The organism is Kordiimonas aquimaris, assembly GCF_025574485.1.
GTDB lineage: Bacteria > Pseudomonadota > Alphaproteobacteria > Sphingomonadales > Kordiimonadaceae > Kordiimonas > Kordiimonas aquimaris.
The window spans coordinates 117,844-175,514 of the sequence record NZ_JAOBPO010000002.1 but is presented as its reverse complement, the minus strand read 5'-3'; the positions used below and the strand labels follow the sequence as shown (position 1 = coordinate 175,514).

General features: G+C 49.3%; 50 protein-coding genes (2 of these 50 only partly in view). 30 read left to right on the top strand and 20 right to left on the bottom strand.

Annotated elements, in window-relative coordinates; translation table 11 throughout:
- A protein-coding gene (locus OEU88_RS06545; RefSeq protein WP_262694334.1) for a TonB-dependent hemoglobin/transferrin/lactoferrin family receptor crosses the window boundary here: on the bottom strand, window positions 1-281 show its 5' end (the start). Its footprint begins 1,846 nt before the window's first position; 281 of the gene's 2,127 nt are visible here — the first part of the coding sequence; its start codon is at window positions 279-281; its stop codon lies off the left edge, out of view.
- Window positions 282-393: 112 nt separating this feature from the next.
- Here OEU88_RS06545 and OEU88_RS06540 point away from each other — a divergent pair, with 112 nt between their 5' ends.
- Complete coding sequence (locus OEU88_RS06540) at window positions 394-1,593, top strand: DUF6607 family protein (protein ID WP_262694333.1); 1,200 nt, start codon at window positions 394-396, stop codon at window positions 1,591-1,593.
- Window positions 1,594-2,117: 524 nt separating this feature from the next.
- Here the strand turns inward: OEU88_RS06540 and OEU88_RS06535 are convergent.
- Both OEU88_RS06535 and OEU88_RS06530 read right to left on the bottom strand, forming a co-directional pair.
- Window positions 2,118-2,810: a hypothetical protein gene (locus OEU88_RS06535; protein ID WP_262694332.1), complete on the bottom strand. Its 693-nt coding sequence runs from the start codon at window positions 2,808-2,810 to the stop codon at window positions 2,118-2,120.
- Between the two features lie 194 nt (window positions 2,811-3,004).
- A complete protein-coding gene (locus OEU88_RS06530) occupies window positions 3,005-4,135 on the bottom strand; it encodes an NAD(P)/FAD-dependent oxidoreductase (RefSeq protein ID WP_262694331.1) in 1,131 nt (376 codons plus the stop codon).
- 175 nt (window positions 4,136-4,310) lie between these two features.
- On the opposite strand from OEU88_RS06530, the gene hisN reads away from it, so the two are divergent.
- Complete coding sequence (gene hisN / locus OEU88_RS06525; RefSeq protein ID WP_394805241.1) at window positions 4,311-5,084, top strand: histidinol-phosphatase; 774 nt, start codon at window positions 4,311-4,313, stop codon at window positions 5,082-5,084.
- 98 nt (window positions 5,085-5,182) lie between these two features.
- On the opposite strand, the gene OEU88_RS06520 is transcribed toward hisN, so the two are convergent.
- Window positions 5,183-6,271, bottom strand: a complete 1,089-nt coding sequence (locus tag OEU88_RS06520; RefSeq protein WP_262694329.1) for an alpha/beta fold hydrolase — start codon at window positions 6,269-6,271, stop codon at window positions 5,183-5,185.
- A gap of 371 nt (window positions 6,272-6,642) precedes the next feature.
- On the opposite strand from OEU88_RS06520, the gene OEU88_RS06515 reads away from it, so the two are divergent.
- The 18 genes from OEU88_RS06515 (at window position 6,643) to OEU88_RS06430 (ending at window position 24,541) form a co-directional block, all read left to right on the top strand.
- The gene (locus OEU88_RS06515) at window positions 6,643-8,175 is read left to right on the top strand and encodes a TadE/TadG family type IV pilus assembly protein (protein ID WP_262694328.1); all 1,533 of its coding nucleotides are present in this window, start codon (window positions 6,643-6,645) and stop codon (window positions 8,173-8,175) included.
- Entirely contained in the window at window positions 8,175-8,750 is a 576-nt protein-coding gene (locus tag OEU88_RS06510; RefSeq protein WP_262694327.1) for a TadE/TadG family type IV pilus assembly protein, read from the top strand. Before OEU88_RS06515 ends, OEU88_RS06510 begins: the two co-directional genes overlap by 1 nt.
- Window positions 8,737-9,330: a TadE/TadG family type IV pilus assembly protein gene (locus OEU88_RS06505; protein WP_262694326.1), complete on the top strand. Its 594-nt coding sequence runs from the start codon at window positions 8,737-8,739 to the stop codon at window positions 9,328-9,330. The genes OEU88_RS06510 and OEU88_RS06505 overlap by 14 nt, the downstream gene beginning before the upstream one ends.
- Window positions 9,331-9,403: 73 nt before the next feature.
- Entirely contained in the window at window positions 9,404-10,042 is a 639-nt protein-coding gene (locus OEU88_RS06500; protein WP_262694325.1) for a protocatechuate 3,4-dioxygenase, read from the top strand.
- A 168-nt stretch (window positions 10,043-10,210) separates the two neighbouring features.
- The gene (locus OEU88_RS06495) at window positions 10,211-11,284 is read left to right on the top strand and encodes a calcium-binding protein (RefSeq protein WP_262694324.1); all 1,074 of its coding nucleotides are present in this window, start codon (window positions 10,211-10,213) and stop codon (window positions 11,282-11,284) included.
- 512 nt (window positions 11,285-11,796) lie between these two features.
- Window positions 11,797-12,018: a Flp family type IVb pilin gene (locus OEU88_RS06490; RefSeq protein ID WP_262694323.1), complete on the top strand. Its 222-nt coding sequence runs from the start codon at window positions 11,797-11,799 to the stop codon at window positions 12,016-12,018.
- Window positions 12,019-12,186: 168 nt separating this feature from the next.
- The gene (locus OEU88_RS06485; protein WP_262694322.1) at window positions 12,187-12,666 is read left to right on the top strand and encodes an A24 family peptidase; all 480 of its coding nucleotides are present in this window, start codon (window positions 12,187-12,189) and stop codon (window positions 12,664-12,666) included.
- A 69-nt stretch (window positions 12,667-12,735) separates the two neighbouring features.
- On the top strand, window positions 12,736-13,647 hold the full coding sequence (gene cpaB / locus OEU88_RS06480; RefSeq protein ID WP_262694321.1) for a Flp pilus assembly protein CpaB: 912 nt from the start codon (window positions 12,736-12,738) through the stop codon (window positions 13,645-13,647).
- The gene (locus OEU88_RS06475) at window positions 13,644-15,125 is read left to right on the top strand and encodes a type II and III secretion system protein family protein (RefSeq protein ID WP_262694320.1); all 1,482 of its coding nucleotides are present in this window, start codon (window positions 13,644-13,646) and stop codon (window positions 15,123-15,125) included. Before cpaB ends, OEU88_RS06475 begins: the two co-directional genes overlap by 4 nt.
- Before the next feature lie 14 nt (window positions 15,126-15,139).
- Complete coding sequence (locus OEU88_RS06470) at window positions 15,140-15,862, top strand: CpaD family pilus assembly protein (protein ID WP_262694319.1); 723 nt, start codon at window positions 15,140-15,142, stop codon at window positions 15,860-15,862.
- 11 nt (window positions 15,863-15,873) lie between these two features.
- Window positions 15,874-17,103 carry an AAA family ATPase gene (locus OEU88_RS06465; protein ID WP_262694318.1) on the top strand — a complete coding sequence of 410 codons (1,230 nt, stop codon included), beginning with the start codon at window positions 15,874-15,876 and terminating at the stop codon, window positions 17,101-17,103.
- A gap of 21 nt (window positions 17,104-17,124) precedes the next feature.
- Complete coding sequence (locus OEU88_RS06460) at window positions 17,125-18,870, top strand: CpaF family protein (protein ID WP_262694317.1); 1,746 nt, start codon at window positions 17,125-17,127, stop codon at window positions 18,868-18,870.
- A gap of 4 nt (window positions 18,871-18,874) precedes the next feature.
- Window positions 18,875-19,864 (top strand): type II secretion system F family protein, encoded by a 990-nt coding sequence (locus OEU88_RS06455; protein ID WP_262694316.1) that lies wholly within the window; start codon window positions 18,875-18,877, stop codon window positions 19,862-19,864.
- 2 nt (window positions 19,865-19,866) lie between these two features.
- The gene (locus OEU88_RS06450) at window positions 19,867-20,850 is read left to right on the top strand and encodes a type II secretion system F family protein (RefSeq protein WP_262694315.1); all 984 of its coding nucleotides are present in this window, start codon (window positions 19,867-19,869) and stop codon (window positions 20,848-20,850) included.
- 256 nt (window positions 20,851-21,106) lie between these two features.
- Window positions 21,107-21,901 (top strand): LytR/AlgR family response regulator transcription factor, encoded by a 795-nt coding sequence (locus tag OEU88_RS06445; protein WP_262694314.1) that lies wholly within the window; start codon window positions 21,107-21,109, stop codon window positions 21,899-21,901.
- Window positions 21,902-22,504: 603 nt separating this feature from the next.
- A complete protein-coding gene (locus tag OEU88_RS06440) occupies window positions 22,505-23,410 on the top strand; it encodes a hydrogen peroxide-inducible genes activator (protein WP_262694313.1) in 906 nt (301 codons plus the stop codon).
- 116 nt (window positions 23,411-23,526) lie between these two features.
- Window positions 23,527-24,087: a PAS domain-containing protein gene (locus tag OEU88_RS06435; RefSeq protein ID WP_262694312.1), complete on the top strand. Its 561-nt coding sequence runs from the start codon at window positions 23,527-23,529 to the stop codon at window positions 24,085-24,087.
- A gap of 94 nt (window positions 24,088-24,181) precedes the next feature.
- The gene (locus OEU88_RS06430; RefSeq protein WP_262694311.1) at window positions 24,182-24,541 is read left to right on the top strand and encodes a YbaN family protein; all 360 of its coding nucleotides are present in this window, start codon (window positions 24,182-24,184) and stop codon (window positions 24,539-24,541) included.
- Window positions 24,542-24,571: 30 nt separating this feature from the next.
- On the opposite strand, the gene OEU88_RS06425 is transcribed toward OEU88_RS06430, so the two are convergent.
- Window positions 24,572-25,669, bottom strand: a complete 1,098-nt coding sequence (locus OEU88_RS06425; protein WP_262694310.1) for a serine hydrolase domain-containing protein — start codon at window positions 25,667-25,669, stop codon at window positions 24,572-24,574.
- 20 nt (window positions 25,670-25,689) lie between these two features.
- On the bottom strand, window positions 25,690-26,196 hold the full coding sequence (locus OEU88_RS06420) for a GNAT family N-acetyltransferase (protein WP_262694309.1): 507 nt from the start codon (window positions 26,194-26,196) through the stop codon (window positions 25,690-25,692).
- Between the two features lie 160 nt (window positions 26,197-26,356).
- On the opposite strand from OEU88_RS06420, the gene OEU88_RS06415 reads away from it, so the two are divergent.
- The 3 genes from OEU88_RS06415 to OEU88_RS06405 all read left to right on the top strand — a co-directional run bounded on the left by OEU88_RS06415 (window position 26,357) and on the right by OEU88_RS06405 (window position 30,937).
- On the top strand, window positions 26,357-26,971 hold the full coding sequence (locus OEU88_RS06415; RefSeq protein WP_262694308.1) for a ferric reductase-like transmembrane domain-containing protein: 615 nt from the start codon (window positions 26,357-26,359) through the stop codon (window positions 26,969-26,971).
- 57 nt (window positions 26,972-27,028) lie between these two features.
- The gene (locus OEU88_RS06410; RefSeq protein WP_262694307.1) at window positions 27,029-27,460 is read left to right on the top strand and encodes an MAPEG family protein; all 432 of its coding nucleotides are present in this window, start codon (window positions 27,029-27,031) and stop codon (window positions 27,458-27,460) included.
- A gap of 264 nt (window positions 27,461-27,724) precedes the next feature.
- Window positions 27,725-30,937 carry a beta strand repeat-containing protein gene (locus OEU88_RS06405; protein WP_262694306.1) on the top strand — a complete coding sequence of 1,071 codons (3,213 nt, stop codon included), beginning with the start codon at window positions 27,725-27,727 and terminating at the stop codon, window positions 30,935-30,937.
- 98 nt (window positions 30,938-31,035) lie between these two features.
- On the opposite strand, the gene OEU88_RS06400 is transcribed toward OEU88_RS06405, so the two are convergent.
- The 5 genes from OEU88_RS06400 to OEU88_RS06380 all read right to left on the bottom strand — a co-directional run bounded on the left by OEU88_RS06400 (window position 31,036) and on the right by OEU88_RS06380 (window position 38,333).
- Window positions 31,036-32,304, bottom strand: a complete 1,269-nt coding sequence (locus tag OEU88_RS06400) for an amidohydrolase family protein (protein WP_262694305.1) — start codon at window positions 32,302-32,304, stop codon at window positions 31,036-31,038.
- Window positions 32,301-33,740, bottom strand: coding sequence for an amidohydrolase (locus OEU88_RS06395; protein ID WP_262694304.1), 1,440 nt, complete (start codon window positions 33,738-33,740; stop codon window positions 32,301-32,303). The genes OEU88_RS06400 and OEU88_RS06395 overlap by 4 nt, the downstream gene beginning before the upstream one ends.
- A 114-nt stretch (window positions 33,741-33,854) precedes the next feature.
- Window positions 33,855-34,604: a hypothetical protein gene (locus tag OEU88_RS06390; protein ID WP_262694303.1), complete on the bottom strand. Its 750-nt coding sequence runs from the start codon at window positions 34,602-34,604 to the stop codon at window positions 33,855-33,857.
- Between the two features lie 77 nt (window positions 34,605-34,681).
- A complete protein-coding gene (locus OEU88_RS06385) occupies window positions 34,682-36,223 on the bottom strand; it encodes a peptide MFS transporter (RefSeq protein ID WP_262694302.1) in 1,542 nt (513 codons plus the stop codon).
- Between the two features lie 181 nt (window positions 36,224-36,404).
- Window positions 36,405-38,333, bottom strand: a complete 1,929-nt coding sequence (locus tag OEU88_RS06380; protein WP_262694301.1) for an alpha/beta hydrolase family protein — start codon at window positions 38,331-38,333, stop codon at window positions 36,405-36,407.
- Window positions 38,334-38,503: 170 nt separating this feature from the next.
- On the opposite strand from OEU88_RS06380, the gene OEU88_RS06375 reads away from it, so the two are divergent.
- Complete coding sequence (locus OEU88_RS06375) at window positions 38,504-39,427, top strand: fatty acid desaturase family protein (protein ID WP_262694300.1); 924 nt, start codon at window positions 38,504-38,506, stop codon at window positions 39,425-39,427.
- A gap of 36 nt (window positions 39,428-39,463) precedes the next feature.
- Here the strand turns inward: OEU88_RS06375 and OEU88_RS06370 are convergent, their stop codons facing one another.
- Window positions 39,464-41,920 (bottom strand): ABC transporter permease, encoded by a 2,457-nt coding sequence (locus OEU88_RS06370; RefSeq protein ID WP_262694299.1) that lies wholly within the window; start codon window positions 41,918-41,920, stop codon window positions 39,464-39,466.
- A 208-nt stretch (window positions 41,921-42,128) separates the two neighbouring features.
- Between OEU88_RS06370 and OEU88_RS06365 the strand changes: the two genes are divergently transcribed.
- The gene (locus tag OEU88_RS06365; RefSeq protein WP_262694298.1) at window positions 42,129-43,472 is read left to right on the top strand and encodes a CoA transferase; all 1,344 of its coding nucleotides are present in this window, start codon (window positions 42,129-42,131) and stop codon (window positions 43,470-43,472) included.
- Between the two features lie 61 nt (window positions 43,473-43,533).
- Window positions 43,534-44,778, top strand: coding sequence for a serine hydrolase domain-containing protein (locus OEU88_RS06360; RefSeq protein WP_262694297.1), 1,245 nt, complete (start codon window positions 43,534-43,536; stop codon window positions 44,776-44,778).
- An 80-nt stretch (window positions 44,779-44,858) separates the two neighbouring features.
- Here OEU88_RS06360 and OEU88_RS06355 read toward each other — a convergent pair whose 3' ends face one another.
- The 4 genes from OEU88_RS06355 to OEU88_RS06340 all read right to left on the bottom strand — a co-directional run bounded on the left by OEU88_RS06355 (window position 44,859) and on the right by OEU88_RS06340 (window position 48,922).
- Window positions 44,859-45,134 (bottom strand): hypothetical protein, encoded by a 276-nt coding sequence (locus tag OEU88_RS06355; protein ID WP_262694296.1) that lies wholly within the window; start codon window positions 45,132-45,134, stop codon window positions 44,859-44,861.
- Between the two features lie 132 nt (window positions 45,135-45,266).
- The gene (locus tag OEU88_RS06350; RefSeq protein ID WP_262694295.1) at window positions 45,267-47,309 is read right to left on the bottom strand and encodes a TonB-dependent receptor; all 2,043 of its coding nucleotides are present in this window, start codon (window positions 47,307-47,309) and stop codon (window positions 45,267-45,269) included.
- Entirely contained in the window at window positions 47,239-47,634 is a 396-nt protein-coding gene (locus OEU88_RS06345; protein WP_262694294.1) for a c-type cytochrome, read from the bottom strand. Before OEU88_RS06345 ends, OEU88_RS06350 begins: the two co-directional genes overlap by 71 nt.
- The gene (locus tag OEU88_RS06340; RefSeq protein ID WP_262694293.1) at window positions 47,621-48,922 is read right to left on the bottom strand and encodes a PQQ-dependent sugar dehydrogenase; all 1,302 of its coding nucleotides are present in this window, start codon (window positions 48,920-48,922) and stop codon (window positions 47,621-47,623) included. Before OEU88_RS06340 ends, OEU88_RS06345 begins: the two co-directional genes overlap by 14 nt.
- Before the next feature lie 174 nt (window positions 48,923-49,096).
- Between OEU88_RS06340 and OEU88_RS06335 the strand changes: the two genes are divergently transcribed.
- The 4 genes from OEU88_RS06335 (at window position 49,097) to OEU88_RS06320 (ending at window position 53,034) form a co-directional block, all read left to right on the top strand.
- The gene (locus OEU88_RS06335; protein ID WP_262694292.1) at window positions 49,097-49,726 is read left to right on the top strand and encodes a nitroreductase family protein; all 630 of its coding nucleotides are present in this window, start codon (window positions 49,097-49,099) and stop codon (window positions 49,724-49,726) included.
- Window positions 49,713-51,137: a protein adenylyltransferase SelO family protein gene (locus OEU88_RS06330; RefSeq protein WP_262694291.1), complete on the top strand. Its 1,425-nt coding sequence runs from the start codon at window positions 49,713-49,715 to the stop codon at window positions 51,135-51,137. The genes OEU88_RS06335 and OEU88_RS06330 overlap by 14 nt, the downstream gene beginning before the upstream one ends.
- Before the next feature lie 27 nt (window positions 51,138-51,164).
- Window positions 51,165-51,692, top strand: coding sequence for an NADPH-dependent FMN reductase (locus OEU88_RS06325; protein WP_262694290.1), 528 nt, complete (start codon window positions 51,165-51,167; stop codon window positions 51,690-51,692).
- A 73-nt stretch (window positions 51,693-51,765) separates the two neighbouring features.
- Entirely contained in the window at window positions 51,766-53,034 is a 1,269-nt protein-coding gene (locus OEU88_RS06320; RefSeq protein WP_262694289.1) for an alkaline phosphatase family protein, read from the top strand.
- A 19-nt stretch (window positions 53,035-53,053) separates the two neighbouring features.
- Here the strand turns inward: OEU88_RS06320 and OEU88_RS06315 are convergent, their stop codons facing one another.
- The 4 genes from OEU88_RS06315 to OEU88_RS06300 form a co-directional block, all read right to left on the bottom strand.
- Window positions 53,054-54,175 (bottom strand): ankyrin repeat domain-containing protein, encoded by a 1,122-nt coding sequence (locus OEU88_RS06315; protein WP_262694288.1) that lies wholly within the window; start codon window positions 54,173-54,175, stop codon window positions 53,054-53,056.
- Between the two features lie 167 nt (window positions 54,176-54,342).
- Complete coding sequence (locus OEU88_RS06310; RefSeq protein ID WP_262694287.1) at window positions 54,343-54,801, bottom strand: ABA4-like family protein; 459 nt, start codon at window positions 54,799-54,801, stop codon at window positions 54,343-54,345.
- Between the two features lie 82 nt (window positions 54,802-54,883).
- Window positions 54,884-56,269 (bottom strand): aldehyde dehydrogenase family protein, encoded by a 1,386-nt coding sequence (locus OEU88_RS06305; RefSeq protein ID WP_262694286.1) that lies wholly within the window; start codon window positions 56,267-56,269, stop codon window positions 54,884-54,886.
- Window positions 56,266-57,671, bottom strand: partial view of an acetolactate synthase large subunit gene (locus OEU88_RS06300; RefSeq protein WP_262694285.1) — the 3' portion only. It continues 268 nt past the right edge of the window; the window shows 1,406 of its 1,674 coding nt (coding positions 269-1,674); its start codon lies off the right edge, out of view; the stop codon is at window positions 56,266-56,268. Before OEU88_RS06300 ends, OEU88_RS06305 begins: the two co-directional genes overlap by 4 nt.

Here is a 57,671-nt window from a genome sequence, read left to right as displayed (position 1 = left end):
ACGCCCGGTGTGGATGCGAAAATCTCGGAGATGCTGGCAGCAATGCGTGCGTCAATCTCGTCCTTGGAAATAACACTAACCGCACCCGGGAAAGTGAAAACATCAGATTCACCGCGCGTTGCTGTTACGCTGATCTCTTCAATCTCTGTGCCGTCATAATCGGCTGCCTCTTCTGCAAGCGCATGTGTAGCTGCTAAAGCCGATGCAGACAAAGACATGCCAACCAAGCACGAGACTTTTGCTGCTGTACTGCGTGTTTTAATCGCATTGTGAAAATTCATGTTCCTGAGCCTTATTTATTGTTGCGAATGATTCGCATTTACATTAAAAGACCTCTAACAACATGTTTTTGATAATGCAAGTTAGAATCATTATTATTTTAAGGATGAGGAAATGACACTAGGGAACACAGTAAATCGGGCGTGGGCACAGACGGCTGATCAGGCGACAGACCAAACGACAGGACGAGCAAGGCAAGCAGCAGGTGAAGCAACAACACGCGCAAAACCACATACGTTGATGCAAACAGTCAAACGGGCAATCGGCATAACTGCCATTGCATTTGGTATGACAGCGTGCGGCGCAACATCCCAGAACAGCGGCGGCTTGGTAGCCACGTCTGCACCGCAGGCAAAAACAGCCAGCACTATAGAGCAAGCCAGTATAGAACAAGCCGCTATAAAAAGAGACCGGCAGGCTATTCTTGCGATGGTGGGTGACTTTGACGTGACGTTTGATTTCCGCGAAACAGTGTCTTTCCAGCAAGGCTATACGCCAAAAGACCCCTACGTAACCGGCGCAACCGAAATTGTACGTGTTATCGAAGACCGCGGTGATTTTATCAGCCTTCAACACATTCTGCTGGTAGGCAAAGAGAGAAACACCCCGATCAAGCATTGGCGGCAAGACTGGTCGTACGAACCAACATCAATCACGCGCTTTATCGGTGCAAACGGTTGGGATGTTGTGGCACTTAACCCTGCCGACACCAAAGGCCAATGGGCACAGTTTGTTTATCAGGTAGATGACGGCCCGCGCTATGCAGCCCTTGGCATTTGGGAGTACACGAGCGGTGCACCAGAATGGGCAGGCCACAAAGCATGGCGCCCTCTTCCCCGCCGCGACGCAACAAAGCGCAGCGACTATCACGCCATTGAAGCCGTTAACCGCCATGCGATTACACCAAACGGCTGGGTGCACGAACAGGACAACACCAAACTGATACTGGACGGTGCAAACCCGCAAATATTGGTGCGCGAAGTGGGCGTTAACACATACGTGCGCACCAACAGCGTTGATGCCACCGCCGCCCTTGAATACTGGGACAAAACCAAAGGCTTTTGGCAGGCCATCCGCGCTGAATGGACACGGCTGGAAACAGGCACAGATGCATTTGGCCTGACGGTGCAAGGCGAGCCTGAAAAGGTTTATATGCAAATTCTGGGCGTAGCATCCGCAGTGGCAGATGGCAGCATGAGCGAACGCGACGGTATCAAAGATGCACTTGATATCATCAAGACCTATACGGAGACAGACCTTGCCCCCGTGCATGTGCGCTTGAGTGTTGCAGACAGCCAAGACACCGGCGAGTAACTGCGCACACACATTTTTGCACGCAGCTGCAAACAAACACAAACGGCGCGGGCTTATTGCTTCGCGTCGATATTTTATGGGTACCATTTTCCGGTGAGCTAATGCCCTGTTACGCCAGCTATAGCGGTTAATTATGATTGCAGGTTACGCCGCGCCGACAAGAACTGTTTAACAACAACCTTTGACCTTGTGACTTATAGCACGCGGTTATCAACACATGATTTAACCGCGCACACTTGTGGTAAAGGCTCAAGGAACCAAACCAATCATTACGGTAAGCTGCTGAAGCGCCTGCAAATACAAAATGACTGGGACAAACGCAATTGCGCATAAAAAATTAATCGCCCCAAGCTCTGATGTATTGCCTTGATCAGACGGTTGGCACACCCCTCGCCCTACGACACGGGCATTACCTTATGGCACAGTGTTGAAATTATCAGCACCACAAAAGAAAACGGCGCGAACCGAAGTTCACACCGTTTTAAATTCTTAAAAGCCTAGCCTGTTAAACTAGCTTGCTCGTCCTAGGTTGGGCTGCCCGGGCTCACGATAACCTCAATCGGTACAATCTGCGCTGGGTTTGGCTCCGGAATAGTCGGGACAACAGGCACATTTGGCGGAGGAGGAGGAGGCGTATCACCAGTCACAACAACAGGTGCTACTGGAGCACCAGGAACATTAACAGGTATTGGTGGTGCAGCTGGCGGTGTTGGTGTTGACTGTGCTACCACAACCGCTGTTGACGTTTGAACGTTCGAACCTTGTGAACCGCCAGCATCAGAGTAAGACTGTGCCGCAGCACCACCAGACGATGCAACCGCAGTTTCCACAGCCGCCGCAGAAGCAGTATCACCGCCTTCAGCAGCAGTTGTTGCAACCGCACTGGCAACACCACCAACAGTTGCTTGAGTTGCAGCGCTTGCACCGCTTGCAACCGTTACAGCCTGAGTAACCAGCGCTGCAGCACCAGCTGTATCACTTGCCGAAACAGTAGCCGCAGCTTTTGAAAGCGCAATCGCTAAGCCGTCCGTATTGCCTGAAGCCATCTCGTTATCAATAATAGTTTGCAAGGCGGCCGGATCGTTTGCAGCTGCTATCAACTGCGCCTCAAGGCTTTCTAGGAACTGCGCTGTTGCCGCGCTCATTAAGGATGTAGGCATCAACAACGGGGCACCCAGTGCCATACCAAAAGCTGCTGCAATAATTGCTATACGCATCGTTAAACTCCTTATCATTCTCTCGCTTGGCGTACCATCACGCCGACCACCCGAAAGAATCGAAAATTCAATTGCCTAATTTATCTCAAAAATATGAGCCATTGTCAAAGAAACAATAAAGTCAATTTCTTTACAAAACATTGCCTTACACAACCTGCGACAAAAATATCACGCACTATGACAGCGCTCATCGCTTACTGACTGAAGCGAGACGGGCTGTACCACTGCGTTTGGGCGTCCATGCGCGCGACATCATCCGGCACACCGTGGCCCAAAATCAGGCTGGCAGCAAAGCGTGACCACGCCGGTGATGTTTGAATGCCGTAACCGCCTTGGCCTGCATTCCAGAAAAAGCCGTCCTGATTCGCATCAAAGCCGATAACAGGCAACCGGTCGGCTGCGAAGGTGCGCAGACCTGCCCATTTGGCATCAACACCCCGTACACTGGCGCCTGTCGTGCGCTCAAAATGATCAACCGCAATGGCCACATCTTCGTTCTCTGGCTGTGTGTCACACGCAGGGCTTGGTGTTTCGTCTGCCGGAGAAACCAGATAGCCATCACCCTCGGGTTTGAAGTAAAATGCCTCATCAAGGTCAAGTACAACAGGCAGGTTTTTATCAAAAACAAGTCCTGTGGGGTTTGATATAGTAACAAGCGTGCGGCGCATCGGCTTGAAACCGAGTGGCTTAACGCCTGCACATTTTGCCACCGCATCAGCCCACGCACCTGCACAGTTCACAATAACCTTTGCCCGCACGGTGCACCCTCGCAAGACCACATTCCACGTACCATCTTCATAAATGGCATGTTCAAGGCCTGCTTCCAGCGTCACTTCTGCGCCCATTTTTTTGGCCGCGCGCAAATAACCCTGATGCAAGGCTGCAACATCCAGATTACCGCATTCGCTATCAGAAATGCCGCCGATGAACGGACCACCCGCAAGCTGCGGCACGGCCTGTATGAGCGCGGCCTCACTCAGGAGTGTCACGTGCGGCAGTATCTTCTTCGTTTGCTCGAACTGTTCAATAGCCCGCTGTTTTCGTGCTTCATCAAAAATGTGCAAGGCACCCAGTTTGGTAATGAGCGGCACATCCGAAAAACCAAGTGGTGGGTTATGCAGGAAGTCTTTTGAAGCCGTAGTTAAGGGCTGCACACGCGGGCCGCCGTATGTTTCAGCGTAAAATGCAGCAGAGCGCCCCGTTGTGTGATATCCGGCCTGCGCTTCCATATCCACAAGCAGCACACGGCCATGCCCTGCCAGCCGATATGCCATGCCGGCACCTGCAATGCCTGCACCAACGATAAGAAAATCAACAGTTTTCATAGATACTCCGCACACTCATAAAACCAGTGATCATGGGCATTGATCTTACCGTGGTTCTTGTGGTCTAACAAAGTCGTATTTGCAAGCATTGTTGTTTGCTGCCGGTTGTGGGTAACCGGCGATAAATGGGCAATAAATTATGGGGCGCGGCGTGACCAAACAACTTGATGATCAAATGATTGAAGAACTAAAGGCGTTTGCATGCCAGCTGGCAGATGCGGCAGAGAAGGTTTCCTTGCTGCATTTCCGCAAGAAAGTGGCTGTTGAAGACAAAGGCAACCCTGACTGGTTTGATCCGGTGACGGTTGCAGACCGCGGCGCTGAAGAAGCGATCCGCGCATTAATCGACACCCACTACCCAGAGCACAACATTGTTGGCGAGGAATTTGGCGTCAAGAAAACCGATAGCCTGTTTGAATGGGTGCTGGACCCCATCGACGGCACCCGCGCCTTTATTTCAGGCCTGCCAACATGGGGCACGCTCATAGCGTTGAAATACGACGGAGTGCCTGTCATTGGTGTGATTGACCAGCCTTATTTGAAAGAGCGTTATCTGGGCTGGACAACGGGTGCCACACTGAACGGTGAACCGATATCCACACGGGCATGCGAAGGCCTGAACAACGCGACCATCTCCACAACCGATGCAGACCTGTTTAACGCAAATGAGCGCCCCTTGTTTGATGATATTCTGGGACAGTCTCGCCTTGTTCGCTATGGCATGGATTGTTACGCCTACGGCATTGTCGCTGCCGGTCACATGGATGCTGTTATCGAGGCAGGCCTGCAACCATACGATATGATGGCGCTTATTCCGGTGGTGCGCGGCGCAGGCGGTGTTGCCGTTAACTGGAATGGCGACGCACCCGGCGCTGACGGACGATTGATTGCAGCCGGTGACAGCCGCGTGGCCAAACAAATGCTTGAGGTGACCCGGCGGCTAGCATAGCGTTGGCATAATGCAAGCAACTGAACATAAGGCGGCAGGCACAGCTACACGCAAAAGTCAGTCGCCATTTTTTGCACAAGTATTAGATAGCCAAAAAGCTAGATAGCCGAAAAATCAGGGCCATTTTCCAGATCGATAAATTCGCCAATTGCTTTCCAAACCTCGGCACGGTGTTCATCTGTTTCCTTCAGAATTTCGTGCATAGCGCCTTCAATCACAACGAGCTTGCCATTTGGTAATCGTTCAGCAAATTTGGTTTGGGCATCATTATCAACAATTGCGTCCTCACCAGCCTGCAAAATAAGCACAGGCGCCTGAATGGCTTCAGGGTAACCTGGTGATTGCAACTTGTCACAAGAGCGCAGTGCCTCACGCAGCCATTTGTAGGTGGCGCCACCAACAGCAAGGCGTCGGTCTTTTTCCTTTATGAAAAAGTCTTCATCGCAGAAGCGGTCATCATCATGCGTTAGTTTGCGCCGCCAGCCCCAGCGCCCATCCTTGAACGGGCCGTGACCCGGAATATATTTTGCCCCCAAGCCCATATAACGCATGGCTATGGTTAGCCATTTCGGGATAAAACGTGGCACGCCGCCGGTAAATACATCCACCATCGGTGCAACTGTAATGGCGGCCTTGGCAAGGCGCGGATATTCTTTCATCACACGCAAGATAACATGACTGCCGGCCGAGTGCCCCATAAGGATAAAAGGCGCTGGCATTTTATTGGTCAACGCTTTTTCAAAAAGGGTTTTTACATCTTCAATATGCGGTTCGAAACTGCGCACAAAATGCCTGTCGCGGTCAGCATGAGGGCGATATGACATACCCTGCCCGCGCAGGTCCATTGCAGCACAGGCAAAGCCAAGGTCATTCCAGATATGAACGTCTTCAATAAATTTTTCGATGAATTCTGTACGGCCTGGCAGGAATATAACAGTGCCTTTTGCTTCCAGCACACGGCTGGCAGGGAAGCGGGCATAGCGTAGCATTTCGCCGTCATATGACGGAAAATAATTAAAGACCGCATCAGAAGGCGGTTCTCTTCGCTCTCGTTTCGCTCTCGCCAACATCTCTGCCGTTGGCAACGTCTCTTTGGTCACAATGCAATCCTGTTTAACGGCTTCTACAAACCTAACGCTCATGCGACCACCCAACCCTTCGATGCCATTACCCGGCAATAGTTTCAAGAATAAAAACCATATTTAACAGTCACATATTTGTAACAAACGAGTGATTCGCCTAGTCAGCCTGCCATTGCATATGATTTGCACTCGCAAAAATAAATAAAACTACATCCATTTTCGCTACCGCTTAAGAATGAAAAACCATGAAATTTAACATCAATAGACTCACGTGCTGTTTTAAATTCACTAGATGTAACGGAAGGTTCCTAATTTAATTAAAACTATGTTGCTTATTTCACAGAGCATAAACCCTGTACTATTTAACCGTAATCTTTCCTAAAATTGTCTGGTTTCCTTTACCGAATATACGCTTAGTGCCTTCATTGTTGCTGAACAACCGCCTCAATTTGGGGCTGACTATCAGGCAAACAATCATGAAACACTTAGACAAAAATCAAGTAACAACGACGTCGCTTAACAAATATGGCACTATAACTAAGAAGGCAGCAAAACATCCGCGGCGCTGGTGGCAAAAACTTTACACCGATGTGTGCAGTGACGAGCGCGGCAGTTTGATACCAGCCGTTGCAGGCGGTGTTATAATGTTGACCGGTGCAGCCGGCTTGTCAGTGGACGGTGCGCGCATGTTCTATGTGAAAGATGTGCTGCAAAAGTCACTGGACAGTGCCGGGCTTGCAGCTGGTCACGCACTTGATGTTGATTTTCTGGAAAGTGACGCTCGTGAATTTTTTGATGCTAACATTGCATCTGTTGACGGGCTTGTTTCATCGTCTGACATGTCAGTGGTCGTGAGCGACGACAACGAACAAATCACCCTAACGGCTTCAGCCACCATTGGCGCCACATTCATGAGTATTTTCGGCGTACACGATATAACCGTTACCGCTAGCACCGAGATCACCCGCGAAACCCGGGGTATGGAACTGGTACTGGTGATGGACAACACTGGCTCCATGAGACACAGCGGTAAAATCGACACCATGAAAGAAGCCGCAACAAATCTGGTCAACACTGTTTACGGCGACGAAGAAACCAACACCAACCTGTGGGTCGGCGTAGTGCCATACATCACACATGTGAATGTAGGCGGCGCACACGATGCCTGGCTTTCACCAGCAGGGCAAACACTGGTTGACTTGGGCTATGTGGATACAGAATGGATGGGCTGTATTGAAGCCCGCCCCGATGGGCTAGACGAAACCGATGATCCGCCATCTGTGGAACCGTTTGAGCCATTCTACTGGGAAGATACAGATCGCACCTGGATTGCGCGTCTTGGACGTTTTCGTTACGGCGGCAACAACTGGATCGATGATGAAGATGACGACAAAATAACCATCAACGAAATTAACAGCAGAAGCAATGCGCGTGGCCCCAACCGCGGGTGCGGTGAACAGATCACGCCGTTGGTGGCTGAAAAAACCAAAGTACTGAATGCAATCGATGATATGGCGCCGTGGTCTTTTGGCGGCACCGCAACACCTATGGGTCTGGTGTGGGGATGGCGTGTTCTCAGTCCGCGCTGGCGTGGCCTTTGGGCAGGTGCGGCTCTTGGCACACCTGTTGATTATGCCACACCTTTTATGGATAAAGTGATTGTGGTGCTAACAGACGGCAAGAACGAATTTATCAGTGATGAAGTTGAATTTGGCCGATCGGATTATTCAGCATACGGCAAAATTGTAGATATGGGCCACACATCAATCGGGGATGCACGCGATGACCTCGATGATCGCTTTGACCGTGTGTGTGCCAACGCCAAAAATGACGGTGTGATCATATACTCGATCACTTTTGGCAGCACACCAGATGATGATGTACAGAGCGCATTTCGTACCTGCGCCACCAATCCAAGCTTTTACTTTCATGCACCAACAGCGTCTTCGCTGGAAGAAGCATTTGAGACCATTGGCAGGCAGCTCTCTAACTTGCGGTTGTCACGCTGATGGCCTGCTTTACACAAACATTTAAACGCCTTCGTCGCAGGCTACGCCACGATGAGCGCGGTGCGGCCATGATAGAGGCTGCTCTTGGCCTGCCCATTCTGCTAACGGCAATGGTGGGTGTATTTGAAGTGGCAAACTTTTTCTTTGTATCCACAGCTGTTGAAAATGCGGTGCTGCATGCATCCCGTTTTGGGGTAACAGGCTCAACAGACGACGGTACCACCCGAGAAGATCAGGTGCGCGCCATCATCGCGGAACAAACTTTTGGCCGCGTGGACATGAGCACCGTACAAATCGACACATTAGTGTACCAACAGTTTGCAGACATCGGACAACCCGAACCTTTTACCGACACCAATGGCAGCGGTGAATATGACGACGGCGAACCATACTCAGACGTGAACGGCAACGGCGCATGGGACGACGACATGGCTGTCGCGGACCTTGGCGGCGCAGGCGATATTGTATTGTACCGCGTGTCTTATGCAGCCAACAGCCTAACCGGTTTCATGGACTGGGCACACCGGGCCATGAACATCAGCTCAACAGTGGCGGTGCGCAATGAACCCTTTTAAACAAGTAGAGAAGCAGCAGCGGCCACCCAAGCTCGCATGCTTCATACGGCGCCTTAAACGCGATGAGCGCGGCGCCATTCTTGCTGAAATTGGGCTGGCACTGCCATTGTTGCTTGGCATGCTAACCGGCGTTGTGGAAGTTGGTAATTACTTGCTGGTAAATCTGAAACTACAGCACACAGTGGTTTCGATTGCAGACCTGACCACGCGCGATGAAAACATAACAGGTGCCGTTCTTGCTGACATATTCAATGCAGCGCCACAAATTATGGCGCCGTTTGATATGGGTGCAGATGCAGTGGTGATTGTGTCAGCCATCAGCCAAAACGAAGACACACCCGCGAGCGTGTTCTGGCAACGGTCTGGCGGCGGCACCCTTGATAAAGACAGCGAGTTTGGCATTGAAGGCGAAGCACCTAACCTGCCAGACGGGCTAACCCTTCGCGATGATGAAACCATTCTGGCAACAGAGATATATTATGCCTACCGGCCGCTTATTTTTCAGTTCCTGCCAGAACAGGTGATCCGCAAGTCATCATTCTTCCGCCCACGCATCGGTGCCCTGCAAGAGATTGAATGACGTAAGCTCCCTACCGTGATTATAGAAATACGCTGGCAACCGTGATAGCTTTACAGCTGAAGGGGATAATATTGTGAGCAAGCTAACCATTTCACGCCGCGGCATACTTGGCTCGATCATCGCAACGGGCGCAAGCCTTGGCGTTGCGAAAGCAAGTGACAAAAAAACTGTCACACCGCCGCATACCGAAGGCCCGTTTTATCCTATTACTTCCCAGGCTGACAAAGACGCAGACTTGACACAGATTGCTGGTAGGACTGAAACAGCTATCGGCACCCCCATCATTGTTGAAGGGCAAATTTTCGATGATGACGGACGACCAATCCCCAACGCAGTTGTTGATATATGGCAAGCCAACGCCGCAGGCCGTTATGCCCATGAAGCTGATCCCAACACGGCACCGCTTGACCCTAACTTCCAAAGCTGGGCTATCATGAAAACTGACGGCGAAGGCCGATATAGATTCAAGACAGTAAAACCAGGCGCATACCCTGTGACAGACGACTGGTCGCGGCCTCCCCACATTCATTTTAAAGTATCACGTCGTGGTTTCCGCGAAATTACAACGCAAATGTATTTTGAGGGCGAAGCATTAAATGATGTTGATCAACTTTTAAACGAGCTGCCTCTCAAAATGCGCCCAACACTGATAGCTCAGCAAAAAGACAGCAACGCCCCATTTAAGTTTGATGTGGTTCTGGCAAAAGTTTAATTGTTACGCTTTCTTTCAATTGTGGATGACGCTCAACTTTTGTTCATCTTACTTTTGCCCTTCTTCCTTGTTCATAATCTGTTCAGGCGATCTGTGGTGTATTCGTCTTCATAAATAGAAACGATTCGCACTACAGCAAGACGAACACGAGGAAAAAAGGACAAGGATATGACCTTTACCAATATAGTAGATGGACGCACAGTTTTTGACGGCTCTGGCAGTGACAGCATTTTTCGCGCGCCAGATACTGACGACTTTCTGGTCGGTGGTGGCGGTAATGATGTTTTGTCTGGTCGCGGCGGTGACGACTTCATCATTGGTGGTGGCTTTGATGATGGTCAGTTCCTTGATTTTGACTTTTACGGCGACCTGAATTTCTTTGCGCCGGTTGTTCCTGACGGCACAAGCTTTGACGGCGCAGACACACTGTTTGGCGGTGCAGGCAATGACACTCTGATCGGCGCAGGCTTTAACGACGGTGCCGTGAATGACAATGGTCGTTTTGACTTCGGCGAAGTTGAAGGCCCGGCCTTTGCCATTGCAATCTTCCCGGCTGACTTGCCTGAAAATGTTATTTGGGGCGGATCAGGTAATGACCTGGCGCTTGGCGGCTTTTTTGCTGACACCATTGGCGGCGGCACAGGCAATGATGATGTATCAGGCCTTGCAGGCGACGACTTGTTGTTCGGCGGCAGCGGCAATGACATTGTTGATGGCGGTAGTGGCTTCGATGACATCTGGGGCGGATCAGGTAATGACGAGATTTTTGGCGGCAGCGGCGATGATGTAATCGGTGGCGGCTCTGGCAATGACACAGTTTCAGCTGGTAGCGGCAACGACACTGTATACGGCGGCGTTGGTAACGACGATATTGCCGGAGCAGAAGGCGCAGACGCCCTATACGGCGGATCTGGCAATGACATTGTTTGGGGCGATGCCGGTGATGATGACATTTTTGGTGGCACGGGGAATGACATTCTGATCGGCGGCACAGGCGAAGATTTCTTTTATTTCGCAGATGGCCACGGCCAGGACACGATCGACGACTTCGATATTTTTGATGACACGCTCGTGTTTGAAAACATTACCGAGATCGGCAACCTGAACGACCTGTTATTCTTCTCGTTTGAAACAATCATCGACGGCCAGTTTGGTGTGCTGATTGAGACTACTTCAGTCGACGACTTGTTCCTGACAGGATTAACGCTTGATGATCTGTCAGTTGCCGATGTGATCTACTGATCAAAAGCAAGTAAACATATTACAGAATCTTTTCCGGAATTTGGCACGAACGCCGGAAAAGTAAGTAAGCGGCATCTCAGGTATTTTCCCCCTTAACCTGAGGTGCCGTTTCGCGTTCAGTGGTTTGCAGCTAAAACAGCCCGTAAAACCGAGTCTTTAGATGATCTCTATCTTCAAAATTATCGCGATATCCTCCGTGATTCGATTAACATTCCACTGAATTAAACGATCATTGACCACCTATATCTGTGATATTTCCTGGAAAATCCGAAAAAAATCTATTTATTTTCAAGTTTCCCGACTTGTTTCCAAATTCATTAAAATTAACGCAATGCTGAAAAACCAAGTGTTTAAACCAGCTTCTCAATTCGCTTAAAATTTGAACTAAACTATATATAAAATTTAATATAACTTATTGTTTTTAAATGATTTTTAGAAAATTACGTTAACTTTTTGTTTATGACTCGAGCGCTAATCATTGTGCATCCAATCTTGGCAGTCGGAGAAAGAAAATGCTTAAGTTTATAAACACGTTAAAACGCAATGAAGAAGGCGCAACCGCCATTGAATATGGTTTGATCGCTGCACTTGTTGCCATCGCACTTATCACGTCACTCAACGTTTTGGGCACATCACTCGATGGTATGTTCACAGGCGTATCTGACACACTAGACGCTAACGCACCAGCTGCTGGCGGCGGTGCTGCACCTGCTGATCCACCAGCGGGCACTTAATCTAGCTAAGTTCCTCGGAACTTCACTAACAGGCTAACGCACAGATAGCCGCTGGGGGCACTGTTTTCCAGCGGCTATTCTTTTGGAAATACGACCAACCACCCAAGCAGGTTTATGCACCGGAAAGCGTATAAACCCGCAATACATGGTGGTCTATCAGGTGGACGAATGATTAACATTCAAACAGGCATATATATAGGGGTTGCAGGCATCCTTTTGTGGGCGGCAGCAACTGACCTGAAGGATAGGCGGATACCCAACATCCAGCCACTTATTATCCTTGGCCTGTTCGGCATATTAGCGCTATCGCGCTTGATTGCAGGGGATGAACTTACGCACGCATTTCTATGGCCTGCACTATCAGGTTTGATTGTCTTTGCGTTCTGTATCGTTCTTTTTGCACTCAGGCTCATGGGCGGCGGTGATGTTAAGCTAATGGCAGTAGTGGCATTGATTGCCGGCCCTGCCTTCAGTCTTTCATTCTTGTTTTATGTGGCTATTGCAGGTGGCATAGTTGCCTTTGCCATGATGATACATAAATCGTTAATCGTTCAAACAAATGAACCACCTAAGGTCCCTTACGGCGTTGCCATTATGGCGGGCGGTGTATGGGTATGTTTCCAAAAGATTCCACTAGCGTCAGCCTGACTATGTAACCCGTGAAATGACCGAACTATTTCGGCAATTTTCACAAATGTATTCGTCAGGAGACAGGGCATGAATCCCAGAAATCTAATCCTAATCACAGTTGCTCTTATTGGTGTGGTCGGTGTGGTATTTTTCACGCGCTCTTTCCTAGAGGATGTCACACGCCAATCTCAGCAAGTGCAAGCTGTCACGCTTTCAGCGCCCGCTGCACGCATTCTAGTTGCGGCAAAAGAATTACCTGTTGGCACAATACTGACCGCAGATCATACAATTTGGCAGGCATGGCCCGAAGAAGGCGTTAACGAAGCTTATTTTGTTGACGGTCAGCAAAAGCCTAAAGACCTGGAAGGCAAAGTTGTCCGCTCGCCGATAAGTCTGGGTGAGCCAATGACCAAATCGTCGTTGGTGGCACAGGGAGAGCGTGGCTTTATGGCTGCTGTATTGTCGCCTGGCATGCGCGCCGCCACAGTGAAGCTGTCACCTGTTGCTGGTATTGGCGGCTTTATCTTCCCCGGTGATCGTGTTGACGTCATCTTGACCCACACCATAGAGGTATCCCGCTCAGAGAAATACACAGCCGCGGAAACTGTATTCCAAAACGTGCGCGTACTAGCCGTTGATCAGCGCAGCGCTGCGCAAGGCGACAAAATTCAAATTGCAAAGACAGCGACGCTTGAGGTGACGCCTAAGATGGCGGAAAAAGTGGCCATGCTGGAAAACATCGGCTCGCTTTCACTCAGCTTGCGCAGTCTCGCAAATGCAGGCGGTGATCCGCTGGACGCCAACCCGGATAGCCCGCCAATCAGCCGCACCCTCACGCACACACTCGGGCATGAAGTAAGCCAGTTTCTACCTGAAATGGACGCAGAAACATCAGCAGGAACAATACGCATCAGCCGCGGCAATCAACTGACCACCATTGATACTGGCAACGCATCCAAAAAAGATAAAAACACGCTAGAAATAGGGGACGACCAATGAGCCGCTTTAAACATATTAAAAAAGCAGCCCGTGCGGCGACAGTTATGACAATGGTCGCCAGCATCAACAGCCTCAACGCAGAAGCACCAAGCACACCGCCTGTAACACATGCAGTGCTTCATGAAGGCCAACGTGACGGTGCACGAGTACTGGCTCCCAAAGCGGGCTTGCTCAGTGTCGAGGTTAATAAAGGCACACTCATTCGGCTTGATCGCCCCGCATCAGAAGTGTTCATCGCTAACCCGGACATTGCCGACGTTCAGGTAAAATCAAGCCGGGTGATTTACATCTTCGGTAAAGCGCAAGGTGAAACCACTTTTTATGCGCTTGATAAAGATGACAGAACAATTTTCTCATCAAATGTCACTGTTACACGCAACCTAAGCGCTCTGAGAGGTGCTTTTGATCAGCTTATGCCAGGTGCACCGCTGCGTGCCACCATGATGGGACAACTTGTCGTTCTTGAAGGTAATGTTGGCTCACCGGCAGAGGCTGCAATGGCGGAACAACTTGCGAATTCAGTACTTGCAACTGACAAGGTTATGAACAGCATCAATGTGCTGCAACCCACTCAGGTTAATCTGCGCGTTCGCATCGCAGAGGTGAAACGGTCCGTACTTAAACAGCTCGGTGTTAACTGGGAAGGTTTCTATTCAGGCTCAAACGTTGGCTTTGGTATTGCGCAAGGGCGCGATGTTTCAAACATCATTGCGGACCCCGTCACACAGCTGCCCATTGAGGTGTTTGAGCGTCCAGATGTCGGCAACTCCCTTATCGGTGAAATCTTCACGGGCGGCCTGGACTTGAACTATGCAATTGACGCGCTTGATCAGGAAGGTTTTATCAAACTATTGGCAGAGCCAAACCTTACGGCACTGACCGGTCAAAGCGCCAACTTTCTAGCAGGCGGCGAATTCCCAATTCCTGTACCCAGCCGCGACGGCCTCGGCATTGAATACCGCGAGTTTGGTGTAAAGCTGGAGTTTACACCAACGGTGATGAGCACAGGCAGTATTTCTATGCACATCAAACCTGAAGTGAGTGACTTGTCCTCTGCTGGTGCCATTCGGGTTGAAGGCATCAGTGTACCTTCCATCAGCACCCGCCGTGCAGAAACAACGGTTGAACTTGGTAGCGGTCAGTCTTTTGCAATTGCAGGGCTGATCCAAAACAACCTTGTACAGGATAGCAACAAGTTTCCAGGGCTCGGCGACATTCCAATCCTTGGTGCCCTGTTTCGCTCCGAAGAGTTTCGCCGTGAGGAAACCGAGCTTCTGATTGTTGTAACACCCTACATCGTGCGCCCGGTAAGCGACAGGCAAATGGCGCTGCCAACAGACCGGTTCATCGCACCTAACGATATGGAACGTTATTTGTTCAGTAAAAAATGGGTAGCAAACAGCCGAGGCGACCTTGCGAACCAGGACCAAAAAGCAGGGCCTTCCCTAAAACGCCGCGCTGGCTTCACACTTGATTAGAAGAGGATAAGATTATGCACACGGCAATCATGAAAATAACGCCTCGAAACCTGAGAAAAACAGCCATTTTTATCGGCCTTGGATGCGCTCTTGGCGCGTGCCAAACCACAGCACTAACAAGCGTGACACCCTCAGAAACAATTATGCGCAATGAAGTGAAGATGGTGCGCCTTCCGTACACTATTATGCCGGAAGAAGATCGTACTGCGACACCTTCGGCACACACTTTGGGGGGCATCAATGTGTTTCTCAACAGCGTTGATGTTGCACATTCTGACATTATTCTGATCGATGCACCCGAAGATACCGCACCTGAACGCATCAACTCGATCGCAGACCACCTGAAACAAGCAGGTCTTGTTTACGGCGGCACAGGTACTTTCGGCCAAACTCCCAAAGACGGCAATATAACGCTTTATATAGAGCGCTATATCGTCACACCACCAAATTGCGGCAATTGGTCAGCCGAGCAATCTATCAGTCAAAAGAACAACAGCAGTGCGCACCATGGCTGCGCGATGATGGCAAACCTTGGCTTGATGGTTGCTAACCCACGCGACCTTATTTCAGGAACAAACGGACGCACATCAACAGCTGCCGCGGTCAGCGCAATTTATACGCCGTCACCTACACCAACAGGCCCCACAATGACATTGTCCGTTCAAGGGCTACCGGGCGGCCCAACCACGACAACTGTCCCTGCACCAGTGCGCACACCGCCCAGTGGTAATCAGTAAGGAGAACAACCATGAATGCACTTGCATCATCTCTTGAAGCTGCCCCCAGCACACGGGCGCCTTTTGCCGCTTTCATTTGCGATGATACATCCAGTGAAATGTTGAATGCCATAGTAGAGACACGCGGTTGGGATAACAGTATGGTTTTTGCTGGTGGTGTCGCCGCTGCGGTTCGCATGCTGGGTGGCATGCCCTGCCCTGAATTTCTGATCGTTGACCTTGCGGAAAGCAAAGATGCCCGGGCAGACATGCAAGCGCTAGCTGATGTATGCGAAGCTGGAACGCTGGTGCTCTCTATCGGTACAATCAACGATGTAACACTCTACCGCGACCTGATCGCCGCCGGTGTACATGACTATCTTGTTAAACCGCTTAATACAGATGCACTGGAAGATGCAATTGCATCCGCTGAAGCTGCGCTTGCCACAACGGATGAAAACACAACGCCTGCAGAAGAAACAACAGGAACAAATGTTGCTTTTGTTGGTGTGCGCGGCGGGCTAGGCACAAGCACCATCGTTACAAACATTGCCTGGTTACTGGCAGAGCGTGATCAGCCTACGGCATTGCTTGACCTAGACCTGTATTTTGGTACATCCGCGATGCAATTTGACATGGAGCCCGGGCGCGGCCTTGCTGACGCACTTGATAACCCTGAACGTGTAGACGGACTGTTTCTTGAGCGAGCCGTGGTAAAACCACATGCCAACCTGTCTATACTCGGCGCAGAAGCAGCCGTTGGTTCCATGCCTGAACCTGCAGAAGGTGTGCTGCATCACCTTATCCAATCTCTCGCCGAGAACTTCACTAATGTTGTTGTAGATATACCGCGCCAAGTCCTTGGTCATCATACCGACACCCTTAAGGCGGCAAAAGACATTGTGCTGGTTACAGATTACTCTCTAACCGCTGCACGCGATTGTATCCGCTTGCTTGCCCACATTCGCCTAAGTGCTCCTACCGCAAAGGTGCATATAGTGGCGATTAAAGGTGCTGCAGCAGGTCAGGAAGTGAATGAAAAAGATTTTGAAAACTCAATTGAGCACACAATCAGCAGCTACATTCCTTTTGATGCCAAAGCCACGGCGCAAGCTGCACAACAAGGCAAGCTTGTAGTCGATAGTGCGGCAAATTCAAAATTATCTGCTGCGCTGAAAGATATTGCGAACCTGATATCACCGGCAAATCCGGACGCAAGCCACAAGTCTGGCTGGCTCAAAAAACTGATGAGCAAATCATAAGTTAGAGATGGGTGCAGGCACATGAAACCACAAGCATTTGGAAGAAAGAAGCTAGGCGGCGGCCGCAGTCCCGCTGGTGGGTTTGGTGTGGGTTTTGGTAAGAATACTACTATACCCGTTTCACCAACGGACCCACGCCCTGCTACGCCGAACGCTAAACCCGCAAATGACACCGCGGTTGTCCCTGATGAAATAAGCACAAAAGTACCTGAAGCCAATAATGAAGCTTCAGAAGGTACAGTGGATCGTTTAGCCGTACTCGGTGACCAAGTGCTCACCAAATGTTTCACTGCCGATGAACTACGTATGGCAACCAAAAGTGAAGTAACAACCAAACTGTTTGCTATCGTTTCCGATCTTGCTGAAGCCGACGAACTCGAAGTAAGCGAACAAGAAAAACGCGACGTTGCGACCTACCTTTTAAATGAAGCGCAATCAACAATTGGTCCTATAGGTGAAAGCGACAAACCAACAAATAAAGATAATGAAGCCAAACCGGACAAACTAAAAGCATTGCTGGATGCCAAAACGCGCATCCAAAGCCTTTTGATGGAACACATTGACCCAACAGCTGCAGCAATGTTGCCTCGCCCTGAACTTGCAGAACAGGTCGGTGAAGTTGTCGGCGAATTACTTGTTCAGGAAAAGATAAACCTGAACCTGAAAGAACAGAAGCAACTGGTTACATTGCTGCTGGACGACATGCTGGGTCTTGGCCCACTGGAACCATTGCTTGCCGATGAAACAATATCTGACATCATGGTCAACGGTCCCAATCAGGTTTATGTGGAACAAAAAGGCCGACTAACACTAACAGACGTAAGCTTCCGCGATAACCAGCACCTGATGAATATCGCGCAGCGCATTGTAACTGCTGTTGGGCGGCGCGTTGATGAAAGCTCGCCGATTTGTGATGCTCGCTTGGCAGACGGTAGCCGCGTAAATGTGATTGCTCCGCCTCTAGCGATTGACGGTGCATCCATTTCTATTCGGAAATTCACTAAAGACAAGATCACGCTCGATAAAATGCTGGATTTTGGCAGTATTTCGCCGCCACTCGCCAAAGTGTTGAAAATTGCTGGCGCGTGCCGCCTGAACATCTTGATTTCAGGCGGTACCGGTTCAGGCAAAACCACCATGCTAAACGCCCTATCGCGCATGATCGACCAAGGCGAGCGGGTTGTCACCATTGAGGATGCTGCAGAGCTGCAGCTTCAGCAACCACATGTGGTGCGCCTTGAAACACGACCTGCCAACCTGGAAGGCAGCGGCGAAATTGATATGCGTGACCTGGTTAAGAATGCGCTCCGTATGCGCCCTGACCGTATCATTCTCGGTGAAATCAGAGGCGGGGAAGCCATTGATATGCTGCAGGCTATGAACACTGGCCACGATGGGTCAATGGGCACCATTCATGCCAACCGTCCGCGAGAAGCGCTTACCCGCCTTGAAAACATGGTCAATATGGCAGGGCTGAACCTGCCGCCGAAAGCCATTCGTGAACAGGTTTCAGCGTCACTTGACTTAATCGTTCAGGTACAGCGGATGCGCGACGGCGGAAGGCGCACCACCCACGTCACTGAAGTTGTTGGCATGGAAGGCGACGTAATCACCACACAAGACCTGTTCAAATATGAATTTACCGGAGAGGACGAATCTGGGCGCCTGACCGGTACGTTCAAATCAACAGGTGTGCGCCCTCACTTCCTCACTAATGCTGAATACTTCGGATTGGACCGTGCCCTGATGGATGCAATGAACGGATAAAGATATGCAGGATACAAACACAACAATTATTATTTTTGCAGCAGTTATCATGCTGGTTGTGCTGCTTATCGTTTTGCTCGTGCTGGCACGATTGCTTGGTAAAGGCCAAAAGCAAACACAGATGAAACTTGAACGCTTTAAGATGCGCTTCAACAAAACAGTAGCAGCCAGTAGTGAAGCAACACGTTCAATTCGCTTGAACCAACAACAATCTGGTTTGGCTGCAACGCTTGCCGGCCTTCTGCCACGGCGCGAACAAATACAAAAACGGTTGGCAAAAGCTGGTATGGAAACAGAACTATCACGCTATGCATTAGTGTGCGGAGCGATTGCGATCGGTGCTATCATCTTTTTCCTCATTGCTGATTTCGCGCCGCTAATGGCGCTAGCGCTCGGTGTGATTATTGGTGTTGGTTTGCCTCACGTCTTCGTGGGCAAACGCATCGCAAGTCGGATGGAGCGTTTTACCAAACAGTTTCCCGAAGCCATTGACCTTATTGTACGTGGGCTGAAGTCAGGCTTGCCAGTTAACGAATGTATTGCAAACGTAGGCGTTGAGTTAAGTGCCCCGACCGGCATAGAATTTCAGAAAATCACCGACGCCATGCGCCTCGGCAAACAGTTAGAAGAAGCCTTGTGGGAAACCGCAGACCGGCTGGACACCCCAGATTTTAAATTCTTCGTTATTTCGCTGGTGGTACAGCGCGAAACAGGTGGCAATTTGGGTGAAACCTTAGGCAATCTGTCCAGCATTTTGCGCCAACGCCAATCAATGAAATTAAAGATCCGCGCCATGTCTTCCGAAGCAAAGGCCAGTGCATGGATTGTGGGTGTGTTGCCGTTCATCATGCTCGCGATGATCATGCTGATTAACTACGATTACGGCATCATTCTATTTACACACCCCAAAGCCATAATGGCTGGGATTGGTGCTTTGATATGGATGAGTTTAGGTCTGATTGTCATGGCTAAAATGATTAAGTTTGAGGTGTAACAATGGATGCGTTTGAAGAAGTTTTGGGAATTCCAGCTATCGACATCCTGTCCGTCATGGCAGGGCTTGTTGCTTTCATGGTTTTGCTTGCTGTCTATCAAACAGCGCTTGCACCCAACCCGATGCGCGGGCGCGTTAAGTCACTGCAAGAACGCCGTGACGCCCTAAAGGCAGGCCTTATACGTTCAACCAAACGCCGCACCACTATTCGTCACGCGGACAATGTTGGTGCACTGCGTATACTCGCTGAAAAACTTAAACTGTTACAAAGCGAGCAAACAAACAAAATCACAGGGTCGCTCGCTCAAGCCGGCTTCAGGTCCAAAGACGCGCTCGTAATTTATCAGGTAACGCGGCTCTCGTTACCAATGGTCATGGGGCTTGTTGGCATCATTTTGTTTTACGGTATGGGTGTTATGGCACAATATGCAAATTTCCATCCGGTATTTGCCTCAGGCATGGTCTTCCTTGGCCTGAAAATGCCAGACATCTACATCTCAAATGTGAAGCAAAAACGTACCGACGCTATTCGAAAAGGCCTGCCTGATGCGCTTGACCTGCTCGTCGTATGTGCTGAAGCGGGGCTAACGCTGGATAGCGCCCTCAATCGTGTTGCCAAGGAACTACAACGTGCTGCACCGGAACTTTCAGAAGAGTTTACTCTCACATCCATTGAGCTTGGTTTTCTGCCCGAACGACGGCAGGCACTAGTGAATCTGTCTGACCGCGTAGACCTTCCGGCATTGCGCGGCGTAGTGACAACACTGGTGCAAAGTGAAAGATACGGCACGCCGCTCGCCACCAGTTTGCGGGTGCTTTCTGCAGAGTTTAGAAACGAACGTTTGATGAAAGCAGAAGAAAAAGCCGCCCGTCTGCCAGCAACGCTGACGGTGCCGCTAATTCTGTTTATTCTACCCACACTATTTGTTGTACTGCTTGGGCCAGCAAGCTGCAAAGTGGTAGATGATTTCATTGCCAAGAACTAAACCGTGTCATTTACTTCCGGCAGGCTCATCTGACATGGGCCTGCCATCAAACTCCAAGCGATCAGTTTTTGTTCGCACACACTCTGCATCAAACACAAACTGTCTTCGCTTCATAAAATCTCAAACACTCAGAAGCGACCTTCCTGAGCCAGTCATAGTGTGACTGACAGTCTGCTTGCGATCTTCGGTTGATTACATGAGATATCCGGTGTGTTTTGCACTTCCTGTTTCGATCGCGAACAGGTATTGATCATGCATGTTATCTTCAGAAATGCGTACCTTTTTCAAAGTTCAAATTTTAGTGTGGGCAGCGCTAATCATCTTCACACGTTTAAGCTGGTTTGACCCTGAAACTGTTCCAAGCTGGACAAGCCTGATTTTGTATTCAACATTTGGTTTCATATGCTCATCAGGGCTGGCTGTATTTTTTACCAGATTATTCGACCGACCCGCTGCCACACAGATTGCACTATCATTGATAGCAACAATTGGAGCAGCCCTTTTGTGGCGCGGTTCATTTAATGCGCTTTCATACCATGTGCTTATGTTTGCCGATAATCATTATGAATTTTGGGGCTACTTTCATTATGGCAGGCAATCAACTTTTCAGCTGTTGTGTTGGTCAGGCCTGTTCTGGGCGGTGCATTATTACCGGCAATATTATGCACAACTAAAAGCCCCACCATCTGCCAAACCAAAAATTCCAGTCACAGAATCAACAAATGGAAATAATCGGGTTGCCTTAAAAGACGGTAACACCACTCGATTAATCGACATTAACACCATAGAATCGATTGTCTCCGGTAAAGACTATCTGTGCATCACAGTCGGCGAAGACGTCTTGGTTCATCGCGCAACAATGAAGGGCTTTATAGAAAACCTGCCGTCAAACTTCATGCGATGTCATCGATCTCACACCGTGAATATAGATTTTGTTGTTGGCATTGCCAACGATCACGATCAAACATCGATCCTGATGCACAATGGAGACAAACACTCTGTAAGTCGCCGCTACAAAGGAAGTATCAAATCACGCCTGTCAGGTATTTAGCTAGCTTAAGCTTAAACTTTCCGAATCATCATTGCGGGCATTAATCGGCTAATCCTTGGTTTAGCAATGCTGCAGTTTTCAATACCATCGGCCTCTCACTGAAGCGAAAGGCGCACAAGTGTGGCTTCAAAATCTCATTTTGAAGCAATAAAATCAGCATTTATAATATTTAATCGAGAGAATCATTGACCCAGCGGTCAAATTTTGGTCTTCTAGGCGGTGCGAGAGGGCGCGACTCTGTTGTGCCCACTCCTGTTGTGACCGCCTCTGTGCGGTTACACTATCCTCGCTGTCGTGACTCGGGCCGGGTTTTTACCCGGCCATTTTTTTGTCTAACTACCAAAAAGCATGCGTTTAGTGCGCTTATTCACAACAAATTCAGAACAGCAAGAATATACAGTGTCGCAGCATTAAGCGGTTGGCATCAAACGAGCTGCATAAAAGAATTGAATTGTGACAACAATTGGGCAGGCTGCCTTTATTGATCATATCAAGCGTTTAAACGTTTAAACCATGCGACAAGTTGAAACATCTTGTCTTCAGGGCCGCCTTATTTATAATCGGGTAAAGCATAAATAGACATTTTAAAAATCGGAATATTCGATGAGCTTTCCTCCTACATTAAAACAACTGCGCTACCTGGTTGCTCTACATAAAACCAATCATTTTGGAAAAGCAGCAGACGCAAGTCACGTGACGCAATCCACATTATCTGCTGGTATTCAAGAGTTGGAAAGCTTGCTCGGCACACAACTTGTAGAGCGCACAAAACGTTCCGTTATGTTTACAGCGCTCGGTGAGGAGATGGTGCGTCGCGCCCAAGACATTCTTAATGACGTCGATGATCTAACCGACCTCGCTTCTGCTGCAAAGGACCCTATGCGCGGTGTTGTTCGCATGGGTGTCATTCCAACCATCGCACCGTATCTTTTGCCGCGCGTTGTGCCTGCTATCAGTAAAACTTTACCCGATCTTGAATTGCATTTGCGTGAAGAAAAGTCAGCGGATTTATGTGACCTGCTGCGTGCTGGCGAACTGGATGTGGTACTTTATGCATTGCCTTTTGACTGCGGTGATGCACACGAGATGCCTCTTTTCCCTGACAGGTTTGTTGCGGCATTTCCCAAGGGAGAAGCGCCCGGTGACAGCATACACAGCAGCGAACTGGATGAAGAGCGCCTACTCTTACTGGAAGAAGGGCACTGTTTGCGTGATCATGCACTTGCAGCCTGTCAACTACTGGGAAGGCGCGCCCGCAGAGAACTGGCCAATACAAGCCTCGCTACCATATTGCCAATGGTATCAGCAGGACACGGCATCACCTTATTACCTGGCATGGCTGTAGAAGCAGGCATAACAGAAAATATCGATGTAGATATCGTCACATTTAGTGATATCATTCCAACGCGCATGATCGGGTTAATTTGGCGCAAGACCAACCCGCGTGCACCAACATTTGAAGCGCTGGGCAATGCCATCCGTAGTGCCGCAGCACATCCAACTGCTTAAGTATATTGGCGCTGTATTCGCGGCGCAAAGCACAACGTGTTCCGAGTCCAAAATACCGGCGATTAAAAATTTTAAATCCGGGGGCTAATCGCTGAAATATTAACAAGGACAAAGCTATGCAAATCTTGCGGCTAGACCATGTGAGCGACGGAAGGCACGATCCGGCGATCAAAGATTATTATATAGGACCATCATTTCTGGGCAAAATGCCACCTGAAAAAAACCTTGATACCTTCCGTGGTATTTTGCGCGACAAAGACACAGTTGACGTATTTGACTGGTGGCTATCCTTGGTAAAAGACGGACTACCACCGAAAAAATCGTCTATTCTGCTACGTGATATGGGCCGCTTTGCCAAAAACATAGGCTTGGTGATTTGCACACCCGACGGCAAGGCACAATTCCGGCTTGCAGGTAGCGGCATTGAAGAACTGGCCGGGCGCTCACTTGGTGGCTTTGATGTGAACGAGGCAAGCCCTTTATCTACCGAATTATGCCAACTTGCGTGGCAAACCCAAATCGAGGAACGCCGCTTAAGGTACTATACACGAGACCTCCGTCATTTTGACAAGGAATACCGTAACGTATGCATACTTGAATTGCCCGTATCGGACGGGGATTTGGGCCGCTATAAATATGTTCTGTCATACATTACCGCCTTGCCGACACCTCATTAAATGTCATCAATCGGCCCTTTTCAAATTAAATGCATTTACCCAAGCAACAATGCCGCGTAGCGTTTGCACCATCAATGACGATGGATAGTGAACCATGCGGTACATATGGGCAACAATTGGACTGATAGCGTTAGGCCTTGGGCTGGTGGGTGTTGTACTGCCGCTTCTGCCGACAACGCCGTTTCTACTGGTCGCCGCCTTTGCCTTTGCACGCAGTTCGCCGCGTTTGTCAGCTTGGCTCATAAACCACCAGACTTTTGGCCCTTTAATCAAAAACTGGCAAACGCACGGCAGTATTAACAGACGCACCAAAAAGGTTGCCGCCTTTACAATGCTGCTTGCTTTTCTGCTGTCAGTTGCGCTCGGTGTGGCACAGCACGTGCTAATTATTCAAGCAGTTGTATTGTCTCTGGCGGCGCTATTCGTCCTCACGCGACCACACGGCCCTGAGTAACCCAAGCGTAATGCCATCTATAATACAGCGTCACCCTTTAATACTTTTCAAGAATGTTACCATTGCTTTCACCAAAGTTGGATAGCCTTCCTGCTTGAGAGAAGCGCCTGCTATAGCAGTCTTTGTTTGCGGGTCATACAATACAAGCGTGCCCCAAAAACCACCATGTTCATAAACCTCAAGACCACTGTAATTTTTTACAAACACTGCGTGCCGGTATGGACTGCCTTCCGGCAAACCATCCTGAGAAAGCATAGTGGTCAATGTTGATGAGTTTTCATATATTTTGCCATTAAATAACAGGCTGTAAAACAGTGCCACGTCACGCATACTAGCAACCAAACCACCACCACCATAAAGGTCAACTGACGGGTCCCATGTGTATGTATCTTGTCCTGCCATATATTGGTGAACACGCTTTTCGGCAGGTACGCTGCGGCTGTCTCCGCGCTCCCAAACTGTTTGGGTAAGGCCATGCCTATCCAAGCCAACCAGCCACCGCACTGCAACAGGCAAAGCCTCTCCGGTGAGGCGTTCAATCATATGCCCCATCAGCACAAACCCTGTATCGGAATAGAAGAACTTTTCACCCGGCGCGCCCACCGGGTCTCCCCATGCAGCGCCTGCATTAATTTGCTCCGTGCGGGTCCAGACATGATGCGGATTTGTCATTAATGAATTAAGGAAGTTATTCGTTTGAGCATGATCAAAGAAGCCGGCTGTGTGGCTAATCACATGCTTTAAAGTAATAATGTTTGTATCGTACCCATCGCTGGTGAGCACCTCATTATACTCCGCATCGATTAATGTGTTTATCGGTGCATCCAAACTGAGGCGCCCCTGCTCAACCAAACGCAAGACGGCTGTTCCAACATAACTTTTAGTAATACTGGCAAGACGAAACATATGGTCACTATCAAGCAGCGTGCCATCAGGTGCTGCAACGCCGGATGCGGCGCCGTAGCTATCGTCACCCGCGACTACATGGAAGGCGTACCCCACAGGGCCCGCTGCCGCAGGCGGCGGGCTGTCCATAGCTTGATCTAACGCTATTTGTAGCTTTTCCGGCGAGGCCGCAACCGTAAAAGACATGAACACTGTAAGCAAAAATAGAATCGTTCCCCGCATTGTTAATCTCCCGACTTTAACTAACTAATTGTTACTTCTGCTTGCAAAACCATCTCTATCGACGGTGAAGGCTCCGTGCGCGCAGCAGCCTCGCCAAGCGTTTCTGTCAAAAACTCAAACCCCAGCTTTTCAAGAACACGCCCCGATGCAGGGTTGTCCTTGAAATAACCTGCATAGATTTTATCCCTGTAGCCATCAGACCGGATGCGTTCCACCACCAACCGTGCAGCCTGTGTGGCATATCCCTTACCGCGATGATCGCGGTGAATAGCGTATCCGATTTCGCGGCCACCAGTTTCAGCAGTAAACCACCCTGCATTGCCGACCAGTGTTTCACCGTCATAAAGACCCCAGTCCTGGGCTGTGCCTGCCACTTCCATTGCACGTTTTTTATCAAGACGTTCCTGCGCCCACGCACGCGTAATGGGGTAAGGAATGCTGCCCGTATTCACGGCAAGTGTTGGATCGTTCAGCATGTGAAAAAATGCATCAAGATCAGTATCCGGGATAGATCTCAGCGTTAACATGACCCCTGCCTTGCTATTCTTGTTGTGTTTTTGGCTGGATAACCAGCGCCCCATATGAAAGTATTCTACTCACTAACAGAACGTTTCAAGTAAATAGCGTTAGGTCGTGCCTGATTGTGGGACAGGTGCCGCGCACGTCACGTATGTTTGGAATAAGCCTATGGCAGCACAGAAACCAAATACCGGATTGAGACTTAATGAAAGCACAGGCCTTGTTGCATGTGTTGCGATTATTTTGTTTACGTTCCTTGGCGTGGCATACAGCATGAAAATGGATGCAATAGAAACACTACCTTACGTGATGCGTCCAACAGCATGGCTAGCGTTCGCACTGTTCATCACGGCCTTCACTGCTTCCAGCATTCGCATTTTGTATGACATGCCCTACAGCCGCTGGGCGATGCGCAACCGACGATATATTGGAATTTCGTTTGCGCTCGTGCATTTTGTGCATGCAGGCATCGTACTTTCAAACCTTGTTTTTACAGAGGCAACGCGCACTGCAGGAGAACTTTCTGGCGGCGGCCTCGCTTACTTATTTCTGTTTTTAATGGCGGTCACATCTAACAATGCAAGTGTGCGCAAAATGGGCGCAAAAAACTGGAAACGACTACATAAAATTGGCAGTTATTATATCTGGCTGATTTTCATAGGGCGCTCGTTGCCTGTTGCGCTAGCGGAGGGAATAACTCATGCTGCTATTCCTACCGTTTGCTTGCTCGCACTTGCGCTGCGCATAGCAGCAAGGCAAAAACTGAAACGGCGTAAACCTTAATACTTGGCGTTCAAACATGACGTTAATATGAGTATTTAATACAGAGGCTTTCTCACTATGCATATTCCATTTCTTGGCAATTCGATCCTTAACCCGGCGCTCGCTATGATCACATGGACCCTGATTATGTGGGTGTGGATGTATGCAACACGACTGCCTGCCATGAGCAAAGCAAAAATCGACCCGCAGGATGCCGCCCACCCCGGATCACTGAATGTGCTGCCAGCTGGTGCACGCCGCGTAGCTGACAACTATAACCACCTGCATGAGCAACCAACCATCTTTTATGCGTTGATGTTTTACAGCCATATTGTCGGCGTTAGTGACAACCTTAACATTTTGCTGGCATGGAGTTATGTGGGTGTACGGGTACTGCATTCGCTGCTGCAGGCAACGGTTAATATTGTACTGATCCGCTTCCTTCTATTTGTAGCCAGCGCCTTGATTTTGGTTGCAATTACGGCCCGCAATATCACGTTTGCTCTCTAGCATAGAAACAGTGTTGACAGGAAACCAACTGCCCTTATGAATACAACCAACGGGTTAGTGGAAACACTAATCAGGATTATTCTTTGGGGGTCTAGTCAATGGTTTTATCTGCGTATTTTACGCTCGCAAAAGTGCGTCCTGCGCTTCCTGAGTACACACAACATTACCACATCACATCTTTGCTGATGATGTAGCGAAACCTCACTGCTGCATACGCAGCCCTCTTTCTCATTTTGACATCGCCTACTTCATTTAGGAACTCTTATGCCTCTTTTTACCGGCACATCAGGCAACGACACGCTTACTGGTTCAGACGAAAATGACACCCTAGAAGGCCTCGCCGGCGACGACCTTTTAGAAGGCGGCGCGGGCAACGACACGCTTAATGGCGGCGAAGGAGACGACACACTCAACGGCGGTGCTGGCGATGATTTCTTTGCAAATAGCCCTGGTAATGATTTCATTGATGGCGGCGATGGCATTGACACCGTCAGCTACGCAGACTCTACTGATATTGTTTTTGTGCGTCTTGGCTTTTTCTTTACCCCCACGTCCAGCAGTAGTGTTCGCGGTAACATTGTCACCTTTCTGGATGGATCCAACAGCAGTTTTGATAACCTAATCAACATTGAAAACATTATCGGGTCGACTCAACGCGACTTTATCACTGGAAACGCTGCGAATAACCGCTTGGAAGGTAATGGAGGCAATGACCTGCTTGATGGTAGGGAAGGTGCAGATACTCTAATCGGTTCCAGTAACAGAGAAGATTATGCTGGAGTAAACTATGAAGAATCCCCTGCAGGTATAATAATCAATCTGCAAGTCGGCACAGGAAGTGGTGGCCATGCTGAGGGTGATGTCCTAATTAACATCCGCCGCATATTTGGTAGTCACTTTGATGACTTTCTGACAGGTTCTGATCTCGGCGTTGTACTGGACGGCCGCGGCGGAAGCGACACACTTATTGGTGGTGCGGGCGACGATATTATCATTGCAGGCACCTCTATAGCTATTGATGGTCAATTTACGCCCAATAATAATTTAATTCGGGCAGGTGCAGGAGATGATGATATCCGGGGTTCTTTTGATGGTGCCGATACAATTGACGGTGGCTCCGGAGTTGACTCTATCAGTTATGTCAACAATCTTGCCATAAATGCCGACCTAGCAGCTGGCACCGTAGACAAAGGGGAAGCAAATTCACCAAACTTTTCAATTGGTGATGATGTTCTAATAGATATTGAGAACATCACCGGCAGCTCTCAGAACAACGACACATTACTGGGGTCTCAAGCTAACAATATTCTCCAGGGTTTAGGCGGCGATGACCTTATCGATGGTCAAGGCGGCAATGATACTCTGAATGCCGATGCAGGCAACGACACCATTACAGGCGGCGCTGGTGATGATCAAATTGACGTAGGGGATGGAGCAAACCTTATCGTATTTGCCAATAATCACGGCGATGATACTATCGCAGGGCTAACGTCCGCAGATACATTAGATTTTTCTGATTTATCCAGAAGCTCTTTTGAGAACATTGATGACCTTATTGCCAATGCAAGTGATGTTGAGCGGAACGGTGTAGTTGGCGTTCTGGTTGACTCAGGTTCTGGAAATAGCATTTTTCTTATTGGGCGCAGTGTCGATAACCTTGATAATCTCAATTATGTTTTCCCCGATGGATCAGTCTTCACCAATGTTAATGTCGGCGTGACTGGTAGACCTGGTGATCAAACCGATGGTGACGACAGTATCACTGGTAGTGGAAGTAGTGACGAAACCATTGAAGGCGGAGCTGGCGACGACACGCTTACTTCTGGACAGGTTGAATTTAGATCGCACAATGACTTACTTGATGGAGGCGATGGCAACGACCTAATCACTGGCGGCAGCTTTCATAGCCCATTTGGAGGCGACACTCTGTTAGGTGGTAACGGCGATGATACACTATTAGGTGGTCGCGGCGGCGATCTTTTGGAAGGTGGCTCCGGCGATGACAGTTTGGAAGCAGGTTTTGATAACAGCGCAACAAGAACAAATGACACCCTTATTGGCGGCGAAGGAAATGATGTACTTATTGCGAGTAGAGGATTCGATATAGCCGTAGGTGGACCAGGTGCAGATACCATTCGCGGCGGCACAGCAGATTATTCTGACTCAACTGCTGCAATTAATGTTGACGCTCTTCTCGGCACAGGCCGAGGTGGCGATGCTGAAGGTGATGTATTAGAGAATATATCTGGCATCATTGGAACTGATTTTGACGACCGCATAATAGGCAACACATTTAGCAACAGGTTGTTTGGCGGGGCTGGAAACGATACGCTTTCAGGCGGAGATGGTAATGATCATATTACGGGCGGCGAAGGCCGCGATGTACTGAATGGTGGAAACGGTATTGATACCGTTTCATACACAGGCAATAGCACCGCCGTTACTGTTAATCTAAATTCATCAAATGGCAATACTGAGCAGGTTGCAGGGTTTGAATACATTGAAGGTTCACCGTTTTCTGATCGATTGACTGGCAACAATTCTGCCAATCGTATTACGGGCGATGCCGGAGACGACAATATCTTAGGTGGCAGCGGCGATGACACTCTTACCGGAGACCAAGGGGATGACTTTATCAGGGGTGATCAGGGCAATGATCGTATCGAGGGTGGAGATGGTAACGACCGAATTTTCGCTGGTCCGGGAGATACAGGCAATGACACTATCCGAGGTGGAAACGGTAATGACCTGATCGGAGCCGGAGCAGGCAATGACGAGGTTTTTGGTGGAGGAAGTACAGCTTCTACTGCAGGTAATGATACTATATTTGGCGGGGATGGAGACGACTCATTATATGGAGGCGCATCAATTAGTGGAAGCGGCACCGGTGCTAATGTAATTTATGCTGGCTCTGGGAATGACATAGTTAGAGGTGAAGCTGGTAATGACACCCTTGGGGGTGGCACAGGAAGTGATAATATCGTTGGTAATGGGGGCGATGACGTAATATACGGCGGACTTGGCGCAAATAATAGTAACGATACAATTGACGGCGGGGATGGCAACGATCAAATATTTGCTGGATCAGGCGATGATCGTGTAATAGGTAACCGCGGTAATGATACTCTGTTTGGTGGCAGTGGCAACGATACAATTGAGGGTGGGCTAGGCGCCGACCTTATATTTGGCGGCAGCGGCGATGACAGTTTGAGCGGAGGCTTCGGAGGCGACACATTTGCATTCATTACAGGCTTCGGTACTGACGTTATCACTGACTTTGAAGTATCAAACAGCGGTCCAAATACGCTCGATTTCACAGAAATTAATGGCTTAACGATTGATGTAATCACGGGTGCAGCAACATTCAGTGGGAACTCCACAATACTAACACTAGTGGGGCATGGTACACTCACGCTAGAAGGTGTAGATGAAACCAAGTTCCAAGCCATTATCGACAATGATCAGATATTGGTTTGATTTCAGGTAGACAGGCTATTCAAAGAAAAAGCCGGGGCATGCCCCGGCTTTTGTGTTTGTTTGAGATACCAGTTAAGCACCATGAATTTCAGCTACAGCTATTTATCAAACGCAGGTGCACGGTCCAAATCCTTGTATCGGTCACGCAACTTAGTTAGGCGCGAAACAAGCGGCAATTGCTCACCTGCAATCAACACGACATCAGGGCTGGACATCACCTCTAACGGGTCACCGTCCCACACCACAACGTCTGCGTCTTTGCCAGCAGCAAGCGCACCATAGCTGTCATCAATGCCGAAGATTTCAGCAGGGTTCACCGTTAGCGCATCCATTGCAGCAGCCCACGGCATTCCCATGGAAACAGCAATGCCTGCATTTTGCACCACAAGCACAGTGTTGTGCGTGCCTGGCGGAATAAACGCAACTTTCACACCAGCATTGTGCAAACGGCCAGCCGCAGCACTGGTGCGCGCCAGCGTATCAAAGTTGCCCGGCAGGTTCGCTGACGGGTCCAGCACCACAGGAATACCCGCAGCGGCCAGTTCATCAGCTACCATCCATGCTTCACCGGCACCGCCAAGAATAACGTCGATATCGAAGCGTTTCTTCAGCGCAATAAGCTGCAGAATGTCAGCCTTGCGTTCAACCGTTGCATAAACAGGCATATCACCGTTCATTACTTTGGTCATCGCAACGTCAGCTGGAGATGGCTTTTTGGGTTTAGCGTCAGATTTACCTTCTGACTTAGTGGTACTACTGCCTTTTTTACGCATTGCTTCTTCAAACTTGGCGTTTACCTGGCTCCATAAAGCCGCGCGGCTACCGCCGTTTTTCTCTGCAGACCCTTCGTCAAGGTCAAGACCCAGAAAAGCGCGTTCTTTCACGACAACATCGTCGTCGGTCAACTTAACGATGGCACCCTGCCCCATCCACATATCGGTGGAGCTGCTGGTACGTGTCATTGCCCGCGTTACACCGCCGATGCGCGTATTAGCAAAAACAGGTGAAGCAGGATTAATGGCATAAGCCGCATCAAGGCCAATACCATCTTTTGCTTTGTCAGCGCGGGCATCCACGATGCCACCTGAAAGTGCGACCTCAACAAGGCCAATGTTGGTGTCACCAGCCATAAAGCCGGCGGTAACCCATTTGCCCGTTGCATCAATGACGCGGTAACCCGCTGGCACTGCACCACCGGATGAAACACCTGTGATTTTACCATCAGATATCAGGATTGTGGCATTATCTACTTCGCCAGAACCGCCGTTTGTGAATGCCTTACCACCTGTAATGGCAATGTCTTCTGCAAATACTGCTGATGACATCATGGTCGCAGCAACTGCGACTAAAGAAACAAGCTTTCTCATTTCACATCTCCTTCACCAGGTTGGCCAAGCTCGAAATCCATCACCGGATTACTATCTGGGTTGTTACGGTCAAAAATAACCGCACCATCAACAAACGTTATGTCTGCTTTGGTATAAACACTGAACGGATCACCTGACCACAACACAACATCTGCGTCCTTGCCTGGCTCAAGTGTGCCTGTTTTATTATCAATACCAAGTGACTTGGCTGGATTAAGCGATAGCCACGTCCAAGCCTCAGCCTTCGAGATATCAACACCAGCCTTACGGCCATCAGCAAGTGCCTTGGCTGCTTCCTGATTCAAGCGCTGGATACCGCTTTGGCTGTCGGAGTGCACAATCGCACACGCACCAGCTTTGTGCACGAATGGAATATTCTCGCGAATGCCATCGTAAGCTTCCATCTTAAAGCCATACCAGTCTGCCCACATAGCCGAGCAAACACCTTCTTCGGCGAGTTTGTCAGCGATTTTATAACTGGCAACCGCGTGTTGGAACGACGTAATTTTATAGTTAAATTCCTTCGCAACATCGAGCATGGTTCCCATATCATCAGCGCGGTAACAGTGCATGTGCACTTTAATCTCATCGCGCAAAACCCCAGCAAGTGTGTCCAGGTTCAAGTCACGCTTGGGCGGCAACACATCAAAGCCTGCCTTATAATCTCGCTCGTATTTGTCCCATGCGCGCTGATACTCTTGTGCTTCAGCCCATGCGGCACGGTATCCTGCAACATTACCCATGCGGGTATGAGGGCGGAAATCACCACCGCGCGATCCATCAGCGTAAACACGTTTTGGATTTTCACCGCATGCCATTTTCAGACCGTACGGCGCACCCGGAAACTTCATGTCCTGCGATACACGCCCCGGCACATTTTTAAGCGTAACCGAACGCCCACCAACAAGGTTTGCAGAACCCGGCAGCACCTGCAGTGCGGTAACACCGCCTGCAAGAGCGCGAACAAAGCCCGGGTCTTGCGGCCAAAGCGCATGCTCGGCCCACGCATCACCCGTTACGGGCTCACCGACTTCATTGCCATCAGCATGCGATTGCACACCCGGGCTTGGGTAAACGCCCAAATGGCTATGCACATCTATAATACCCGGTGTAACCCAGCGACCCTCAGCATCAATCACATTAACTCCGTCCGGTGTTGGCCCATCTGGTCCCATGGCAACAATCTTGCCGCCTTCCAACAGAATAGAGCCACCATCAACACGGCCACCATTACCATCAAGGATGGTAGCGTTAATGATGAGTGTTGCTGTGCTTGGTAACGGTGTATAACTGGACGGAAACGGATCTTTGTTGATCTCAACAAACTCACCCTGCTCCGTATTGTTTGGGCTGCAGGCACTGATGGTTAACCCCATCACTGCAGCAAGTATAGCAGTGCGCGCAATCCCGCTGCCCCTTACGTGCTTATATATCATGGCTGTACTCTCCCTAAATCGTGTGCGGCTGATGGCCTGTGACACGCCGCCCCCGCGAACGGTTTAAACCTAACAAGGGAAAGAGAGAGAGTCACGCACAAGAGACAAGAAAGCTTAATCGTTTATGTTTTCAGGCAAGTGCAACACCCAATCATGATTGTCCTCATAACCAAGTGTAACAAGCGCATCGCCGTGAACCGCCAAGAATGCTTCGCCGACAGCACGTGTAAAAATACTGCGCCATTGTGCCGTCGCACCGGACCGTGCATGCGCATCCACTTTGTTGCCGCGCCCAAACAGAGACCAGCGATGAAAAGCTTCTTTCGCATGGCTACATTCTTCATCGGTCAGGCCTAGCTGCTGCATAACTGCGCCAAAATACTGCATCGTCTCGTCAGCTATCCAATCTTCATAACGGACCGTAATCATGCCGGGCAGTCGCGAAACGTCAGCGATCATATCGCGTGTAGTGGCATTCGCCACTTGTTGCGCCTCGAAGATATAACGTGATTGCATGTCTGGCTGCGCGTTTATTGCCTGTGCATATGACTGCCCACTTAGCGCACCCAATGGCTCATGCAGCCATGCCTCATCAGATTTCATATGATAATGTGCACCTGATATCACCACGTCACGCGGATCACGTATCATGCGGAACCCTACATAATCAGCGGCTAAAAGGTCTTTAGAAAAGCGGCAATGATGGTCCTGATAGAAACCAGACCTGAGTTCACCTTTGGCCACTTCTCGTTGGTTTTCAATGAACGAATGCCCCATCCTTTGCGCCGCATCCATAAATACCCGCTGCAACCAGACGGTACCAGTTTTATGGTATGTACCAATTAAAAGGATATCGTGTTTCAACAGCCTAAACCCTTATCATCACCGCAAAATAAAAACGGGAGCCAATGCCCCCGTTTTATCATTGTTATTTACAGTGTCTAGTGGACGCCGTGCATGCGCTTCTTCAACCAAGGTGTCAGTAGTAGAAGCAAGATACCAAGCCCCACAGAAAGCGCACCAACATTGATAAAGAGCTGATTGGTTTTATCCATATCAAGCGCACCACCACTGGCATGCCCATCAACACCCATCAATGATGACAACCAACCTGCTTTATAGTTACCAATCGCGATGAACAGGAAGAATGTCCCCATGGTCATACCAACAATCCGCGCTGGCGAAAGCTTGGTAACCATCGACAAGCCAACCGGGCTCAAGCAAAGCTCCGCAGCCGTCAGGAAGAAATAAATCTCAACCATCCAGATAAAGCTTTTATCCACACCTTCATCCAGTGCCATACCCCAAGCGAAAACAAGATAACCTGCACCGATAAGAACAAGTGAAATAGCAAACTTGGCAGGTGTAGATGGCTCAATGCCTGCATGCCCCATGCGTGTCCACATCATGGCAAACACAGGTGCTAAAACAACAATAAAGAACGGGTTAAGTGTCTGAACTTGGCCCGCCGTTACTGTGATACCAAACAAATCACGATCAATTTGCTGATCAGCAATCAGCGTAAGCGATGCGCCCTGTTGTTCAAACAGCATCCAGAATACGGTCATGAAGATGAACAGGATCATAACAACAAAGATACGCTCGCGTTCTTCTTTAGTACATTTTGTGAAACCGTAGGCTAGCAAAATTGCCAACATGGCAATGCCTGTTCCGTCCAGCATGTAGCCGACAATTTCCTGAAACTGCAACATAACCCACATCAAGCCAACAAGCCCAACGCCAATAAGGTAAATCGTGTATTCCTTATTCAGGCCAATCGATGATTTTTCAGCAAGCATTTCAGGGTTAGGCGGATCAGCCCTGCCTTCAAGCAAATGCTGTCCCCAAAGGAATGTCATCAAACCAAACAACATACCAATGCCAGCCAAACCAAAGCCGTAGCCCCAGCCATATATCTCACCGACACCTGCAACAATGATGGTTGCGAGGAATGAGCCGATGTTTATACCCATATAGAAAATGGTGAAACCACCATCACGGCGCGGGTCTGTTGGACCATAAAGTGAGCCAACAACAGTTGAAATATTTGCCTTAAGGAAACCAACGCCTGTGATGATAAGCGCAAGAGACAGATAGAAAATACTGAGGTAGTTTTCATTGCGAACAACCACACCGTCAATCAACTGGGCTGTGGGGCCTTCGAATGCAAGACTAATATGCCCCAGAACCAGTAACAGCCCGCCGTAAACAACGGCTTTTCGGCTACCAAGATAACGGTCGGCGAAATAACCACCGAGAATTGGCAGCAAATATGTCATGCCAAGATAAGCACCGTAAATCAGGTTTGCCTCACCAGCATTGAACAGAAAATGTTTGGTGAGATACAACACCAAAATAGCGCGCATCCCGTAAAACGAAAAACGTTCCCACATTTCTGTTAAAAAGCAAATCGACAGTCCAATCGGATGACCAAGCAGTTCTCTTTCCTGAGAACCTTCGGTCGAAACAACAGCGTCGCTCATGTCCACCTCATGTAATTATTATTTTTGGCATAACCGGAAACGGTCTGCCCTCTCCCAATTTTATAAAAACAGCTTATGCTAACTTTCGCAATCAACGCTGTTTTCTCCCATGTCCTTCAAACCATATTTACGCATCAATTGCCAGCCCTTCAGACGCAAACATTCAACACTTTATCGCATATCAACGACTTTGAGCGGTTTCATGCCCTGCAGTATGCTGATTTAAGAACTCTACAGCAGCACGGTAATATATCCGCCGATGGTCTGTTCGTTTAAGCTGGTGTTCAGCATCCTTGATCACAATGAATGTATGTTCTTTGCCTTCTTGCTGTAGCGCCTTCGCCATACCAACGCCTTGATCAAAAGGCACGTTGGCATCTTTTGTTGCGTGCAACAAAAGAACAGGAAGCTTAATCAGGTCAGCACGGTATAGAGGAGACCGCCTCCTCAGCGAACGATTTGACAACCGCCCTTTAATACGCGGAACGGTCAGCAAACTGAACCGATGAGTATCGAAATATTCAGCTAGATGATACACTGAAGTAACACCGTTCAAACTTACGGCACACTCAAACAAGTCATCATCCTTAATAGCTGACATCAATGAGGCGTAACCGCCGTATGACCCGCCCATAACACACATATTACCATACGATGCATAACCACTTTCCAGCATCCACTCAGCAGCAGTGCGCACATCATCCTGCATATCGTTGCCCCACTGCGCATATCCTGCACGCCTCCATTTTTCGCCAAACCCGCTAGACCCTCGGAAATTTGGCTGCAGCACGCTATATCCATTTGCATTTAACCAGCGAACAATCGGGCTGTATCGGTCTGATGCGCGCCTTACGGGGCCACCATGTACAAGCACAACGGCCTTTCCTGTCGCACCGCCACTCGGTATGGACAAAATCGCGTGCATCGGGCCAAGGTCTTTGATCCGTTTACCTTTCAGCGGAATGTAAACACCTTGGCTTCGGGCACGCGGCAGGTCATCAAAGCTCTTATCAGACGCAACCTCCACTAATGTATCAGTCTCGGTATCTTTGATAAAATATCTGTGCGGACGCCAATTGGCGCGGCTGCGATAAAGCTTCACGCGCCTATCCGTACTCTCCGACACGAGTTCAATGTCTGAAACACCTGCTTCCCTCTGTGCAGAGGCTAGCTGCATTTTGTAGTCAGCACGCCAGATAAATTCTTCCTGTGCATTGCTGACATATGTAGCACCAACCAAAAAATTGCTGACAGGGTCAATGATGGCCGCATCAATATCAAAACGCCCATGGTGAGCCAGCCGCTCCATATATTCGCCAGTGCGTGTATCAACTCGCCATAAGGAGCGCGTGTTACTGTCGTGTGCCGCAATAACGGCAGCGGTTGCTCCGCCGGCCTCCACAGCAACAACTGACATAGGTGTATCTTTGAAATAGTCGTTTTCAGCGATCTTCGCCCAGGCACCGTCGGCACGGCGACCATATAATTGCTGCTTACGCCCACGGTACCCTTCGCCCATTTCAACTACGCCGCTAGGACTGGCCCACCAGCGAATTATCGGGCGCCATGCTCCCATAATTTTCTCAGAGATACCCGTTAGCGCATTAACGCGGTACACAGCTGGATAACCCGGCACACCCGGGTCTTCCCATTGCATTAATATATTGGCGGGGTCATCAGGCAAAGCACTTAAAAGAACGGGCAACAACTCATCTGGTTTTGGTCCAACACCATCTATGAGCGGCCGCAGACGCCCAACATGCGCGTCATATAGCACAAGGCCGTTTTCCTTAAGGGACAGAAGTAGCCGGCCACCACCAACCCATGAAAGCCAATTCAGATCAGAGCGTGTGTAAGGTAATCTTTCTGCATTGTGTTCATCGTCACCAACACGCCAAACCGCAATCTCTGGTTCGTTTTTATCACCCCGTAGTAAAGCCGCCAAATAATGCCCATCCGAGGACAAGCTAACAGCTGCAGCTTTGGGGGCTTGAGTCAATTGTTGCAATAAAAGGTCATCAAGCGCCCATGAAGGAAACGCTGTGGTTGCGAAAAAGGCAACTAGGATAAACATAACACGTCGAATCAAAACCATAGTTAAATCTAGCACGCACATGATCCATGTGAAAAGAAACAGTCGCTTGAATTGATGTTACTACCGTGTGATCAGGGACTAACAAACGGAATGTGGCAGCTTGATATCACGGCAAACTTGCCACAATTCGTATTTGATCCAGTTTAATGATATCATATGTTTGCAAAATCAACGGGTAAACCTTCATGTCCACACAGTGGAAAACCATCAAGCCTTCAGATATCCTCACCTCCGAGGAGCAGCACCGGCTGCGACAGCGTTCTGATAAAATGGGATACTGGCTGCTCATAAGTGCGTGGCTTTCTATCATAGGTGTGGCGACACTTTTTGTCGTATTCCCCAACGTTTTCACCTTCATACTAGCCCTCATTATCATTGGTAGCAGGCAACTCGGCCTATCAATTTTAATGCACGAGGCCAGCCATGGTTTGCTGTTTCGCACACGTAAGCTTAATGAATATCTGGGGCATCTATTTGCGGCAGCGCCGTTATTGATAAGCATGACAGAATACCGCAAGCGACATATGGCCCACCACCGCTTCACCCGTACAGAGAAGGATCCGGAAAACTATCTCTATACACCGTTTCCAGTGTCCAGCAGCAGCATGACCCGCAAGATTATCAGAGACCTGACAGGCATCGCTTTTGTACGCACACAATTTGGTATTTTTCGCGCCGTTTGGGGTGAAAGTCAGGGCCGCCCGGCACGTTTAAAAACCTTTTATGGCTGGACATTATTGTTTTACGTACCGTTCGTAGCGGCTTTTGCAGTATCGGGGCAGATGGATTTATTTCTGTTGATGTGGTTGCTACCCATGGCAACAACGCAGCAACTTTTCCTGAGGGTGCGCAATATAGCAGAACATGCTGCCGTTCCAGATGTCTCCAACCCACTGCAGAACAGCCGCACTACGCTTACCGGAACGTTAGGCCGCATGACGTTTGCGCCGTTCTGGGTCAATTATCATATCGAACATCACATGGTACCTTTTGTGCCGTGTTGGCGCTTGCCCGAGGTACACCGGATTATGATCTCCAAAGGCTTAGGCAAAGAGATGGAAATTCAGCACGGCTATGTGCAGGTGCTGAAAATAAACGCGGCGGCCTAAGCCGCCACGCCCCAACGTGCCTCTCAAAATTATTGTTCATTCATGCTTGAGCGTTAGTGCAGGACTTGTGTTAGATGCACGTACCGCATGAAACATTACCGTCAGCACAGCAATCATCAGTGCAATCATACTGGCTGTCAGGAACGGCACAGGCGTTAAATCTATCCGGTAAGCAAAACCTGCCAACCAATCACGCGTAATTAACCACGCCGCAGGCCATGCAATCAGATTTGCAATCAATACAGGTTTGGAGAACTGCCAGACCATCAAACGCACCACAGCGAATGTGCTGGCACCCATTAGTTTGCGCAGGCTGATTTCCTTTGTCCGTCGCTGTGCATTATAAGCGGCCTGACTAAACAGACCAATCGAAGAAACGAAGATTGCGAAGACGGCAAACACACCAAACAACTCGCCCCTCTGCTCGTCAGCTTGATACAAAAGGCCGTATCTTTCTTCGTACCACGACAAATTCATGGGGAATGCAGGGACATGGCGTTTCCAAAGAAGTTCAATGGCACGCTGCGTTTCTGTTTCCATGCCTTCAGCAACTTTCACGTTCAATACCGTTGCTGGTGCTTTTGGCACGAAGAAATTTAAAGGTTCTACTGAATCGCGCAGGCTACGCATGTTTACGTCTTCAACAACGCCGACGATGGTAATACGCTGGATCTCGCCAGCTTGATCATAGCTGAAGCTCTTGCCCACCGCATCTTCGGGGCTGGCATACCCTAAATATGAAACAGCGCGGCGATTCAAAATGCTGGTCATCTCAGTCACACCTTCGTCCGACGTGTATGTTTCATCAAGTGCACGGTCTGGATCGAACATGCGCCCAGCAATCAACTGTACATTCAAAAAGTCCAACACATCTGCATCTACAGGCATATCCTCAAGGTTATACGTTTTACCCGATGGATCGCCGTTTATCTGAAAGCTGTAGCCCCATAATCCACGCAACGGTAAATCACGGCGGGAAAATGCTGTATCGACAACACCTGGTAGTTTCTCAACTTCCTGTTTTATCGTCTCGGCAACAGGTGCAATTGATTTGTAAGCCATATTGCTAATGCTCAGGCGGTTCTTAATATCAAAGCCTAAATCTTTGTTACGGGTAAACTCGGTTTGAGCCATCACAATAAGTGTGACGGAAATCAAGCCGATTGATATAGCAAACTGCAATGTCACCAAAGCCGTACGCAGCTTACTGCCTTGCATTTTTGCTGACCCTGAAGAATGCAATACAGAAGCAGGCCGCACCCGCGTGATGTGAAACGCCGGATGCAAGCCCGCACCCAGCCCAACAACAACCAGCAAGCCTGCAACCATTAACATCGCAGTTGGGTCAGCTGCCAAATCAAGCGCCAAAAACTTTGTGATAAAATCATTGAACCACGGCAAGGCCAGTTCAACAATCGCAAGCGCTAACACCAGTGAGATAACAACGGTAATAGCAGTTTCCAACATAAACTGATTAATCAGTTGCCCGCGTCGGGCACCAACCACTTTGCGGAGCGCAATCTCTCTTGTTCGCAAGCTGGCGCGCGCTGTGGCCAGATTAATAAAATTAACACATGCAATGAAAATTATTAGCCCCGCAATAACAGCAAAACTGATCACCAGCCGCATATCGCCTGGCGGTTTTATCTGGAAACGGCCTGTTGATTTCAGGTGAATGTCGCGAACAGGCATTAACCGCATTTTCAGAAAGTCGCTGAACGGCGGCGTCATGCCCGGGGCATCAGCAAAATCTACGTTCCGGTCCAGAAAGGCCGGAATACTTTGTTCAATTTTAAGAGGGTCGGCGGTTTCTGCCAGCTTCACATAAGTATGCAGATTATGGGACTGCCAGTATGTTGCAATCCAAGGCTGTTCAACGTACCTGCCTGGCTCGAACAAGGCGAGGAAGTCAATGTCCAGATGCGTACTTTCAGGCAAGTCAGCAATAACACCAACGACCTTAAAGGAATAATCAACATCATCCGGATCAAGAATTTGCCCCACCGGATCAGCATTACCAAAATACTTTTTTGCCATGCTTTCCGTGATTAACAAAGATGTATTGTCCGCAAAAATAGCATTCCTATCGCCTGATAGTGTCGGAATATCAAAAATATCAAAAAAGCCTGGCTCAACATAAGCAACGGTATCAATGAATGCGTCTTGACCACGCAGAAACAGATGCCCTTCCTGGTAAAATCGGCTTATTTCCTCGATCTCGCTTGGGAAATCCTTGGCAAATGGTTCACTAACGCGCCCCGGTGAAAGTGCAATAAAGTTTCTGGAACCATCTTGGCGGGTCAATGACCCTTCAAGTCGGTATAGCCGGTCAGTATCAGCGCCCCAATCATCGTATGACAGCTCGTCGCGGATAAATAGAAGGATCAGGATTGCTGCTGCCAGTGCAACGGCCAACCCAACAATATTAATAATACCAAACTGCTTCTCGCGGCGCAGCGCCCTTAGTGCCACTGTCATATAATGATTAAACATTGCATCTATCCTTCGCTTATCATTTTGCACTTATTCTCAGCAGAAATCATGCCAGACAAACGAAAGTAATAAATCCATATTTAACAATGATTTACAGTGCCACGCACTTTCTATTCACTGCATCATGTTCATTTTCGAACACATAACTGTTCGCAATCGAACAATTGATGAAAGTGACAATTTCATAAAAGAATGCTAGCTTGCACTTATGCAAGAAATCCTGTCTGCCCTCCATCTTGAACACAATACCGAGGTAATTAACCCAGAGTATTTACCGTCACGTTTTGCTGTCAGCAAATTGGCTGCCTCATCAATTGGTGCAGTGGGCAGTGCTATCTCCGGCCTTGTCAAAACTATTGGTTTGAGAGCGTCTGAACCAGATGTGTTTGTAGATCAACGACTAGCTTCCCTTTGGTTCAACATGTCAATCCAGCCTATTGGGTGGCAACTCCCACCTGTCTGGGACGCTGTTGCAGGTGACTATGAAACACAAGACGGTTGGATCAAACTGCATACCAACCTGCCGCATCATCGCCGTGCTGCACTCTCTGTTCTCGGCGTGGAGGCAGACCGTAAAAAGGTAGCGTCTGCCGTGAAGAACTGGCGCGCGAATGATCTTGAAACAGCGATTGTAAAGGCTGGCGGCGTCGCTGCGCAAATGCGGTCCCGCACAGAATGGCAAGAACATCCACAAGGGCTTGCTGTGGCAGCGGAACCTCTGATTCATTGGGTAAACAAGCGCACCGGCAGCATCAGAAATTGGCACGGCACTGCCGCACGCCCCTTAAATGGTTTGCGCGTTCTCGATCTTACGCGCGTGCTGGCTGGCCCTGTTGCCACACGCACACTGGCTGCGTTCGGCGCAGAAGTCCTTCGTATCGATCCACCAGAATGGGACGAAGCCAATATCGTTCCTGATATTACTCTGGGTAAACGTTGTAGCTTTTTGAACCTCAAAGAACAAACAGATCGTCAGACTTTTGAACAACTACTCGCCAATGCTGATGTGCTTGTTCATGGTTATCGTTCAAATGCGCTCGAAAATTTGGGATACGGCTCATCCGTGCGCACCAGCTATGCACCACACTTGATTGAAGTATCACTAGACGCTTACGGCTGGACTGGGCCATGGGCAAAACGGCGCGGTTTTGACAGCCTTGTGCAAATGAGCTGCGGCATTGCAGATGCAGGTATGCATTGGGCAAACGCGCAAAAACCAACACCGTTACCAGTGCAAGCACTGGATCACGCAACAGGTTACATGATGGCCGCTGCCGCAATCCGTGCAATTGATATGGCTGTATTAGAGAAAAGCCTCACAAACGCACGCCTGTCTTTGGCGCGCACAGCAGAATTGCTGATGGCAAACATACAGCAACACGGCGGTACACTAAGCAAAGACGCTGAAGAAAGAGACTTTTCAACCGAGGTAGAACAGACCCCTTGGGGCCCGGCACAGCGCCTAAAGCCGCCACTGCATATTGAAGGAGCCCCGATGACATGGCCTTCACCAGCATGCAATCTGGGTAGCGTATTACCAAACTGGCTATAGCTTGTCTAAAGTCTCCATCACGCCATATGATTATGCAGGGACATAATAAAGGGAGAGACCTGTGAGCTGGAGAAAAATTGCTGGCACAATATTCGCCGTTGTTATCGTCGCTGGCGGCATATGGGGCTGGAGCTACTACCAAAAGATAAGGCCATTTCAGTTGTACCTCGACCCGGCTCTTGTGACAGAAAACTTCCGCACCTCCTTCGATGTATTTGGTGGCACGACTATAAAGGCACCCTCAAGCACACTGCCTTTCCGGCGATTAGACGGCATCACCTTACCTGAAACGTTTGAGTATGAAGGTGAGACCTATACCGTCAAAAGCATGTTAGACGACACCTTCACCACAGGTTTTCTGGTTGCAGTGGATGACCAAATCGTTCTTGAGGATTATTATCAGGGCGAGAGCGCAGATGATAAACACATTATGTTCTCTGTCTCGAAATCATTTGTATCCGCCATGATCGGTATCGCGATGAACGAAAGAAAATTCGATAGCATCGAAGACCCTATTACTAAATACCTGCCTGAACTGACCGCATCTGGTTACAACGACGTGCGCATTAAGGACATTCTGCAAATGTCGTCCGGTGTGTATTTTAACGAAGACTACAGCGACCCATTATCCGACGTGAACCAAATGGGACTGACAGTTGCTACTGGCGGTTCTTTGAATAAATTTGTTCTTTCGTTAAAGCAAAAACGAACCCCCGGCACCTATAATAATTATGTCAGCGTTGACACCCATGTGCTGGGTATGTTGCTAGCGAAAGTTACTGGCAAAAGTATCTCGGCTTATTTGCAGGAAAAAATCTGGCAGCCGCTAGGTATGGAATTTGATGCACACTGGCTAACAGACGGCAAAAACGTTGAAATGGCCATGGGTGGACTAAACGTAACATTACGAGACATGGCTCGAATGGGCAGATTGTATCTGAATGGTGGCAACATGAACGGCACACAGATTGTACCTGCACAATGGGTACAGGCGTCTATCACGCCGGATGCACCGCACCTTATGCCCGGCAAAGGCAACCCAGGTTCTGGCAACCCCAATGGATATGGCTATCAATGGTGGACACCGATCGAACCGCACGGTGACTTCTTTGCGGCAGGCATCTATTATCAATATATCTATATCGATCCAACCACAGGCGTAGTCATTGCCAAAACCTCAGCTGACCAAAAGTTCACTGACCCGAAGGAGCCGCGCAAAAAAGACCTTCAGGTTGCTGCATTTCAGGCCATTTCAACCCATGTTGCCGCACAGATGGCATCTGGCACAGCACTGGCAGATGACTGATGGCATCAAGCGCAACCTAAATACGCAAAAGCCGGGCATAACCCGGCTTTAGAAACACTAATATTCGCTGAATTAAGCCTTTAAAGGCCACCATCCATTGTTGGTATCGGCGCACCGTTTGTGCGGCAGCCATATGCCATACCCAAACCTTCATCTTTGTGGTTCAGCACAAATGATGTTGTACCTTCAGGGCAGGTAAATCGATCACGATCACCACTTGGTAGTGTAACCGTTATGCGGTCATAGTTTTCATAGTCACGGTAGTTGCGGTCGATACCGTCATCAGAGATTTTAACGGAACATGCACTGATGGTCAGGCAAGCAGCAGATACAAGTATAATGTTGATTGGTTTCATGTGATTGATCCTCGTATGTCGTTTTATGTTTTATTATTGCTATATTTTTATAGCTTGTATTGAGGATTTAGCCTGTGATCTCGGTGGACACAAGAGAAATATGCAGGTCTTAACACCAAGACCTGCATTGTTTTAAAATCGCGCGTTAACACCCACACGCACAAAACGGCGCTGTGCAACGGTGCGCAGACCCGTTGAAGACAGTGCTGAAATCACTTGTTTATCAAACAGGTTTTCAATGGCTGCCGTCAGATCAAACGCATCATTAAGGCGCATACTTGCACCGGCATTCACCGTGAATACACCGCCCAAACGCCGCGTATTAACATCATCATCAAACTGGCTGGACGCATAGCGACCTTCCAAACGCCACCATCCACCTGCGAGGTTTTGACGTAGACTAACATTACCGCTGTGACGCGGTGTTTGAACGGGACGGTTACCGATAAGTGCAGAGTTAGCATCAAACTGTGTAATGCGCGCGCGCGCATACAGATACTGCGCCGTAAGCTGCAGGCCATCCTGCATATCAATGCGGCCTTCAAATTCTACGCCGTCAATTTTGGTCCGGTCCACGTTTGCACGCTGGCGCAACACGCCGCCGCCCGGCACAAAACCACCCAAGGGGAAGAAGCCTGGCCCAAAGCCAACCGTAATATTACCAACGCCGTCGTTTAACCAATTGCGGAAAACGGTCACGCTGCCGCTAACTGTGTTTAGTGGGTTATAATCAAAGCCGGCCTCAATACCATATAGTGTTTCAGGGCTCAGGTTCGGGTTTGCTTCCGTAATATCGTTAACAACTCGAAACGGTCGGTAAAACTCATTCAGCGTAGGCAATCGCCAACTCTTAAAGGCTGCACTACGGAAGGTTATCGCACCTGTTAATGGGCGCTCATAACCAATACGACCAGAACCGATCCAATCAGAACGGTTTGGCACAGCGTCTTCGCGTACGGTTGATCCGTCTTCAAGGCTAAATTCGAACCGCTCACCATTGTAGGTCCGCCACCGGTCTAAGCGTGCAGAAACGGACAAGACACCCCAATCGCCTTCAGCTGTGTAATCGCCGTATGCACCGATAATCCACTGATCACCACCCGCACGGCGCTGGCGTGTGAAACCGGCACCCAGGTTACGGAAACGTTCATTGGTTTCACCGCTCATGCGGCGGCCATCAAGGCCAAACTCAAACCCACCACTTTGTACGCGCGCCAGAAAACCAGCGCCCCATCCAGGTACATCGAACTGGTCAAGCACAGGGCGTTCTGTTGAACGACCATCGCGTGCTGACGCAAACACATTTTCAAAATCCCGCGTACGGAAGTATGTAGTCAGCTCGTATGCAGGGCCACTATCGGGTCGATGCAAAATACGCAAAGATGTTTCAATACCATCCGTTTCGTTCGTTGCTTCGCTCAGGCCGTTTATGCGTTCTTCACCGAAATAACGAAGTCGCGCCGTAATCGTTGTTGCACTATCTAACTGGTATGCATAAGCAGCACCAACCGACCGCGCTTCGCTTGCCGCACGCACATCAACACTGCCACGATCTTCCTCGCGCAGCAGGAAGTCGCCGTCCGTTTCAAAGTAGCCTGCATCAATCGAAAACACAGAACGCTCACCTTGAATATGGGCGCTACCATTAACGCTGAAACTGTTATCCGAACCGTAGAAAGCTGATGCCTGATTAGCTGACACGGTTGCAATATCCACTGCACCCGCCAGCGCCTGCGCACCAAACGCGCCAGGTGAACCGCCTTTACGCACGGTAGCTGATTGAATCACCTGCCCCTGATATCCAGACCAGTATATCCATCCACCAAACGGATCATTTTGCGGCACACCATCTATGGTCACCAGCACACGTCCAGCAGCATTTGCACCAACACCGCGCATACTCAGGCCTTGTGTTGTAGGATGCGTTGTAAAGCTGTTGGCACGGCGAAACAAGCCAACACCGGGCACAGAACCCAGCAAGCTATCGAGCCGAAGAACAATACGTTCATTCAAATTAACGGACACAACAGATTGGCCTATCGCGGCAACCGGTAACCGCGCACCGGAAACAGTAATTTCTTCAGGAGAATTTGTATCTTGTGCGTTACTTGCGGCGTGACCGGACATCAGCGTCGCTGACAGGCCCACCATCGTTTTTAAAATTGGTCCGTACATAAGTCGCTATCGCCGCTATTTCTTTATTTGTTAGATAATCAAAAGACGTCATTTCATTTGAAAACTCGCCCTGCCCCGCACCTTCTGCTGCGCTGCCAAACAAGATCATATCTATGACCCCACCCTTGGCGCCGTTTGCACGCGGACTACCGATTAGTTCGGGCTGCATAAATGGCACACCGCCACCATCAAACTGATGGCAGACAGCACAGTTTTCCTCATATAATGCTTTGCCCGCGGGTACTTCTGGTGTGCCTTGCGCAAACGTGGGGACAACTGCAGCAACACACAGTGCTGCTGCAGCAATAATGTTATTCGCCTTCATATGTTATTTTCCATATACGCCCACCTGCCATGGAACTTGCAATATACATTGCGCCGCTAGCGTCTTCCGCGAGGCCCATCGGGCGATGCTTGGCATCACGCGGCGATGCAATCGGGCCATCGCCCGCAAAACCATTGGCAAAAGTAATCCAGTCACCAGCAACATTGCCATCATCATCAAGCGGCACATAAACAACACGGTAACCTTGCTGTGGCATCGGTGCTCTGTTCCATGAACCATGGAAGGCAATAAACGCACCTTTGCGGTACTCTGCAGGCATCGCGTCGCCTTTCAGGAACATCAAACCATTCGGTGCCCAGTGCCCCGGAAAACCAACCAACGGTTTTTGTCCTTCATCAGATACAGTTTTCCCGTCACCGCCGTATTCAGGCATCACCATACGCTCACCAACTTCATGGTTATAGTAGCTATAAGGCCAACCAAGGTCCGCACCTTCAGCTACTTTATGAAATTCTTCCGATGGTAATTCCGCGCTTTGTTCATTTGTGAACATATCAGGGAAGAAGCTGGCCAACTGATCACGGCCGTGCTGTGCAACATAAAGACTATCTGCATGCGAGTTCCACGACAGAGCAATACCGTTACGAATGCCGGTTGCGTATCGTTGCCCGTCTTTCATTTGGTCCTGGTTCGGTGTTGCGGCATCAAATTTCCATACGCCGCCGTATTCTTCAAGAATGGGGCATGGACGCATACCCGGCGAACCTTTTTTGCGCATTTCGCGCATACATGCGTTCGACGGTGCGCCAACATTTACATACAGCCCACCTTTGCCATCAAAGGTCATGTTTTTGGTAGCATGTTGCGTTTCTTTATTGAAACCAACAGCGATCATTGTTGCATCCCCTTTGGGTGCGCCGCCTGCCGGCAATGGCCAGCGCATCACTGCTGTGTCTGTCCCATAGTAAAGATAACCATCATATACGCCGATGCCGGTACCCTGCATATCAGGTGCAAAATACTCAGTTTTATCAATAACGCCGTCACCGTCACTATCATGCATAGCCACAGCACCAACATTCACATCATAGCCTGATACGTCTTTTTTACGGAACAAAGCGCCGTATACCCAACCGTTTTCAGCAGCAACAATATGCCGTACAGGGCCCACGCCCTCAGCAAACACCGTCGCCTTAAAGCCTGCGGGCAATGCAACGCCTGTTTGAGGATCAGCTGGGGTGCCATCCGGAACACCTTCCATATCTGCAGCAACTACTGTGGTTATGCTGGTTGCCAGCAAACTCATTCCAACTATTTTTGCAATCATGTCTTTTCTCCCACCCATTGAAGGCCTATCTGTTGCGTGTATGCTATACGCGGGAACCACTGTAAGATCAAAACCAAATGTCCCCGTTCGAAATCAACAAAAGTTGTTTGCGCTATAATATAACAAAAATCAACCTAACGAAATTGAACAGTGATACACGAAAGTGAAGACCATATGGCACTGACCAAATCTGATACTAGCGAACCGGACTTTAACACACCTAATCCAGCGACCTATGATTTGTTGATGACGCGCCGGTCTGTTCGCACCCGCGACATGGCAAGCCCGGGGCCAGACCACAACGCAATAAAAAAGATTTTGGCCGCCGGTATGCGTGTGCCTGACCACGGCAAACTGGCTCCCTGGCGCTTTATTGTGCTAACGGGGCCAGAGCGCGCCAAGCTCGGTAAAGCCATTCAGGATGGTATGATTGCCGAGTTTGAGAGCAGCCCCAAAGTGGCTGAAAAAATGAGCGGCTATGCTACACAATCACCGGCGCTGATCATTGCGATATATTCTCCTAACGATAGCCGCCCTATCCCTGAATGGGAACAGCAGCTCTCAACAGGCGCGGCTTGTCAAAATATGATTATTGCTGCCACAGCGCTTGGGTATGCAGCACAGTGGCTTACCGGCTGGGCAAGCTACAGCAAGTATGTAGCTAAAGCGCTTCAAATGAAGCCCAAAGAAAAAATCGCAGGCTTTATGTTCTTCGGCGATCATACAGAAAACCCTAAAGAACGCCCGCGCCCCGACCCGGAAGATCATACCATATGGGGGTGGCCTGCCGATGTTGCTGAGTAAAGCATACACGCCTGCACAAACTTTCCTTGATCTGGGTGATGGCTTCGCTGATCCGGTAAAAGCCGCTGATTTCCCAAAAACCATCCTGCGTTACCGCAACAACAAGGCTGCAAAGTCTGTGGGGCTGGATGGTTTATCGGACGATGAATGGTTAGCCCATTTTGGACGGTTTGAAACACTGCCGGGCACAATGCCTGAACCGCTCGCGCAGCGATACCACGGGCATCAATTTAGACACTATAACCCTGAAATTGGTGATGGGCGGGGTTTCCTGTTTGCCCAGATGCGCGACGACCAAAATCGTTTGATGGACCTTGGCACTAAAGGCAGCGGCACCACGCCATATAGCCGGTCAGGTGATGGGCGGCTAACATTAAAAGGCGGTGTACGTGAAATTCTGGCAACTGAAATGCTGGAAGCACTCGGCGTTAACACGTCCAAAACTTTTTCTATCATTGAGACAGGTGAAAGCCTGCACCGCGGCGATGAGCCATCACCGACACGGTCCGCCGTCATGGTACGCCTTAACCACGGCCATATCCGCATCGGCACTTTTCAACGCCACGCATTTTATAGCGACACTGAACGCTTGAACATACTCGTGGATTATTGCCTGAAGCATTATTACGGCATCACACCAAAAGGTAACGCATCAGACAGAGCCCTTGAGTTCCTTAGCCTCGTTAACCAGCGCGTGGCCGTGCAAGCCGCAGAACTGATGGCCGCAGGGTTTGTTCACGGCGTTTTAAATACCGACAATATCAATATTACTGGCGAAGTATTTGACTTTGGGCCCTGGCGCTTCCTTCCCACGATGGATCTCGCTTTCACAGCCGCATACTTTGACGAACAGGGACTATACTCCTTTGGTCGTCAACCTGACGCACTGCATTGGAATATATATCAGCTTGGCGGTTCATTCGGTGACATATGCGAAGAAAACGACCTGAAACAAGCGCTCGCTGATTTTCCAAAAATCTATCTTAACGCAATCAGAGAAAAGCTTTTGAACCGCCTTGGCATCAAATCCAAAGGCGACACAGAAGATGATGCTCTGTTAACACTTGTAAACGAGTTTATGACCACAGAAAACTTCCCGTATGAACGGTTTTTCTTTGACTGGTACGGCGGCAGTGTAAGCGTTGAACGAGCAATGATTGGCCCGGAAGCACATCGTTACTGCAAGGAAAGTTATAAACGGTTAGTAACAACACTTGCATCTTATAGCCCGTCAAACCCGCAAGCGTTAAATACCGCATACTTCTTGGGTAATGGGCCTGAGACATTATTGCTCGAAGAAGTCGAGGCGCTGTGGGCACCAATAACAGACAACGATGATTGGCAACCGTTGAACAAGAAAATTGATGCTATCCGCGAAATGGGTGCAGCACTGCAACCGCGTGGTTATTAAGGTAAATCAAGTGTTGGGTTTTAATATATGAAGTTTCTGGCCGTATCAGGCAGTACCCGCACTGCGTCTACAAACACGGCATTGCTGAAAGCCTGCGCTGCAATAACGCCGCCACCTGATATGATCCATGTATACAGTGATCTGGCCAGATTGCCTATATTCTCGCCTGACCTCGAAGGCGACAAAACACCTTCTGCCGTATTGTCTTTCTGCCACCTTATCAGCAAGGCAGACGGTGTCATCATATGCAGCCCCGAGTATGTTCACGCCATTCCTGGCGGCCTGAAAAATGCGATAGACTGGCTCGTGTCACGCGAAGAAATCGCCAACAAACCTATTGCTTTACTGCACGGGTCGCACCGCGGTGATGATATGTTAAAGTCACTGTCTCTGGTGCTGAAAACTGTATCTGATCAATATTCTGACACCATCTTCGAGAGGTTTGATGTGCTTGATAGAACAGCCGAAGACATTCAGGCATTCATGCATGAGCCAGAGAATGATGCTCGGCTTCAGGGTTTTATTGACGCATTCAGACAGCATATCCTAGCGTGACGCCAAACGTTAACCACTCTGTCACAGAATACGTTTATAGCTTTGTGCAGAAACATTTGAAATGTGGACATTGATGATGAAAAACCACCTCGTTCTATTTGCTTTGCTGTCACTGGCTAGTATTTCAACACAAATACATGCACAAGAAGATAGGCAAACCGTTATTCTGGTTGGCATCGACGGATTACGTGCTGATGCAATTGATCGGGCAAATGCACCAAACATGCGCGCCCTTGCCGCACGAGGCGTTCGGGCAGAAGGCATGACCCCAGCCATGCCATCAAAGACATTCGTGAACCTATATTCTCTCGCGACCGGCCTTCATCCAAAAAACCACGGCATAGTCTCTAACTATTTCTATGATCGCACAATCGGCCGCGAGATGGACCGAAGCCGGGACATTCAAGACGCCCGCTGGTGGGGCGGCGAACCCATTTGGGTAACCGCCGAAAAGCAGGGCGTGAGAACAGGTACAAACACGTGGCTTGGTGCTGAAGCACCGGTTGGCGGTGTTCAGCCAACCTACTGGAATCCATACACGAAAAGCCACAAAAGCAAGGTTTATGCAGCGCGCGTTGACCAGGTATTGGAATGGCTTGATTTACCTGACGGCAAAAATATACGGCTCGGTACACTTTATTTCTCCGCAGTTGATGATGCCGCGCACCAGAACCATGTGAATTCACCGGAGGAACTGCAGGCCATAGAAATGATGGACAAAATCATGGGACGGCTTGTCAAAGGCCTGAAAGATCGCGGGCTATATGAACGCACCAATATAATCATAGTATCAGACCACGGCATGACCGACCTTTCACCTGAGCGGATCATTAACCTTGACACTATTATGGATGTCACGCCCTTTATCACGCCCGATTGGAACCGGTCATACGGCGCAGCTTATCTTGCCTTCATGAACTTGTACGGTGACGAGAATGCGATTGAAGATGCCTTCCAGAAACTAAACGGCGCACACCCACACCTTAAAGTTCTGCGCCGAGGTGCCTTCCCTGAGAATTATCATTTTGATCATCCTGACCGCGAGCCTGACCTGATGTTACTCGCTGATCCGGGTTGGGTAGTCTATGCCACCGAGGACAAGGCACCTCCACCCGCCTACCTGCCGTTTTTAAAGGCCACTCATGGGTTTGACAACTTGCATCCGGATATGCGCGCCACCTTCATTGCTTCAGGCCCTTCCTTCAAAGAGGGCACGGTTACAAAGCCTTTCAACAACATTGAAGTCTACGGCATCATTGCCTGCGCACTTGACATCACCCCCGCCAAAACAGACGGCAATATCGCAAACGTGCAAGATATGATGACAAAGTCATGCAAATAAACACTTTGGTTTTTCAAGCCTACTGTTTTGGTTTCAAATAACCCAACAGCTCTTCATCTTCCATTGATGTAATCATCTGCGCTGAGGAATAACCAGAACTAGTTTCAAGATACGGGTCAGCACCATTTGCCAAAAGTGCAATAACACCTGCACGCTTGCCTTCGCTTAACGCCCACATCATCGGTGTTGAACTGCTACGGTCGCGTGGGTCGACATCTGCACCAAACGACAACAGCAGCTCCACCATACTCCGATTATCACTGAGGGCGGCAAGATGCATAGGCAAGAACCCCAAAGCAGACGGTTTTGAACGATGGTTGGCATTAGCCCCAGCTGCAAGCAACAGACTCGCAGTTTCAACTTGACCTTCGCGCGCAGCTTCCATTAACGGTGTAAAACCAATATCGTCAGCTTTATCAACTTCAACATCCGCATTGATCAAAGCTTGCGTAAAGTCACTTAGGCCGAGTCTGGCAACCATGCCGATAATCGGACGGCCTGTTTTATCAAGACTATCCGGCGAAATCCCATCAGCTAATGCTTGTTCAAAAGCTTCCAGATCTTCTTCCTCAATGGCACGTACCAACGCAAGTTCACCATCTGTCGGCGTATAATCAGACAACAATTCAACAAGGTCTTGGTGACCACGACGGATCGCAATTTGTCTCGGCGTTCCGTGGCCGGTAATATCTGTGTGCGCACCGCGACTTATCAAAAACTCCACCATATCGGTGTAACCATAATACGCCGCCCAGTTAATAGCTGGGTCGTTATTCACATCAACCACATCAATCCCAGCACCGTTATCTAACAGCAATGTGGCTAAATCAATGTTCGCACGACTGGCAGCTATCATCAGTGGCGTGGCGCCTATTGCCTTTGGATTGATATAGTTAACATCTGCGCCGCGTTGAATAAGCAGCTCTACTGCATCATAGGACTGATTTTGAACCGCAAGGAAAAGTGGTGTTGCCCCATCTTCAGCAATAGTATCGACCAGCATACCGTTATCCAGCACAGTAGAGATAATCTGTGTGTCATTATTCTTAGCAGCTTCGAACAGTGTATCCGATTGTGTTTGTGCAGTTGCACACACTGTGCTGACACACAAAACCATAAGGGTAAAAACAATCTTTTTCATTAACCATTCCTCGCGTTAGTCGCTTAATTGGCGGCAAGATAACGCGGAAAAGGGGAGTGGTACAATGGCCAAATAGTTTATATGCCGCCGCACAGCATGACGGCTTTAGTCCTGGCCGTAACGGTTGGAAACACCAAGTGCGCATGATGTGATCCAAGAGAACGCAACTAAGTCTGCTCCACTTCATCCAACACTAAACCACCTTTGCTGGTAACTTTTCGCAGGATGACATACATCAGCAGACCAATCGGGCCGAACATAAACGTGAAAAACAAACATGGGATAACCATAAGGTGGTTCATGCCGCGCCGAATAGCATCACGGCTAATCCATGCACCAACAAACAGGTCAAACACCAGATAGTGCGCCCAGCCAACCACCATACTGTTAGGGTGCGTGAACATGGTCATGACGCCATCAAGTGTGCTCATGCTTGCGCCTTCTGCCGCAACGCCAAAAAACATCGAACGAACAATAAGCACAAAATAGAACAGGCCGTACACAACAGGGTAAACGCCGCTATGAACTAATTTTCTGGTGATCTCGGATTTTGGCAAAATGATCAACAGCAACCATGCTGGTACAACTGCCAAATTGATGAGGGAGTAAAGGTTTTCGTAACTCATGGTACGGCTCCTGAAATTCAATATTTCAGGAGCCTATCATTAATTATGCTGCAAATAGAAGGCTGTTTTACAAGGCAAAGCCTTAGCCCATCTTGATAACAGCCATCTTGTCTTGGGTCATGTCATGCATGGTATAACCAATACCGCCAGTGTTGTAACCAGAATGACGGCGGCCAGCAAAAGGCATCCAGTCCACACGGAATGCGGTATGGTCATTGACCATCACAGCCGTTGCGTCCAACCGTTTGATAGCAGTCATCGCTGTATCCAGGTTTTTGGTAAACACCGACGCCTGAAATGCATAAGGCAAGCTGTTTGCACGTGTAACTGCACTGTCCAAACCACCACATTCGTAGACGCACACAACAGGACCGAACACTTCTGATGTGGTCACTTTTGCGTCTTCGGCCGGGTTCAGCAGTACGGTAGGGGCATACGTTGTATCACCCAAGCGTTTGCCGCCGGTGATCAGCGCAGCACCGCCAGCTACAGCTTCATCAACCCACTCTTCCACGCGGTCAACTTCGGCAGGGCGGATAAGCGGGCCGCAATCAACATCATCGCGCGTTGCATTGCCAACAGTCAGCTTTTCGGCTGCTGCAGCAATTTGGGCAGCAATGTCTGCGGCCATACCTTTCGGTGCAAACACACGTTGCACCGACACGCACACTTGGCCGGAATGATAAAAACCACCTTTTACCAGCAAAGGAATCATCGCATCAATATCTGCGCTTTCATCGATAATAACTGGTGCAACACCGCCGTGCTCAAGCGCACAGCGCGTGCCAGGCGCAAGCTTGGATTTTAACATCCAGCCAACACGTGCGGATCCAATGAATGACAGGAACGCGACACGTTCGTCCGTGATTAATTTTTCAGCCGTCTGGTTGTCGCATGCAATGAAGCGGCACCAGTCTTCAGGCAATCCGGCTTTGTATAGCATCTCCACGAACCTTTTTGCGGACAACGGCGTATCACCGGCTGGCTTTACAATGGTTGGGCAGCCAGTTGCCACCGCGGGGCCAACCTGATGCACAATCAAATTTAAAGGGTGATTGAATGCGCTGGCAGCAATTACCACACCAATGGGCTCGCGCTGCGTAAACGCCACGCGGCCCGCCCCAGCGGCCGTTAGGTCCATCGGAATTTCAGTGCCTTTGGTTTGGCCGATTTCATGTGCGCACAAGCGCACACCGTCAATCGCGCGTGTCACTTCAACGCGTGCATCCACCAGCGGCTTACCACCTTCATCTGCAATAAGATACGCAAGTGCATCGAAATCATCCTGCATCAGGCTCGCAGTTTTCTCCAGTATTTCAATCCGTTGATGAGCTGGCAATGGCTCACCAGCGCGGTGTAACTGATGCGCAGTTTCCAGTAGTGGTTCAACGTCATCCCATGATGACATCGACACACTACCGATAACTTCAAGGCTAAACGGGTTTACGACCTCAAGTGTTTTCGTCATATCAGGCAAACCTTTTCTTTAAGTTCATCAAGCAGCACGCGTTTGTTTTCGCTGTAGTCCACCGGCACCTCCACCAAATGAACGCCGCCAGCTTTAAACGCTGCCTCAAAGGTTGGTACAAGGTCTTCCGTGCGCTCAACACGGTGACCAGTTGCACCGTAACTGTTCGCATATTGAACAAAATCAGGGTTGTTAAACTCTAGCCCCCAATCGTCAAAGCCAGCGTCTGCCTGTTTCCAGCGGATCATGCCGTAGCTATTATCATTCAGGATAGTCACAACCAAATTCATGCCCTGGCGCACCGCTGTTTCCAGCTCCTGACTATTCATCATAAAACCACCATCACCGCAGATCGCCATTACACGGCGCTCAGGATACAGTTTTGCAGCCATCATTGCAGACGGCAGGCCTGCACCCATTGTTGCCAGCGCGTTATCCAACAATACCGTGTTTGGCTCATAAGCCTTATAGTTTCGCGCGTACCAGATTTTATAAACGCCATTATCCAGCGCGATAATATCATGGTCGCCCATAACCTTACGCGTATCAGCCACAAAGCGCTGCGGGATGATAGGGAAACGTGGATCGTCAGACAGCTCTGATGTATGCGCTTCAATTTCGCCGCGCACCATTCTGTAATATTCATCTTCAACCGCAACTTTACCGCCGAGCCTTTCACCAAGACGTGTGATAGAGCGGGCAATATCACCAACCACTTCAATTTGCGGGAAATATACCTGATCAACCTGCGCAGATTTATAGTTGATATGAATCACCTGTTTACCGCCTTCTTCCATAAAGAATGGCGGTTTTTCAACTACGTCATGGCCAACGTTAATGATCAAATCTGCGCGCTCAACTGCGCAGTGCACATAATCACCATCTGAAAGAGCTGCTGTACCAAGAAACAGCCCAGATCGCTCATCAATAACGCCCTTACCCATCTGGGTATTGAAAAACGGTATTTGCGTTTGCTCAATGAATTTACTCAGCGCGATACTTGCCTGTTTGCGGTTAGCACCTGCCCCCACTAACACTAGTGGCATTTTTGCAGCACATATAAGCTGCGACGCTTCTTCAAGCACCCTATCGTCAGCGACTGCATAGTGGCGGTCATGTGGCTCAAGTATTGGTGCGTTTGTTTCTTCTTCAGCGATATCTTCCGGCAGCTCAAGCAACACAGCACCTGGGCGTTCTTCTTCCGCCACACGGAAGGCTTCGCGCACAAGCGACGGAATTGTATTACCGTGCACAATTTGCTTGGACATTTTGCAAATAGGGTCAAATAAGCCCACAACATCGATGATCTGGAACTGGCCCTGTTTGGACTTTTTAATGGGTTTCTGGCCCGTAATCATAATTAGCGGCATACCACCCAAGTGAGCATAAGCGGCAGGCGTCG

Bases quoted from the DNA above. Each gene is read 5' to 3' on its own strand.
- OEU88_RS06365 (WP_262694298.1), top strand. From the start codon at position 42,129: ATGCAAGAAATCCTGTCTGCCCTCCATCTTGAACACAATACCGAGGTA.
- OEU88_RS06395 (WP_262694304.1), bottom strand. From the start codon at position 33,740: ATGATATATAAGCACGTAAGGGGCAGCGGGATTGCGCGCACTGCTATA.
- OEU88_RS06485 (WP_262694322.1), top strand. From the start codon at position 12,187: ATGATTAACATTCAAACAGGCATATATATAGGGGTTGCAGGCATCCTT.
- OEU88_RS06320 (WP_262694289.1), top strand. From the start codon at position 51,766: ATGATGAAAAACCACCTCGTTCTATTTGCTTTGCTGTCACTGGCTAGT.
- OEU88_RS06400 (WP_262694305.1), bottom strand. From the start codon at position 32,304: ATGAGAAAGCTTGTTTCTTTAGTCGCAGTTGCTGCGACCATGATGTCA.
- OEU88_RS06425 (WP_262694310.1), bottom strand. From the start codon at position 25,669: ATGCGGGGAACGATTCTATTTTTGCTTACAGTGTTCATGTCTTTTACG.
- OEU88_RS06475 (WP_262694320.1), top strand. From the start codon at position 13,644: ATGAGCCGCTTTAAACATATTAAAAAAGCAGCCCGTGCGGCGACAGTT.
- OEU88_RS06325 (WP_262694290.1), top strand. From the start codon at position 51,165: ATGAAGTTTCTGGCCGTATCAGGCAGTACCCGCACTGCGTCTACAAAC.
- OEU88_RS06530 (WP_262694331.1), bottom strand. From the start codon at position 4,135: ATGAAAACTGTTGATTTTCTTATCGTTGGTGCAGGCATTGCAGGTGCC.
- hisN (WP_394805241.1), top strand. From the start codon at position 4,311: ATGATTGAAGAACTAAAGGCGTTTGCATGCCAGCTGGCAGATGCGGCA.
- OEU88_RS06410 (WP_262694307.1), top strand. From the start codon at position 27,029: ATGCATATTCCATTTCTTGGCAATTCGATCCTTAACCCGGCGCTCGCT.
- OEU88_RS06385 (WP_262694302.1), bottom strand. From the start codon at position 36,223: ATGAGCGACGCTGTTGTTTCGACCGAAGGTTCTCAGGAAAGAGAACTG.
- OEU88_RS06370 (WP_262694299.1), bottom strand. From the start codon at position 41,920: ATGTTTAATCATTATATGACAGTGGCACTAAGGGCGCTGCGCCGCGAG.
- OEU88_RS06430 (WP_262694311.1), top strand. From the start codon at position 24,182: ATGCGGTACATATGGGCAACAATTGGACTGATAGCGTTAGGCCTTGGG.
- OEU88_RS06310 (WP_262694287.1), bottom strand. From the start codon at position 54,801: ATGAGTTACGAAAACCTTTACTCCCTCATCAATTTGGCAGTTGTACCA.
- OEU88_RS06450 (WP_262694315.1), top strand. From the start codon at position 19,867: ATGGATGCGTTTGAAGAAGTTTTGGGAATTCCAGCTATCGACATCCTG.
- OEU88_RS06345 (WP_262694294.1), bottom strand. From the start codon at position 47,634: ATGAAGGCGAATAACATTATTGCTGCAGCAGCACTGTGTGTTGCTGCA.
- OEU88_RS06440 (WP_262694313.1), top strand. From the start codon at position 22,505: ATGAGCTTTCCTCCTACATTAAAACAACTGCGCTACCTGGTTGCTCTA.
- OEU88_RS06495 (WP_262694324.1), top strand. From the start codon at position 10,211: ATGACCTTTACCAATATAGTAGATGGACGCACAGTTTTTGACGGCTCT.
- OEU88_RS06415 (WP_262694308.1), top strand. From the start codon at position 26,357: ATGGCAGCACAGAAACCAAATACCGGATTGAGACTTAATGAAAGCACA.
- OEU88_RS06350 (WP_262694295.1), bottom strand. From the start codon at position 47,309: ATGTACGGACCAATTTTAAAAACGATGGTGGGCCTGTCAGCGACGCTG.
- OEU88_RS06460 (WP_262694317.1), top strand. From the start codon at position 17,125: ATGAAACCACAAGCATTTGGAAGAAAGAAGCTAGGCGGCGGCCGCAGT.
- OEU88_RS06540 (WP_262694333.1), top strand. From the start codon at position 394: ATGACACTAGGGAACACAGTAAATCGGGCGTGGGCACAGACGGCTGAT.
- OEU88_RS06340 (WP_262694293.1), bottom strand. From the start codon at position 48,922: ATGATTGCAAAAATAGTTGGAATGAGTTTGCTGGCAACCAGCATAACC.
- OEU88_RS06455 (WP_262694316.1), top strand. From the start codon at position 18,875: ATGCAGGATACAAACACAACAATTATTATTTTTGCAGCAGTTATCATG.
- OEU88_RS06335 (WP_262694292.1), top strand. From the start codon at position 49,097: ATGGCACTGACCAAATCTGATACTAGCGAACCGGACTTTAACACACCT.
- OEU88_RS06375 (WP_262694300.1), top strand. From the start codon at position 38,504: ATGTCCACACAGTGGAAAACCATCAAGCCTTCAGATATCCTCACCTCC.
- OEU88_RS06515 (WP_262694328.1), top strand. From the start codon at position 6,643: ATGAAACACTTAGACAAAAATCAAGTAACAACGACGTCGCTTAACAAA.
- OEU88_RS06355 (WP_262694296.1), bottom strand. From the start codon at position 45,134: ATGAAACCAATCAACATTATACTTGTATCTGCTGCTTGCCTGACCATC.
- OEU88_RS06510 (WP_262694327.1), top strand. From the start codon at position 8,175: ATGGCCTGCTTTACACAAACATTTAAACGCCTTCGTCGCAGGCTACGC.
- OEU88_RS06435 (WP_262694312.1), top strand. From the start codon at position 23,527: ATGCAAATCTTGCGGCTAGACCATGTGAGCGACGGAAGGCACGATCCG.
- OEU88_RS06405 (WP_262694306.1), top strand. From the start codon at position 27,725: ATGCCTCTTTTTACCGGCACATCAGGCAACGACACGCTTACTGGTTCA.
- OEU88_RS06420 (WP_262694309.1), bottom strand. From the start codon at position 26,196: ATGTTAACGCTGAGATCTATCCCGGATACTGATCTTGATGCATTTTTT.
- cpaB (WP_262694321.1), top strand. From the start codon at position 12,736: ATGAATCCCAGAAATCTAATCCTAATCACAGTTGCTCTTATTGGTGTG.
- OEU88_RS06330 (WP_262694291.1), top strand. From the start codon at position 49,713: ATGTTGCTGAGTAAAGCATACACGCCTGCACAAACTTTCCTTGATCTG.
- OEU88_RS06305 (WP_262694286.1), bottom strand. From the start codon at position 56,269: ATGACGAAAACACTTGAGGTCGTAAACCCGTTTAGCCTTGAAGTTATC.
- OEU88_RS06470 (WP_262694319.1), top strand. From the start codon at position 15,140: ATGCACACGGCAATCATGAAAATAACGCCTCGAAACCTGAGAAAAACA.
- OEU88_RS06505 (WP_262694326.1), top strand. From the start codon at position 8,737: ATGAACCCTTTTAAACAAGTAGAGAAGCAGCAGCGGCCACCCAAGCTC.
- OEU88_RS06315 (WP_262694288.1), bottom strand. From the start codon at position 54,175: ATGAAAAAGATTGTTTTTACCCTTATGGTTTTGTGTGTCAGCACAGTG.
- OEU88_RS06445 (WP_262694314.1), top strand. From the start codon at position 21,107: ATGTTATCTTCAGAAATGCGTACCTTTTTCAAAGTTCAAATTTTAGTG.
- OEU88_RS06490 (WP_262694323.1), top strand. From the start codon at position 11,797: ATGCTTAAGTTTATAAACACGTTAAAACGCAATGAAGAAGGCGCAACC.
- OEU88_RS06465 (WP_262694318.1), top strand. From the start codon at position 15,874: ATGAATGCACTTGCATCATCTCTTGAAGCTGCCCCCAGCACACGGGCG.
- OEU88_RS06535 (WP_262694332.1), bottom strand. From the start codon at position 2,810: ATGCGTATAGCAATTATTGCAGCAGCTTTTGGTATGGCACTGGGTGCC.